This is a genomic window from Bacillus sp. 105MF, assembly GCF_000374885.1.
GTDB classification, from domain to species: Bacteria; Bacillota; Bacilli; order Bacillales; family Bacillaceae_G; genus Bacillus_A; species Bacillus_A pseudomycoides.
Genome location: NZ_KB895590.1, coordinates 1 through 57,671 on the forward strand (window position 1 = coordinate 1; position 57,671 = coordinate 57,671).

General features: G+C 35.4%; 58 protein-coding genes, 11 pseudogenes and 1 other annotated feature (1 of these 70 running past the window's edge). Of the genes and pseudogenes, 44 read left to right on the top strand and 25 right to left on the bottom strand.

Annotated elements, in window-relative coordinates:
* The 4 genes and pseudogenes from C564_RS0125005 to C564_RS0125020 form a co-directional block, all read left to right on the top strand.
* Positions 1-476: ABC transporter permease (locus C564_RS0125005; protein ID WP_018767255.1), on the top strand; the 476-nt coding region annotated here is incomplete at its 5' end.
* A 492-nt stretch (positions 477-968) separates the two neighbouring features.
* Positions 969-1,259: a hypothetical protein gene (locus C564_RS0125010; RefSeq protein WP_018767256.1), complete on the top strand. Its 291-nt coding sequence runs from the start codon at positions 969-971 to the stop codon at positions 1,257-1,259.
* Entirely contained in the window at positions 1,256-2,068 is an 813-nt protein-coding gene (locus C564_RS0125015) for a DUF3952 domain-containing protein (protein ID WP_018767257.1), read from the top strand. Before C564_RS0125010 ends, C564_RS0125015 begins: the two co-directional genes overlap by 4 nt.
* Before the next feature lie 28 nt (positions 2,069-2,096).
* Positions 2,097-2,312, top strand: a pseudogene (locus C564_RS0125020) (lipase); the annotation flags it as partial.
* A gap of 279 nt (positions 2,313-2,591) precedes the next feature.
* On the opposite strand, the gene C564_RS0125025 reads toward C564_RS0125020, so the two are convergent.
* Complete coding sequence (locus tag C564_RS0125025) at positions 2,592-3,230, bottom strand: hypothetical protein (RefSeq protein WP_018767258.1); 639 nt, start codon at positions 3,228-3,230, stop codon at positions 2,592-2,594.
* 278 nt (positions 3,231-3,508) lie between these two features.
* Between C564_RS0125025 and C564_RS35400 the strand changes: the two are divergent.
* The 3 genes and pseudogenes from C564_RS35400 to C564_RS0125030 form a co-directional block, all read left to right on the top strand.
* Positions 3,509-3,685 (top strand): annotated as a pseudogene (locus tag C564_RS35400) (DNA repair protein); the annotation flags it as partial.
* A pseudogene (locus C564_RS35405) lies at positions 3,685-3,858 on the top strand (DNA repair protein); the annotation flags it as partial. The pseudogenes C564_RS35400 and C564_RS35405, both read left to right, overlap by 1 nt.
* Positions 3,855-4,196, top strand: coding sequence for a YolD-like family protein (locus tag C564_RS0125030; protein WP_018767259.1), 342 nt, complete (start codon positions 3,855-3,857; stop codon positions 4,194-4,196). The pseudogene C564_RS35405 and the gene C564_RS0125030, both read left to right, overlap by 4 nt.
* A gap of 106 nt (positions 4,197-4,302) precedes the next feature.
* Here the strand turns inward: C564_RS0125030 and C564_RS0125035 are convergent, their stop codons facing one another.
* Positions 4,303-5,088: a GNAT family N-acetyltransferase gene (locus C564_RS0125035; protein ID WP_018767260.1), complete on the bottom strand. Its 786-nt coding sequence runs from the start codon at positions 5,086-5,088 to the stop codon at positions 4,303-4,305.
* A gap of 132 nt (positions 5,089-5,220) precedes the next feature.
* Between C564_RS0125035 and ytfJ the strand changes: the two genes are divergently transcribed.
* The 4 genes from ytfJ to C564_RS0125055 all read left to right on the top strand — a co-directional run bounded on the left by ytfJ (position 5,221) and on the right by C564_RS0125055 (position 7,237).
* Positions 5,221-5,646, top strand: a complete 426-nt coding sequence (ytfJ, locus tag C564_RS0125040; protein ID WP_000349994.1) for a GerW family sporulation protein — start codon at positions 5,221-5,223, stop codon at positions 5,644-5,646.
* Between the two features lie 160 nt (positions 5,647-5,806).
* Entirely contained in the window at positions 5,807-6,583 is a 777-nt protein-coding gene (locus C564_RS0125045) for a hypothetical protein (protein WP_016114639.1), read from the top strand.
* A 51-nt stretch (positions 6,584-6,634) separates the two neighbouring features.
* Entirely contained in the window at positions 6,635-6,955 is a 321-nt protein-coding gene (locus C564_RS0125050) for a hypothetical protein (protein WP_018767261.1), read from the top strand.
* A gap of 69 nt (positions 6,956-7,024) precedes the next feature.
* Complete coding sequence (locus C564_RS0125055) at positions 7,025-7,237, top strand: hypothetical protein (protein ID WP_018767262.1); 213 nt, start codon at positions 7,025-7,027, stop codon at positions 7,235-7,237.
* 27 nt (positions 7,238-7,264) lie between these two features.
* On the opposite strand, the gene C564_RS0125060 is transcribed toward C564_RS0125055, so the two are convergent.
* On the bottom strand, positions 7,265-7,603 hold the full coding sequence (locus C564_RS0125060) for a hypothetical protein (RefSeq protein WP_018767263.1): 339 nt from the start codon (positions 7,601-7,603) through the stop codon (positions 7,265-7,267).
* Positions 7,604-7,808: 205 nt separating this feature from the next.
* Between C564_RS0125060 and C564_RS0125065 the strand changes: the two genes are divergently transcribed.
* The 4 genes from C564_RS0125065 (at position 7,809) to C564_RS0125080 (ending at position 12,082) form a co-directional block, all read left to right on the top strand.
* Positions 7,809-8,486 carry a class I SAM-dependent methyltransferase gene (locus tag C564_RS0125065; RefSeq protein WP_018767264.1) on the top strand — a complete coding sequence of 226 codons (678 nt, stop codon included), beginning with the start codon at positions 7,809-7,811 and terminating at the stop codon, positions 8,484-8,486.
* Positions 8,487-8,586: 100 nt separating this feature from the next.
* Positions 8,587-10,275 (top strand): formate--tetrahydrofolate ligase, encoded by a 1,689-nt coding sequence (locus tag C564_RS0125070; RefSeq protein ID WP_026008705.1) that lies wholly within the window; start codon positions 8,587-8,589, stop codon positions 10,273-10,275.
* Between the two features lie 90 nt (positions 10,276-10,365).
* Positions 10,366-10,893, top strand: coding sequence for a hypothetical protein (locus C564_RS0125075; RefSeq protein ID WP_003204852.1), 528 nt, complete (start codon positions 10,366-10,368; stop codon positions 10,891-10,893).
* 19 nt (positions 10,894-10,912) lie between these two features.
* Positions 10,913-12,082 (top strand): DEAD/DEAH box helicase, encoded by a 1,170-nt coding sequence (locus C564_RS0125080; RefSeq protein ID WP_003204854.1) that lies wholly within the window; start codon positions 10,913-10,915, stop codon positions 12,080-12,082.
* Positions 12,083-12,282: 200 nt separating this feature from the next.
* Here the strand turns inward: C564_RS0125080 and C564_RS0125085 are convergent, their stop codons facing one another.
* The gene (locus tag C564_RS0125085; protein ID WP_018767266.1) at positions 12,283-12,924 is read right to left on the bottom strand and encodes a zinc dependent phospholipase C family protein; all 642 of its coding nucleotides are present in this window, start codon (positions 12,922-12,924) and stop codon (positions 12,283-12,285) included.
* Between the two features lie 11 nt (positions 12,925-12,935).
* Positions 12,936-13,913, bottom strand: a complete 978-nt coding sequence (locus tag C564_RS0125090) for a quinone oxidoreductase family protein (RefSeq protein WP_018767267.1) — start codon at positions 13,911-13,913, stop codon at positions 12,936-12,938.
* A gap of 214 nt (positions 13,914-14,127) precedes the next feature.
* Between C564_RS0125090 and C564_RS32615 the strand changes: the two are divergent.
* Positions 14,128-14,487, top strand: a pseudogene (locus C564_RS32615) (sigma-70 family RNA polymerase sigma factor); the annotation flags it as partial.
* 2 nt (positions 14,488-14,489) lie between these two features.
* Here C564_RS32615 and C564_RS0125100 read toward each other — a convergent pair.
* The 3 genes from C564_RS0125100 to C564_RS0125110 all read right to left on the bottom strand — a co-directional run bounded on the left by C564_RS0125100 (position 14,490) and on the right by C564_RS0125110 (position 16,296).
* Positions 14,490-14,927 carry a hypothetical protein gene (locus C564_RS0125100; RefSeq protein ID WP_018767269.1) on the bottom strand — a complete coding sequence of 146 codons (438 nt, stop codon included), beginning with the start codon at positions 14,925-14,927 and terminating at the stop codon, positions 14,490-14,492.
* Positions 14,928-15,026: 99 nt separating this feature from the next.
* Positions 15,027-15,998: an MBL fold metallo-hydrolase gene (locus C564_RS0125105; RefSeq protein WP_018767270.1), complete on the bottom strand. Its 972-nt coding sequence runs from the start codon at positions 15,996-15,998 to the stop codon at positions 15,027-15,029.
* 88 nt (positions 15,999-16,086) lie between these two features.
* The gene (locus C564_RS0125110; protein WP_018767271.1) at positions 16,087-16,296 is read right to left on the bottom strand and encodes a DUF3925 family protein; all 210 of its coding nucleotides are present in this window, start codon (positions 16,294-16,296) and stop codon (positions 16,087-16,089) included.
* 224 nt (positions 16,297-16,520) lie between these two features.
* Here C564_RS0125110 and C564_RS0125115 point away from each other — a divergent pair, with 224 nt between their 5' ends.
* Entirely contained in the window at positions 16,521-16,997 is a 477-nt protein-coding gene (locus tag C564_RS0125115; RefSeq protein WP_018767272.1) for a glutathione peroxidase, read from the top strand.
* Between the two features lie 37 nt (positions 16,998-17,034).
* Here the strand turns inward: C564_RS0125115 and C564_RS0125120 are convergent, their stop codons facing one another.
* Complete coding sequence (locus C564_RS0125120) at positions 17,035-17,754, bottom strand: excalibur calcium-binding domain-containing protein (protein WP_018767273.1); 720 nt, start codon at positions 17,752-17,754, stop codon at positions 17,035-17,037.
* A 144-nt stretch (positions 17,755-17,898) separates the two neighbouring features.
* Here C564_RS0125120 and C564_RS0125125 point away from each other — a divergent pair.
* Positions 17,899-18,222 (top strand): annotated as a pseudogene (locus tag C564_RS0125125) (N-acetylmuramoyl-L-alanine amidase); the annotation flags it as partial.
* Positions 18,223-18,374: 152 nt separating this feature from the next.
* Here C564_RS0125125 and C564_RS0125130 read toward each other — a convergent pair.
* Both C564_RS0125130 and C564_RS0125135 read right to left on the bottom strand, forming a co-directional pair.
* Entirely contained in the window at positions 18,375-18,701 is a 327-nt protein-coding gene (locus C564_RS0125130; RefSeq protein WP_006094674.1) for a hypothetical protein, read from the bottom strand.
* A gap of 17 nt (positions 18,702-18,718) precedes the next feature.
* The gene (locus C564_RS0125135; protein WP_081621521.1) at positions 18,719-19,117 is read right to left on the bottom strand and encodes a deaminase domain-containing protein; all 399 of its coding nucleotides are present in this window, start codon (positions 19,115-19,117) and stop codon (positions 18,719-18,721) included.
* Between the two features lie 647 nt (positions 19,118-19,764).
* On the opposite strand from C564_RS0125135, the gene C564_RS0125140 reads away from it, so the two are divergent.
* Positions 19,765-20,133 (top strand): tyrosine-type recombinase/integrase, encoded by a 369-nt coding sequence (locus C564_RS0125140; RefSeq protein ID WP_018767276.1) that lies wholly within the window; start codon positions 19,765-19,767, stop codon positions 20,131-20,133.
* A gap of 205 nt (positions 20,134-20,338) precedes the next feature.
* Here the strand turns inward: C564_RS0125140 and C564_RS32620 are convergent, their stop codons facing one another.
* From C564_RS32620 to C564_RS32625, 4 genes and pseudogenes are all read right to left on the bottom strand, one after another.
* Positions 20,339-20,635: a hypothetical protein gene (locus C564_RS32620; protein ID WP_018767277.1), complete on the bottom strand. Its 297-nt coding sequence runs from the start codon at positions 20,633-20,635 to the stop codon at positions 20,339-20,341.
* 16 nt (positions 20,636-20,651) lie between these two features.
* Positions 20,652-20,777, bottom strand: a pseudogene (locus C564_RS35415) (polymorphic toxin type 50 domain-containing protein); the annotation flags it as partial.
* A 173-nt stretch (positions 20,778-20,950) separates the two neighbouring features.
* Positions 20,951-21,460 (bottom strand): hypothetical protein, encoded by a 510-nt coding sequence (locus C564_RS0125150; RefSeq protein ID WP_018767278.1) that lies wholly within the window; start codon positions 21,458-21,460, stop codon positions 20,951-20,953.
* A 20-nt stretch (positions 21,461-21,480) separates the two neighbouring features.
* Positions 21,481-22,809, bottom strand: a complete 1,329-nt coding sequence (locus C564_RS32625) for a hypothetical protein (protein WP_018767279.1) — start codon at positions 22,807-22,809, stop codon at positions 21,481-21,483.
* 1 nt (position 22,810) lies between these two features.
* Between C564_RS32625 and C564_RS38090 the strand changes: the two are divergent.
* A pseudogene (locus C564_RS38090) lies at positions 22,811-23,467 on the top strand (N-acetylmuramoyl-L-alanine amidase); the annotation flags it as partial.
* A 353-nt stretch (positions 23,468-23,820) separates the two neighbouring features.
* On the opposite strand, the gene C564_RS0125165 reads toward C564_RS38090, so the two are convergent.
* The 5 genes and pseudogenes from C564_RS0125165 to C564_RS0125190 all read right to left on the bottom strand — a co-directional run bounded on the left by C564_RS0125165 (position 23,821) and on the right by C564_RS0125190 (position 28,057).
* Positions 23,821-24,159 (bottom strand): hypothetical protein, encoded by a 339-nt coding sequence (locus C564_RS0125165; RefSeq protein WP_026008706.1) that lies wholly within the window; start codon positions 24,157-24,159, stop codon positions 23,821-23,823.
* Between the two features lie 25 nt (positions 24,160-24,184).
* Entirely contained in the window at positions 24,185-25,867 is a 1,683-nt protein-coding gene (locus C564_RS0125170) for an EndoU domain-containing protein (protein WP_018767282.1), read from the bottom strand.
* Positions 25,864-26,226: pseudogene (locus C564_RS33790) on the bottom strand (DUF3958 family protein). Before C564_RS33790 ends, C564_RS0125170 begins: the two are co-directional and overlap by 4 nt.
* A gap of 54 nt (positions 26,227-26,280) precedes the next feature.
* Complete coding sequence (locus C564_RS0125180; protein ID WP_003203524.1) at positions 26,281-26,556, bottom strand: TIGR04197 family type VII secretion effector; 276 nt, start codon at positions 26,554-26,556, stop codon at positions 26,281-26,283.
* A gap of 856 nt (positions 26,557-27,412) precedes the next feature.
* Positions 27,413-28,057: a hypothetical protein gene (locus tag C564_RS0125190; RefSeq protein ID WP_018767284.1), complete on the bottom strand. Its 645-nt coding sequence runs from the start codon at positions 28,055-28,057 to the stop codon at positions 27,413-27,415.
* 109 nt (positions 28,058-28,166) lie between these two features.
* On the opposite strand from C564_RS0125190, the gene C564_RS0125195 reads away from it, so the two are divergent.
* The 4 genes from C564_RS0125195 to C564_RS0125210 all read left to right on the top strand — a co-directional run bounded on the left by C564_RS0125195 (position 28,167) and on the right by C564_RS0125210 (position 32,008).
* The gene (locus C564_RS0125195; protein WP_018767285.1) at positions 28,167-28,814 is read left to right on the top strand and encodes an HD domain-containing protein; all 648 of its coding nucleotides are present in this window, start codon (positions 28,167-28,169) and stop codon (positions 28,812-28,814) included.
* Positions 28,811-30,703, top strand: coding sequence for an ABC-F family ATP-binding cassette domain-containing protein (locus C564_RS0125200; protein WP_018767286.1), 1,893 nt, complete (start codon positions 28,811-28,813; stop codon positions 30,701-30,703). Before C564_RS0125195 ends, C564_RS0125200 begins: the two co-directional genes overlap by 4 nt.
* Before the next feature lie 75 nt (positions 30,704-30,778).
* Positions 30,779-31,510, top strand: a complete 732-nt coding sequence (locus C564_RS0125205; protein WP_003197270.1) for a Bax inhibitor-1/YccA family protein — start codon at positions 30,779-30,781, stop codon at positions 31,508-31,510.
* A gap of 159 nt (positions 31,511-31,669) precedes the next feature.
* Positions 31,670-32,008 carry a single-stranded DNA-binding protein gene (locus C564_RS0125210; protein ID WP_018767287.1) on the top strand — a complete coding sequence of 113 codons (339 nt, stop codon included), beginning with the start codon at positions 31,670-31,672 and terminating at the stop codon, positions 32,006-32,008.
* A 115-nt stretch (positions 32,009-32,123) separates the two neighbouring features.
* On the opposite strand, the pseudogene C564_RS37770 reads toward C564_RS0125210, so the two are convergent.
* Positions 32,124-32,360 (bottom strand): annotated as a pseudogene (locus tag C564_RS37770) (TetR/AcrR family transcriptional regulator); the annotation flags it as partial.
* 40 nt (positions 32,361-32,400) lie between these two features.
* On the opposite strand from C564_RS37770, the pseudogene C564_RS36395 reads away from it, so the two are divergent.
* A pseudogene (locus tag C564_RS36395) lies at positions 32,401-32,555 on the top strand (single-stranded DNA-binding protein); the annotation flags it as partial.
* Positions 32,556-33,083: 528 nt separating this feature from the next.
* Here C564_RS36395 and C564_RS0125215 read toward each other — a convergent pair.
* The gene (locus C564_RS0125215) at positions 33,084-34,058 is read right to left on the bottom strand and encodes a DMT family transporter (protein ID WP_026008707.1); all 975 of its coding nucleotides are present in this window, start codon (positions 34,056-34,058) and stop codon (positions 33,084-33,086) included.
* A gap of 311 nt (positions 34,059-34,369) precedes the next feature.
* Entirely contained in the window at positions 34,370-35,041 is a 672-nt protein-coding gene (locus tag C564_RS0125220; protein ID WP_018767289.1) for a GntR family transcriptional regulator, read from the bottom strand.
* Between the two features lie 944 nt (positions 35,042-35,985).
* Here C564_RS0125220 and C564_RS0125225 point away from each other — a divergent pair.
* The 10 genes from C564_RS0125225 (at position 35,986) to argS (ending at position 46,584) form a co-directional block, all read left to right on the top strand.
* Entirely contained in the window at positions 35,986-36,747 is a 762-nt protein-coding gene (locus tag C564_RS0125225) for a ParB N-terminal domain-containing protein (protein WP_018767290.1), read from the top strand.
* 133 nt (positions 36,748-36,880) lie between these two features.
* Positions 36,881-37,864: a 2,3-diaminopropionate biosynthesis protein SbnA gene (gene sbnA / locus C564_RS0125230; protein ID WP_018767291.1), complete on the top strand. Its 984-nt coding sequence runs from the start codon at positions 36,881-36,883 to the stop codon at positions 37,862-37,864.
* Between the two features lie 36 nt (positions 37,865-37,900).
* A complete protein-coding gene (gene sbnB / locus C564_RS0125235; RefSeq protein ID WP_018767292.1) occupies positions 37,901-38,920 on the top strand; it encodes a 2,3-diaminopropionate biosynthesis protein SbnB in 1,020 nt (339 codons plus the stop codon).
* Between the two features lie 249 nt (positions 38,921-39,169).
* Complete coding sequence (locus tag C564_RS0125240) at positions 39,170-39,889, top strand: hypothetical protein (RefSeq protein WP_018767293.1); 720 nt, start codon at positions 39,170-39,172, stop codon at positions 39,887-39,889.
* Positions 39,890-40,093: 204 nt separating this feature from the next.
* The gene (gene alr / locus C564_RS0125245; RefSeq protein WP_018767294.1) at positions 40,094-41,236 is read left to right on the top strand and encodes an alanine racemase; all 1,143 of its coding nucleotides are present in this window, start codon (positions 40,094-40,096) and stop codon (positions 41,234-41,236) included.
* A gap of 500 nt (positions 41,237-41,736) precedes the next feature.
* Positions 41,737-42,864, top strand: a complete 1,128-nt coding sequence (locus C564_RS0125250; RefSeq protein WP_018767295.1) for a conserved virulence factor C family protein — start codon at positions 41,737-41,739, stop codon at positions 42,862-42,864.
* A 4-nt stretch (positions 42,865-42,868) separates the two neighbouring features.
* A complete protein-coding gene (locus C564_RS0125255; RefSeq protein WP_018767296.1) occupies positions 42,869-43,252 on the top strand; it encodes a thiol-disulfide oxidoreductase DCC family protein in 384 nt (127 codons plus the stop codon).
* An 83-nt stretch (positions 43,253-43,335) separates the two neighbouring features.
* Positions 43,336-43,770 carry a BrxA/BrxB family bacilliredoxin gene (locus C564_RS0125260; RefSeq protein ID WP_003197283.1) on the top strand — a complete coding sequence of 145 codons (435 nt, stop codon included), beginning with the start codon at positions 43,336-43,338 and terminating at the stop codon, positions 43,768-43,770.
* Positions 43,771-43,818: 48 nt separating this feature from the next.
* Positions 43,819-44,595, top strand: coding sequence for a class I SAM-dependent methyltransferase (locus C564_RS0125265; protein ID WP_003197286.1), 777 nt, complete (start codon positions 43,819-43,821; stop codon positions 44,593-44,595).
* Between the two features lie 40 nt (positions 44,596-44,635).
* Positions 44,636-44,850 (top strand) — a binding site (T-box leader).
* Between the two features lie 45 nt (positions 44,851-44,895).
* On the top strand, positions 44,896-46,584 hold the full coding sequence (argS, locus tag C564_RS0125270; RefSeq protein WP_018767297.1) for an arginine--tRNA ligase: 1,689 nt from the start codon (positions 44,896-44,898) through the stop codon (positions 46,582-46,584).
* A 339-nt stretch (positions 46,585-46,923) separates the two neighbouring features.
* Here the strand turns inward: argS and C564_RS0125280 are convergent.
* Positions 46,924-47,222: pseudogene (locus C564_RS0125280) on the bottom strand (transposase); the annotation flags it as partial.
* A 209-nt stretch (positions 47,223-47,431) separates the two neighbouring features.
* Here C564_RS0125280 and C564_RS0125285 point away from each other — a divergent pair.
* Entirely contained in the window at positions 47,432-49,150 is a 1,719-nt protein-coding gene (locus tag C564_RS0125285) for an alpha-keto acid decarboxylase family protein (RefSeq protein ID WP_018767300.1), read from the top strand.
* An 897-nt stretch (positions 49,151-50,047) separates the two neighbouring features.
* Entirely contained in the window at positions 50,048-51,478 is a 1,431-nt protein-coding gene (locus C564_RS0125295; protein ID WP_018767302.1) for a PQQ-dependent sugar dehydrogenase, read from the top strand.
* 42 nt (positions 51,479-51,520) lie between these two features.
* Here C564_RS0125295 and C564_RS38095 read toward each other — a convergent pair whose 3' ends face one another.
* Complete coding sequence (locus tag C564_RS38095; protein ID WP_018767303.1) at positions 51,521-51,646, bottom strand: hypothetical protein; 126 nt, start codon at positions 51,644-51,646, stop codon at positions 51,521-51,523.
* 198 nt (positions 51,647-51,844) lie between these two features.
* Here C564_RS38095 and C564_RS0125305 point away from each other — a divergent pair, with 198 nt between their 5' ends.
* The 7 genes from C564_RS0125305 to C564_RS0125335 form a co-directional block, all read left to right on the top strand.
* On the top strand, positions 51,845-52,417 hold the full coding sequence (locus C564_RS0125305) for a hypothetical protein (RefSeq protein ID WP_026008709.1): 573 nt from the start codon (positions 51,845-51,847) through the stop codon (positions 52,415-52,417).
* Between the two features lie 73 nt (positions 52,418-52,490).
* The gene (locus C564_RS0125310; protein ID WP_018767305.1) at positions 52,491-53,342 is read left to right on the top strand and encodes a sugar phosphate isomerase/epimerase family protein; all 852 of its coding nucleotides are present in this window, start codon (positions 52,491-52,493) and stop codon (positions 53,340-53,342) included.
* Positions 53,343-53,354: 12 nt separating this feature from the next.
* Positions 53,355-54,152: a TatD family hydrolase gene (locus C564_RS0125315; protein ID WP_018767306.1), complete on the top strand. Its 798-nt coding sequence runs from the start codon at positions 53,355-53,357 to the stop codon at positions 54,150-54,152.
* A gap of 13 nt (positions 54,153-54,165) precedes the next feature.
* Positions 54,166-54,996, top strand: coding sequence for a sugar phosphate isomerase/epimerase family protein (locus C564_RS0125320; protein ID WP_018767307.1), 831 nt, complete (start codon positions 54,166-54,168; stop codon positions 54,994-54,996).
* Complete coding sequence (gene eboC / locus C564_RS0125325; RefSeq protein ID WP_026008710.1) at positions 54,993-55,871, top strand: UbiA-like protein EboC; 879 nt, start codon at positions 54,993-54,995, stop codon at positions 55,869-55,871. Before C564_RS0125320 ends, eboC begins: the two co-directional genes overlap by 4 nt.
* Before the next feature lie 32 nt (positions 55,872-55,903).
* On the top strand, positions 55,904-57,226 hold the full coding sequence (locus C564_RS0125330; protein WP_018767309.1) for an alkaline phosphatase family protein: 1,323 nt from the start codon (positions 55,904-55,906) through the stop codon (positions 57,224-57,226).
* 4 nt (positions 57,227-57,230) lie between these two features.
* Positions 57,231-57,671, top strand: partial view of an inositol-3-phosphate synthase gene (locus tag C564_RS0125335; RefSeq protein WP_018767310.1) — the 5' portion only. The gene runs 744 nt beyond the window's last position; only the first 441 of its 1,185 coding nucleotides appear in the window; its start codon is at positions 57,231-57,233; its stop codon lies beyond the right edge, outside the window.

Genomic DNA, 57,671 nt, shown 5'->3' on the forward strand with positions numbered 1-57,671 from the left:
CCATCAAGCGCTCGTCGGTATTGTGGGCTCACGTGTTGACCTCACTTGTTTCCAATGCGCTTACTATTGTGGTGGTTATCCTCGTCGCCCTCTTGATGGGCTTCCGTTCCAGCGCTGATATCCTGGATTGGCTCGCGGTAGCTGGGATACTCGGGCTGTTTACGCTGGCGCTGACATGGCTGGCGGTCATTCCCGGATTGACAGCGAAGTCTATGGAAGGGGCGACAGCCTACTCGTACCCGCTGATTTTCCTGCCGTTTATCAGTTCGGCCTTTGTTCCCACTGAAACCATGCCTAAAATTGTCCGTGCGTTCGCTGAGAACCAGCCCGTGACTTCAATAGTGAATACGATTCGTGCCCTCTTGTATGAAGGGTCTGTTGGCAACGGTATCTGGATCGCGCTTGCCTGGTGTGTCGGCATCATGGTCATTGCTTACTTCTTCGCCAGTAAAGTATTTAAACGTCAGTTAGGGTAAGTACACCATTATGGGATTAGTCATATCAATAGTCAGCCACTGCGATGAATACATTTGCTATCACACTGATCATTTATAAACAACTTCTGATTTCGAAAATTATATAAAAGCTAGCATGGGTCTAGCTTTTTCTTTTTTGCCCATGATGCTCTAACCTCTTTATTTGTTATGTTTTAAATGTATACTTTTGTTAGTGGTTTTGGAGGGGATGGGGAAATTGAAATAGAGTCAATAAAATCAAGGTAATGAATGTAAACTAATATTCAAAAGTTTATATTCATTTTGTATCAGTACATGAATGCGAAATGCTTAAAATAATAATGAGAATTCAACAAAACCTTCTCTTTTCGTTAGAATGAGAAGGTTTTTAAATTTCAATTTAATGGTTTGGGAAAATTTAATTCATGATGTTAAAACATGGGGGCAAGTATAGGTAGAACAATTTGGTTCTTGGTGATGGTAATCTACTAAATTATATAAAAGGTGGAAAGATTGAATGGGGAAAACAAAAAAGAAGATTTAGGGTTATTTAAAATAACTGATAGAAATCGATTAAGTCCTGATAGTGCGGTAGGTCCAGTTCTTTTTAAATGTACACAACTTGAAGATGAGAATAAACTAACAGCGGGCATCATCGCGATGCCATTAAACGACCAAAGTGTCTTCAATATTAAATACATAAGCAACGAACCAGCTTTAGGAAAGGATGAAGTATACTATTGTGTAAAAGGAAATACAACTAAACTTAAAATGCTAAGAGTAACGAACGAGGTGACGGTATGAAATTGAAAAAGAAAGCTAAGGTGATGATTGTGATGACGATAGTTGCGAGTTTATTTAGTGGATGTAGTTTTTGGGAAACGAAAATAGAGTATGAACCATTTGTAAAGGCTTTGGATGAAGGGGATATGAAGACGGTTATGTCTGCGAGTGATGATGGGTATGTGCATGTGACACAAAGAGGTATATACAGTAGGTACGAAGAAAAAGAAGATGGGGAGCACAAGAAAACAATTTATCAAACTACGGAAGGTGTATATAATACGAAAGATAAAAGTTTATATGGAGAGACAACACAAGAAATCACCACTGACATAAAAAATGAGAAAAACATTGGTGATAATACAAATTATAAAGAGGAAGTTGTTTATAATACAAATATTAAGTATGAAAATGGACAGGTACAAAGGCCAGATTCTACTCTTGATGTTTCATACGTGAATTTAATTGTAGATCGTCTAAAAGGAATAGGGAAACTAAAGATGAAGCCAGGTGATGATATAAAAAAATTTGATCAGCCGAGTACAGTTGGGTATAGCTTAACTGAATCAGAATTTCAAACTATTATAAATGATAAGCTGAAAATACAATATGATGAATATGGTGGGACGTCCATTGCGATTGATCTTGGCTCTGTAAATGGTTCCATGCAGATATTGGAAGTAAGCGTTGTTATGAATTATAAGAAGAATGAAGGAGGAAAGTTAGTACAATATATATTGCAGATGCACACATACTTTAATAGTAAAAAAGATAATAATCAAGAGGCGAAAAAAGAATATGTAGATTATAAAGCACAGTACCAAAAATAATAGATGATTAAGAAAGGGGGAGCCTAGTATGCCGAATACTGAGGTGCAGGACAAGAATAAAAATTTAAAGATAGCTTCTGATTGGGGAAAATTGGAGCTAGCTGGTGAGGATATCTATAAATTTAAGGCGGGTAAATATCCGTATAATGCTCTATCAAGTAAAGTGAATGAAAAAATATTACAAGAAAATTTTAATGCAGAGCTTATAGATCATGAAGTAGATGAAAATACAGGATTTGCATCATAAAAAAAGAACGCCTTGTCCCAGCCTCTTACGCTTGTCACCAGAGCAGATAACAAGTCTAGGAACTGGGTGCATGGCAAGGTGTTCTACTCTCGATATAAGAAAAAAGTAGCTGTACCTGTTTTGTTTTCCTCGGAAGATCGAATAGGTCGTCTTAGGGATACTACGGAACTTCTATATCGTTGTATCCTCCTTGTTGAACGTGAGGAACTGTTTTTGCCCTAGCAAAAACAGGAGAATCCCCTACCTCAAGCTCGTGTAGAGGTAGGTGGGGGTAGTTCAATGAAATAGTTGGGGAAATTGCTTTATTATTCCTTCAGTAAGTGCATCCGCCATTTCTAAAGCTTCCTTCTCAATTTTGTCATACAATTGAACACCTGCTTGATAATCTTTACTTAGAATGGCTACTGCTTCAGATTTAGTCAATGCTAGGTGTTCATAAAACATTTTCCTAAATTCTTCTTTGGGTATATACGGATTTATACTACTTAAAAATTCAACAATGTCGTCTGCATTAGCGTACCATTTTTTCTCTGCAATTGATGCGGCGTTTTGATTACCAGCTTTTGCTGCTTTGACAAGATCGGCAGCAATCACTAAGTGATCTTTTATCAAATTACTGTATTTTTTTGCTGCATTGTCACCGTAGAAAGGTTTAAGAGAATTCCCCATATCTGGAGCGTTTTGAAGGAGACGTGTAATGGCGAAGTTAACATCAGGTAAATTAAAAATAATGCTAATGATAGCCATTCTTGTCCAAGCAACATGTTGTTCCCATAGTGAACGCATATAACTTTTTAAATCAACTTCATTTTTACTGACACGGTAATTCCGTATGGGTGAAAATGTAGCTGTTGAATTCCAATCTAAATAAGGGATATCGTGTGTGAAATAATAGGATTGCCAATAAGGGTACATAATGAATACACTCCTTTTTTGAACACATATATATCACGGTATGAGAACATCTATTACTATGTGCTCATGTCCAAAGTATTTTTTTCATACGTTTAGGGGAATTGTTAAGTTTTATATTCAAATTTTGAATATAAAATGAGGTTTGATTCAGATGAAAATCATCAATTGAGAGTCAGCACTTTTTTTGTTTTAACCAATATTTTCTTAAAAAAGACTTCTAAAAGAACATAGGTTCGTATATAATAAGAACGAACGTTCTGTTATTAGGGGCGATTATCTTGTATGATTATTCTCTTTTACCTAATCGAATTATTTTGTGTGTAAATCTTCGTAGCTTTTATGCAAGTGTATCATATATCAAAATGGGTCTAGACCCTTTGCGTACGAAGCTAGCGGTAGTAGGAGACGTAAATCGTAATGGTTCAATTGTTCTGATAGCGACGCCACTACTTAAGAAATTTCTCTTTTTGATAATGTAATACAGCGCGAAAAAGAAATGAAACTAACAAAAGTGATGGATGAAATACGCACTCGTTTCGGTAAAAATAGTATTTTGCGTGGCGTATCTTATACAAGTATCGCGACAGCAAGATATAGAAACACTTTATTAGGGGGACATAAATCATGAATAACGCAAACATGTCAAAAGGAAGAGGGATGGTAAAGTGGAAACCCTTTGCATCTATGTCGGAACAATTTGCTGGTATACGAAAGATTATTGAAGAAAAAACGAAAGTACCACGACCAATACTGACTCAAGATGCGAAAGAAAGGAACGAGAATAAGTTATTATTCTCGTTGTTATCCGAAGAGGAAATATTAATTACATATTATGAAGACGGTTATGTCCTTACTAGTTATATGACGGTTATTGATATCGATCCTAAAAGAAAGAATGTAATATGTACGGATGCATCTTATCACGAGAGCACTTTTAATTTTATCGATATAATTGCTGTTGAATAGAATGGAATAACAGGATAAATTTCATTATGTAGTCCAATTGGTGAGAGCTAATAATCAGTGGGGATCCCACTGATTAAAGTTTCACTTTATTAATAAATATCCAAATTTACCGATACATCGTCCACGTTCCAATGTCCTTAAAACCTAAGCGCTTATAAATCCGCCCAGCAGCTGGGTTATTATAAAATAAGCAAAGCGTTCTTCCTTCTTGAGTAAAATCCCAAATCATTTTTTGTAATATGAGTGAAGCGTATCCTCTGCCGCGATGGCTTGGATGAGTACATACTCCAACAACCATTGCAGATAAGGAATTTTCAGCTGATGTGGAAGCGGAAGCGATGATTTCTCCATTTTCTTCAATGTAGTAAGTGCGTCCTGTATTTGTTTCGAGTGATTGCCGCAAAATCTTTTCTGATTGTCCTGTTTGAGGGAATTCTTCAATGTTGCTTCGGAGCTTCATAATTCGCTCAACATCATCTATGGTTGCTAGTTTGATTGCAGTATGAAGCATTGTTTTAGGTAGTGCAGTATCATCTTTACATTCACAAAAGTACATTTTATTTTTTGTGCCAAGTTGTATGTCTTGTATGTCTTCAAATTTTTCTACAATGTCTGATTTACCGGAGATTTTTAATGGCTGATAAGTAGCAAGAATTGCCTCATAGTCAGCAGCAGAAAAATCATCTTTTCCATATGATATAAATGAATCATGAAAGCGTAGTAATACGGATTGTAATGCTCCGTTTTCTGTGAAAATGCCCCATAATTCTTGAAAGTCTGCATCGTATCCAAATGCTTCAATATCGCCAATGATAAATAGGTTAAGCGCTGCTTCTTCTTTTAGAAATGTAAGCACTTGTTCATGATCACTCTTTGTTAGTTTCCGTATCATTATAATCCCCTCTTTAGTTTGTTTTTTCTAAATATTATTACTTATCATTTTTGAAATCAATACAAAATTTTATGTTTAGTTCACAAGGTTTCGGAAAAACTAGGAAAGATATGACAAAGGAGGTTATGAACGGTGGATCATCCAATTCAAGGATTAATGAAAGCAGCAATGGAAAATTTAAAGGAAATGGTCGATGTTAATACGATTGTTGGAGAGCCTGTTCAGACGGCTGACGGCGGTGTAGTGTTAACTGTTTCCAAAGTAGCGTTTGGATTTGGAGCAGGTGGATCGGATTTTCAAACAAATGATGGTCAAAGAGCACAAGGTAATCCGGCATTTGGCGGAGGGAGCGCAGGTGGTGTTTCCATTACTCCAGTAGCCTTTCTTGTAGTGAATAAAGATGGAGTAAATATTCTTCACTTACAAAATGCCACACACCTAGCTGAAAAAATGATTGAGTTAGCGCCACAAACAATTGATAAGATTCAATCCATTTTTCAAAAAAACGAAAAGCATACTGAAAATCATCATCCGCAAAATCCAGACGAAATCGCGTAAAAAAGCCTGTTTTTCAACAGGCTTTTTTTCTTGTAATCAGTATGTAATAAAACTCATGAAATTGTAAATAGTTTTTGAAGTTTTTTCTATGTTTCTAAAATTTTTCATGTTAAAATATGCTATAGAATTGAAACATATAAAACGAAGGTGGCTAGGTGCTTTGTCTGGAGGATCTGACCAAGTAAAGAATATGATATATATTAATGGTAATCGTCGGGGTCATTGTTTTATTACATCTGGAATTACATTTGAAGAGTTTGCAAGTAATATCCCATCACCGCTTCATCAAGTGTTGCTTTTGAAACATAATTTTGAGTGGACTGATTTTCACTATCATACTTTATTTGAATATGTTGAAGAAGAAAACATACATAAATTAATTAAAGCAGAGATTGATGAATTTGATGAGTTCTGTTGGGTGGATTTTGATGACGCAAGCGATTTAGATGAATTGGAGCCAAAGGAAATTGCAGAATTGTTATATTTGGCTCACAAAAAAGAACCACTTGGGAGAGCGTTTTTCCCACTTTTGAAAAATAGATTTGTCTATTTTTCACATGATGACGGTTGGTACAACAAAGTGTATTACCGTAGAATCGCTGATTTTGTAGGAATGCTTAGCAAAGTAATTCCGTACAAACTCGGTTCATTTGGAAAAAAACGATTCTCTTTCTTTCAAAAATCAAAAATATTTCCAGCAATTTCAAAAGAAGTTATTCTTGGGCTTGTTCCATTAATGGAAGACGGGCTGTATATTGATTTAGCGGGGAAAATTGAGTCAAGAAGAGGTTTAGAGATTCCTGTATATGTAGTTGGTTCGTATGAAAGTACGGATGAAGTACTAGATAACATAGAGGAATTAAAAGAAGGTGCAACCGAAACTGGCTGGCTTATTTTTGATAAGAAAGAACAAGAGTGGCAATGGGTTGTGGACTAAGAGAACTTGACGAATTAGGTCAAGTTTTCTTGTTTTTTGAAAGGAGAAAAAATGAAGAAATATTATACAGCAGTAGGTATTGTCAGCATTATCCTTGTTGCAGTACTACTTTTAACTTGTCCGAAAGAATCTGATTTCAGGTCTTACTTAGAGGATAAGTATGCAATGATTTGTAATCAAGATAGCTTTGAATGTACACAAAATGTAGGTAAGAAAGAACAAAAAATGAAGTTTGTAAGTACGAATACACGAAATGGTGTATTTTTTATAACAGTGAAACAAACTTTTGAAATGGAAAATGGTAAACAGAAAGAGTATAGCGGAATAGGCGTATTTGGTACATTTCTTTTTGTTACGGAAAAGACTTTCTAATTATAGAAGGTCTTTTTTTTATGCATATGTTCATATAGATGAAGTAAGACAAGCATAGGAGGGATGAGAATGAAAAAAATATGTGTAGTTTGTGGTGGAGAAGAATTTTTTTCATCTACATTATATGCACGTACGAAACAAGACTGGGCATATGCCCCTAACATGTATCGTTTTGAAAAGGTATTTATTGAACAGCGGGATGAAGAGAATTATCCAGTGTTTCAAGAAATTACAGCAAAACATTGTTGTGGATGCGGGTATATTATGCTGTATCATGAGTGAACACACCAAGTAATACTTGGTGTGTTTTTATAATGCTGATAAAGCAAGTGGATACAATAACGTAAATAAAACAGAAAAGCTCCCAAATCCAATGGCTGTATATCCGAGTGTTTTTGCTCCAAAATTAACAGCCAATAAGCCAATTAAAATGGAAAGGGAACCAAGGGTAACTGGATAAAAGGCAATTGAGAATAAAGAAAGAAATAGTGCTACATAACCGATAAGTGTACCAGCGTTTGTACCTTCTATTTCATGTGCAATTTCTTTACGTTTATGTCTAATCGGAAGATGCCCTGGCGAGATTTCAGCTGCATATTCTTCGTTTTTTTCACCACTCTTAAAATGATGTGTTCGCTTTTTCGGCATGTACATCCCTCTCTTTCAATTGGGTGTATCTTTATTATTTTTCATAAAGAAGAGAATATGAGTATGAGTTATATCCAAGTTAAGCAAAATTTGGAGAATGTATGAGTCTGTTGCTATCTTATCCATCTCTCCATGAGAATAAACAGGAATATAGGAAAATGATGTAGAATGAAATGAATGAAAACAAGTGAAAGTAGGGGGAAACATGGCAAAGTTTAATTGGCATAAATCCGCAGAAAAAAAGTGGGACAACAATGCGGAATCTTGGAATCAAAATAGTCAAGAAATGTGGGATCATGGGAGTCGGAGTACAATCATCCCGTTTTTTGAAAAGTATGTAGAAAATGGTGTGGCAGTTTTAGATGTCGGATGTGGTGATGGATATGGTACATATAAATTAAGTCTCGCAGGATATAAGGCGTGTGGTATAGATTTATCCGAACAAATGATTCAAAAGGGAAAGGAACGCGGAGAAGGGCCTAATTTGTCATTTGTAAAGGGAGATCTTTCTTCATTGCCCTTTGAAAATGAGCAATTTCCAGCCATATTAGCAGTGAACTCGTTAGAATGGACAGAGCAGCCGCTACAGGCGTTACATGAGATAAAGCGTGTTTTGAGGTCTGATGGATATGCGTGTATTGCTATTTTAGGACCAACAGCAAAACCGCGTGAAAATAGTTATCCTCGTTTATATGGAAAAGATGTCGTTTGTAATACGATGATGCCTTGGGAATTTGAAAAGCTTGCAGAGGAGCAAGGGTTTCAAGTAGTGGATGGTATAGGCGTATATAAACGAGGGATAAATGAAAAAATGCTTGGACAATTATCGGTAGAATTGCAACAAGCATTAACATTTTTGTGGGTATTTATGTTGAAAAAATAATGCCTGAAGAAATGCGCGAAATTTAGGAGGGAAATAAGTGCAGAAAATACAAAAAACTGATACAATATCAACAGAACTAATTAAAGGGGGACTAGGGTATATGACAACTACTACAACAGTTAAATCCGATATTGAAATTGCACAAGAAGCAAGTATGAAGAAAATTCAAGAGATTGCAGCGGAGTTAAACATTTTAGAAGAAGAACTAGAGCCTTATGGTCATTATAAAGGGAAGTTATCTCTTGATATTTTTAAGCGCTTACAAACCGAAAAGGACGGAAAAGTTGTTTTAGTAACAGCGATTAACCCGACTCCAGCAGGAGAAGGTAAATCAACAGTAACAGTTGGTTTAGGTCAAGCTTTTAATAAAATTGGTAAAAAAGCAGTAATTGCACTTCGTGAGCCATCACTTGGACCAACAATGGGACTAAAGGGCGGTGCAGCAGGTGGAGGTTATTCACAAGTTGTACCAATGGAAGATATCAATCTTCACTTTACTGGTGATATTCATGCCATTACAACTGCAAATAACGCATTAGCAGCGTTTATCGATAACCATATTCAACAAGGAAATACACTTAAGATTGATACGCGAAAAATCGTATGGAAGCGTTGTGTCGATTTAAATGACCGTGCACTGCGTAATGTGGTAATTGGTCTTGGTGGGCCAGTTCAAGGTGTACCGCGTGAAGACGGTTTTGATATTACAGTAGCATCTGAAATTATGGCTGTATTCTGCCTTGCGACAGATATTCAAGATTTAAAAGCACGTTTATCTCGCATTGTCGTTGCTTATAATATGGACAACGAGCCTGTAACAGTTAAAGATTTAGGCGTAGAAGGAGCGTTAACACTTTTATTAAAAGATGCGTTAAAACCAAACTTAGTACAAACATTAGAAAATACACCGGCAATCATTCATGGTGGACCATTCGCTAATATCGCTCACGGTTGTAACAGTGTTATCGCTACAACAATGGCAGCAAAATTAGGTGATTATGTAATCACGGAAGCTGGTTTCGGTGCGGACTTAGGTGCTGAAAAATTCTTAGATATTAAAGCGCGTGCAGCTGGTATTAAACCAGAAGCAGTCGTTATCGTTGCGACAATTCGTGCGCTTAAAATGCACGGCGGTGTGGCGAGAGATCAGCTGAAAGAAGAAAATGTAGATGCGCTAGCAAAAGGAATGGAAAACTTACAAAAACATGTTGAAACAATTCAAGCGTTCGGTGTTCCATTCGTAATCGCAATTAATAAATTCATTACAGATACAGATGCAGAAGTTGCATACTTACAAGAATGGTGCAACAAGCGTGGCTACGAAGTATCCTTAACAGAAGTTTGGGAAAAAGGTGGCCAAGGTGGTGTAGATCTTGCTGAGAAAGTATTAAAAGTAATTGAAAAAGGTGACAATAAATACGCACCACTTTATGATTTAGAATTACCATTAGAAGAAAAAATTCGTACAATTGCTCAAAAAGTATACGGCGCAAAAGATATTGAATTTGCTCCGAAAGCACGTAAGCAATTGGCTCAATTTACAGGGGAAGGTTGGAGTAACCTACCAGTATGTATGGCGAAAACACAATACTCTCTTTCTGACGATGCAACAAAATTAGGTCGACCATCTGACTTTATTGTTACAATTCGTGAACTGAAACCGTCTATCGGTGCAGGATTTATTGTAGCGTTAACTGGAACAATGTTAACAATGCCAGGTCTTCCAAAACAACCAGCTGCTCTTCAAATGGACGTAAATGAAGATGGAAAAGCAGTAGGTTTATTCTAAAAGGTTGTAATTCATCTCGTTTATCTGTAAACTATATATACATCAAGTGGCGCCTTTCCATCGAAAGGCGCCTGTTTTTTGGAGGAAATTATGTTTGATCCAACTGCTTTTGACAACTTAAAAGTGATCGTTGAAGGAGCTGTCTATGATTTTGATTTACATGGCGATATTCTTGTAACGGATCGAAAAGATATGATGGACCTTGCATCGCTAAGCCGTATATATCATATTTCATTTCAATTAAATGAACAGTTTGAACAGCTAGTAGAAGCGACATTCTCACTGTCTGTAGATGCGAAGAATCTATCAGGTGAGATATTAGAGGTACCACAGTTTATACCAGGCTGTGAAATGAAATTACGCTTCGCGTTCCCGTTACAGCAACCAGAAGCAGAGTGTCAAGAAATCGAAAACTTGTTACAATCTATCTGGGGAAAAGAGCGAATGATTACGCAACAAATTTCATACGAATATAATAAGCAAGCGATTTCATATCATAATAAGGTAGAAGTTCTATTTCAAAAAGCGATTACAGAAGACCATGTTGATGATTTAATAGCTGTTATTTCTCACATGATAGAAACAGTGCGAGCAATACAACATTTTCTTCAAAAATAGAGATAAAGGAGAAAAACAAATGATAAAAGACATGCAACCATTTTTGCAACAAGCTTGGGAGAAGGCTGGTTTTAAAGAATTTACTGAAATTCAAAAACAAGCAATTCCAATGATTTTAGAAGGACAAGACGTTATAGCTGAATCTCCAACTGGAACAGGAAAAACATTAGCGTACTTATTACCACTTTTACATAAAATTAATCCTGAAGTGAAACAACCACAGGTTGTCATTTTAGCTCCAACACGTGAACTTGTTATGCAAATTCATGAAGAAGTTCAAAAGTTTACAGCAGGAACTGATATTTCAGGTGCATCTTTAATTGGTGGTGCGGATATTAAGCGCCAAGTGGAAAGATTGAAGAAACATCCGAAGGTAATTGTTGGTTCACCAGGACGTATTTTAGAATTAATTCGCATGAAAAAATTAAAAATGCACGAAGTGAAAACAATTGTATTTGATGAATTTGATCAAATTGTAAAACAAAAGATGATGGAAGCTGTGTTTGATGTAATTAAATCCACAATGCGTGATCGTCAACTAGTATTCTTCTCTGCAACAATGACAAAAGACGCAGAAGAAGTAGCACGCGATTTTGCGGTTGAACCAGAATTAGTTCGCATTAAACGTGCGGAAATAAAAAGTTTAGTTGAGCATACGTATATCGTTTGTGAGCGCCGTGAAAAAAATGATTATATTAGAAGAGTTATGCATACTGGTAATGTAAAAGCAGTAGCCTTTTTAAATGATCCATATCGTTTAGACGAGATTGCTGAAAAATTAAAGTATCGCAAAATGAAAGCAGCCGCACTTCATGCAGAAGCAAGCAAACAAGAACGTGAAGCAACGATGCGCGCATTCCGTCAAGGAAAAATAGAGATTCTACTTGCGACTGATATTGCAGCGCGTGGGTTAGATATTGATGATTTAACGCACGTGATTCACTTAGAATTACCTGATACATTAGACCAATATATTCACCGTTCAGGCCGTACAGGACGTATGGGGAAAGAGGGGACAGTTGTTTCCCTTGTTACTCCGCAAGAAGAGCGTAAACTACTTCAATTTGCGAAAAAGTTAGGCATCCAGTTCAAGAAACAAGAAATGTTTAAAGGTACTTTTGTAGAATCAAAACCGAAAGCACCAAAGAAAAAGAAATCTGCATTTACTGGGAAGAAGAAGCCTAGATAAATAATGAAAAGACAGACGTAACTATGGATAGAACATAGTTACGTCTTTTTATTTTTTCAGAAGGAACAGCATAGAGAATGTTACTGTTAAATGGACTATATTGAAATAGCGATGCAATATAGTGGAATTACTAAGTAAATAAAATAGTAGAAGAAATGATAAAAAGCCCTCATATTAAAGAAATGAAGGCTTTAAAATTATTAAAAAATATTTGTAGTAGATCTATTGTTAGAGAGCTGTTCTAGATAGAATACTCCTTTCTCAATAGCAGTCTCTACATAACCGACGATTTGATCAAATGTGAATACTTGTAAGTTTGTATGTAAATCTTGCTTGGGATACAGCATATCATCAAAAATAAGCTTTTTAAAAGCTAGCACATTTTCTTCTGAAACTTCTTCAATATTTGCTATGGTTGCTTTTTGATTAAGGAAAGGAAATAATTGCTGATCTTTATCGTAGAGATGTAACAATTTTCCGTTTAATAATTTGAAATCATTATGGTACATAGATAAAATTGTTTGATCGTGCTCGATTCTATTTTTGAGCCAAGGAAGAAAAAAACCGTTGAGCCAATTATCATCAGCAATAAGGTGTGTATAATACCCTAAAATGAAAGAGGCATCCATGTGCTTTTTATATTTTTGAAGAAATGTACCGTAATCAATTCTTCTGGTATAGTTTTTTGTTGTACCAGCATAAAAATGTGATACGTTTTTTTCCTCTTTTGAATGAACTGCATCAGGAACTACTCCCCCAAGCAAGAAAGATGTTTTATCAGGGATGGATAATTTCTCTGCAATACCATTTGCGATAATCAAATGCATAATTCGTGACCCCATGAATGACACCTCTATTTAACAGTCAGAATGATCTTTCCTGTACTCTGTCTACTTTCGACCCATTCATGTGCTTTCCCTGCATCTCGAAGTGTAAAGCATTTACCAATTGCAATTCGTAGGCTTCCATCACGTAAATACTGAAAAACTTGGTTAGCGGTATGACAAAGTAAGTGAGGACGTTTCTTACGAGTTGTTCCAAAGCTAAAGCCAAGAATAGAACGACAGCTTGCATGTAAATCCTTTGTCCGAAATGTGCCAATTTCCTCGCTAGCATTACCAAAATGGACAAGGCGACCATAGTAAGCCAAACACTCCAAGCTTTTTTCTGATACTGCCCCGGAAATGGAATCCAAAATAACATCGGCACCTTTACCACCCGTAAGTTCATTTGCCTTTTTACTAAAATCCTCATCTTGATAACAAATAACATGATCAGCCCCAGCTTCTAAAGCAACTTTCTTTTTCGTTTTATTTCCGACTGTTCCAATAATTTTTCCAGCCCCTAGTATTTTTGCTAATTGAATCGATGTTGTTCCGATACCACCAGCCGCAGCATGAATAAGAACGGTTTCACCTTGCTGTAATCTTGCTATATTCGCAAGCAGGTTGTAGCTCGTAAAAGATACAACAGGACAAGCAGCTGCGGTTGTGAAGTCAACTTCATCAGGTAATACAAACGTAAGGTTTTCATTTGCGACAACATATTCAGCATACGATCCATTAAGAGGAAAGGCTATTACACGCTGTCCTACGCGGATGTTTTTTACACTAGAACCTACCTGTTCTACAATACCTGCGGCGTCTATGCCAGGAATAAATGGGAGTTTTCGATTTCCCTTTTTACCGTAGCGAGATTTAATATCGGCAAAATTGACGCTTGTAGCAATAACGCGAATTAACACCTGCTTTTCATTAAAAGTCGGCATATCTACTTCTGTATACTTCATTGTTTCAGGTCCACCGAATGCAGTTACAACAATAGCTTTCATTTGTATATCCTCCTAAAAATACCTTCTACATATTATTTTAAATACCAATCATAAAATGGGAAATTATATAATTGTTATAAGAGGCCATAAGCTACCGTTATAAAGTAATAAGTTTTAAATCATTATATTAATTTATATCGAAAATAATTTTAAAAAACGAACGAAATGTTTTTTACTTGCCAATATATAGTGTAAGACAAAGGAGGGAAGAGGCATGGATCAGGAAACAGACTATCACAATCTCATCGAGCGGACTTTATCAGGAAGTCAAGAGGCATACAGTGAACTGTATGATAAAACAATCCAAGATATCTATAGGACAGCACATTTCTTGATAGAGGAGAAAGTGGATGTAGACGATGTCGTTCAGGAAATATATATACAGCTTTATCAATCCCTTAGCAAGTATGATAGAGAACGACCTTTTCGGCCATGGTTAATGGGACTTGCGGTAAGGTAAATTCACTCATATAGGAGAAATAGGTGGATGCGTCTACGTATTGTAAAGAAAGCAGAAGAACAGAAGAAACCAATTGAATTTGACTTTTCTAGTGATGTTGTGAATAAAGTTTCACTTTATGTGGGACTATGTTGATTTTCTTGTCGTATGAAACTATCTAATAATGAGTAACCAGCTATTATATTTATTATTACGGGAAATGTTGTATTTAAAAGAGTTAGGGTAGCTAAGTAAGCTAAGTAAGGGAAAAATTGTCCGATAGGTGAGAATAATAGAATAGGTGAAAAGCCAATCAATGTTGAAGGTAACGCAATGCCTATAAATTTATCTAGTTGAAATTTCCATATATGTTGGTTCTTTTTGTTACTGATAAGTTGAAAGAAACGTAATACACCATCGATGAAAAAGGGGAAAAACATAAAGAAAAATATTCGATGGTACATATGAAAGGATAGCTCAGCTTGTTTATCTAAATGAAATTGAATTTTCCCTCCATAAAATAGCAATATAACAATGAATAAAGTGAAGCATAAGTATTGAGTAACTTTTTTCATTGTGTCACTCCTTTTGTATGCATAGTATTAAAAAAGCATATTCAAAAAAAGAGGATATATGCTTGAAACAGAGCGTCATATCCTCGGATGTTTTTTCATTTAGTTAGTAGTTGTTTTGGCCTTTTCTTGCTTTGTAAGATAATCAATAATTCCCATCGCACTGATTTCTATATCTAGTTTTATCACATCGTAAACAGAATGAGTTGCTGGTACACCTTGCTGTGAAAGATGAGAAGAGACTTTTTCAAGTAATAAAGTATACAATTCATGGCTTGCTGCTTCAAAATCCTGTTTTTTTTCAAATACTTGTTTTCCTGCTTCAACAAAGATAGGGAGCCAGTCTTCAAGCTGTTTATACACTTCAGAAACATGGGAAGATACACCGTAATGCCCGAAATAGATGAGGTCAACTTTCATATTTCGAATGCGGTCTTTTGCTGCCATCATCGCGTCGGGTTGAAACTGTGATGGAGATGTGGTTGGTAAATATAGTTCAACGCCAAGTTCAGTTAGTTCTCGATAATAAATACCAATCGTGTCACCTGTGAAAATGCCATTTGTCAAAGAATCATGGATACTAATATGGTGCTTGGCGTGCCCTGGTGTATCGTAAAATGAAAGCGTCCGATTTTCTGAAATTTGTAGTATGTCACCATCTTGTACAATATGGACACGTTTTTCTGGAATAGGAAGGATTGGATTAAAGAGTTCATCAAAAGCATCGCCATAGACAGCTTTGGCACCTTGGATTAATTTTGTAGGATCAATCATATGGCGTGCGCCACGTGAATGGACAAATAAAGTAGCATTTGGGCACTTTTCCATCATTAAACCAGCTCCGCCAGCATGATCAAGATGAACATGGGTAACGATAATGTTTTTAACATCAGCTAAGTCAATGCGTAATTGTTGTAAGCCATTTAGAATGTGCGGAAGAGAAGGGGCTGCGCACGTTTCGATTAAAGTAATATCATCACCGAGTAATACGTATGTACCTGTACGCTCGTTATGTTGTAAATCGTAATCATCAATGAGATATAACTGAGAGGATAACTGTTCAACTTTTTTCATATGAGTCACTCCTTATAGTCTTATGTTCTTTTATTATAAAATAAAAGGCAGAAAACGAAAAATCGTTTTCTGCCTTTATGTAATGTCATTATTTTGTTTGGTCTTTACTAATTGACATAATAAAGAATCCGACAAGACCACCAACTAGTGGAAGAGAAATCATTCCTGCAAGTGAAAAGTACTTGCTTAAAAATAGTCCATTTACATCCATAACCCAACCGGCAACAAATAGTAACATCATGTATAATACGAAGTAAAACTCGCGATTTGAAATCATTTCACGTTGTGCAGTTTTCATTATCAACACCATCCTTTATTCATTATAATGGAATTGAAAATGTCACAATTTAGAAGGTAAACTGTCACATTTTGTTCACAATTTAATTGTAAAACTTTCCAAGCTATTTGTCTAGTAGTTTGTGTCGAATTTTTGAACAAAAATAAAGCGCTCTCATTAGACGGAGAAGTTAAATACATATATGATGAGAATAAGTATGAAATAATAGAGAGGGGCAGATATATATGACAGTTTATGATTTTTCTGCAAAAACAATTACAGGGGAAGAAAAATCGTTACGAGAGTATGAAGGTAAAGTTCTTCTCATTGTAAATGTTGCAAGTAAATGTGGATTTACACCGCAATATAAAGGGTTACAAGCCATTTATGAAAAGTATAAAGAGCAAGGATTCGAAATCTTAGGTTTCCCATGTAACCAATTTGGAGGACAAGAACCAGGTACAGAAGAGGAGATTACAAGTTTTTGTGAATTAAATTACGGTGTATCCTTTCCGATGTTCACTAAAGTTGATGTAAAAGGTGATAACGTGCATCCACTATATACATATATGACGGATCAGGCACCGGGCATACTTGGTATGAAGGCAGTAAAGTGGAACTTTACGAAGTTTTTAATAGGGCGTGATGGGAAAGTGATTGATCGATTTGCGCCTCAGACGAAGCCAGAAGAATTAGAGAAGGAAATTGAAAATGTATTGTAAAAAAGAAGCTCGAATATGAGCTTCTTTTTTATGTACATTAACGTTCACATGCAACACCATCGCCGTCTCTATCTAGTTTACTGCTATAGCCAGGTTGTCCACTATATAGAGGAGCTTTACCTGCATTTTTTACTTCTGTGCAGTTTTTATATTGTACATTACTATTACTTTCAGTAGCAGGTTGTGCTGGCGAAGTTGCTTGTTGTTCTTGCTGTTTCCGGGCTTGTTCCTCAGCTTGACGCTTTTGCTCTTCTTGTTGTTTTTGAGCTTGTTTCTCGGCTTGACGTTTTTGCTCTTCTTGTTGTTTTTGAGCCTTTTCGTCGGCCTCTTTCTTTTTAGCATCTTTTTTATCTTCTAGTTCTTTTTTTTCAGTTGCAACTTTTTTATCTTTTGCTGTTATTTTTTCAGCAGAAGGAGTTGCGACACTGGTTAATAGCCCGAAAGCTATAAATAAAACAGCTGTAATTAAAAACTGTTTCTTCGCCATACCAGTTTTCTTAATGATAGATAAGATTGCTAAGACAAGGAAGAAAATAAATAGGATTAAACATACATTAGCGAAAAAGTTAACAATAGGGTGCTTCGTTTCCGCGGTGCTTGTTGCTGATATTAAAAATGAAATAATAAAACAAATAACCGTAGGTCTACCATATCTCATTGCTTTACCATTTTTCTTAAAGAATGAAATGATGCATAAGATGAGTAAAATAAGAGCTATTAAAAATAAAAATGTACCAATATTACTCCGAAGTGCCATGTTGATACCTCCGTTTGTAAGATTTTCTCTATTGATTATATAGGAATATACTAGAAATTACATGGTTTCTAACCGAAATAAGAAAATTATATTTCTTTTTATTACATTTTTACAATGAATAATTCATAGATTATGAATGACTCGTCTGAAAAAGATGGTTGGTTAAATCTTGGGGGGAATCAGTGGATTAAATACAATCCTTCTTACATCAAGTTTAAGAAGAAAGAGCCAGTTAATCCGATTGCAGGAAAACGTGTTGTGTCTAAAGTGGACAACCTACGTTTCTATGATTCTCCTTCTTGGCAGGATAAAGGTGTTGCCGGAACTGTGGATGCAGGATTAGGATTTACAATCGATGCAAAAGTAACTGTCAATGGATCACCACAATACAAAATTCACAATAGCAAAGGCAAAGCATACTATGTTACTGCAAATGAAGCCTTTGTATATGTGAAGTATGGATTGTAAAAGAGCATTTTCTAATTAGAAAATGCTCTTTTTTATCTCCCATCATTTATTGTATATGCTAATGGGAGTTTATTATAAGTGGTCTCTCTTTTCATAAAACTACGTTATCGAACTGTAATCATTCAGATGAAACGAAAGTAATTACAATACTCCTATAAAAATCCCTTCAATTTATTAACATCACTAGTAAACTCTGCAATCTCATCTTTTAACTCTATTCTATGAACTTCCATCTTTTTGTTGTCAAGTAATTCATTTAAACGAGTTTTTATAAAATCAATATTTTTATTTTTTTCAATAAGTAACAATGCAAAGCTAACGTAGATACAGCATTCTTCCGTTTCGGTATATTCTTCTGAATGTTCATAATCATTTAGTAACGCATAAAAAGTATCCTTTATTTCATATTCTGCTCTAATATGAAGGCTACTATATGTATCAATAACATCTTCTTTAATCTCATCATACCTTAAATTCATTCTGTCTCCTCCAAATTTCAATTTTTTGTGTGTATATTAAGGTGAATATTAGGATATCTCTTCCTAAATTCTAAAATAATATTACTACAACTTTGACAAGCAGGTAGTTCTGTATATAAATCAATTTTTCCAGAAATATTTGGATTCTTAATTTGAGAAGCTATATCTTCTAGAATTTTTGCTTCTGTATCATGAAATCTATCAAATTTAGTCGCATCTGGTTTAGAAGCAGATGGCTCATAGCTTTTGAAAATACGTTCTGATTCCGGTTTCAACATTGAAAACTCTTCAACATCTGCACCTTTATCAAATTTTGAATTAATTTTACTATGGGCATTAAACTTATCTTTTAATCCAGGTATTTTTACATCTGCTGTAGCCATATTACCACGCTTTTTAAGAGTATTATTTGGCATATTATTACGTATGTTATCAATTCTATTTTGAAAACTTTTAACTTTATTAGTTTCACTAACACGCCCACCAGAAGACGGAGAAGACTCGAATTTTTGAAGAGTATCCTTAGCATTTTGAATGGATTTATGTCAAACATATCCACCACGTGTAATTTTGTCCTTTTCAAGCGATTTTTGTAATTGGAGATTTGTGAGTGCTATCTTCAATAATTACTTGAGATGGAGAGGGGAAAGGCACTTTTGTATTAGAAGAACATGTGAAAGAAGAAGAGAAGGGGGAGGTATAATATTTCTCATGGCATCTAACGTAAAAACAGAGGTAGGATAGACTCTCTTGCTTATATAATATAACACTTTAAAAATCAGTTCACTTATAAAAAAGGTGATGTAGGAGAAGGAGATGAGAAACAATGTTGATTATTCTTCATCTGTAACTTTTTCTTCTAAAGTCCTACGTTTCTAAGATTCTCCATCTTGGCAGGATAAAGATGTTGCTGGTATTTTGTATGCAGGATTAGGGTTTACAATCGATGTAAAGGTAAAGGTAAAGGTTAATGAATCACCACAGTACAAAGTACACAATTCGAAATGGATTACGTACTATATTACCGCTAGTGAGTCTTATGTAAATTGGTTTAGATAACGGTATGCGAAAAGTACCGATTACAAACGGTACGAAAAATGCTATTAAACGATGGGTTTCCGTTAGGGGAGAAGTGAGTACGAAGCAATTATTCTGTAATATATCTGGTGAGTTGTTTAAACAGCGAGGACTACACCAAATGATTGCTCGTTATGGAAGGATGGTGATGATAGAGAATGTTAGAGTAAGCCCGCATACGTTTCGTCATACATGCGCTAAGTTTTACTTAAAGAATGGTGGAGACTTATTTTCTTTACAAAAAATACTGGGTCATACAGATATTGCAATGACGCGACGTTACGTACAATTTATGTACGAGGATGTTGTAGCGCTTCATAAACAATATTCGCTAATAAAATCGTTGGAATTATAAATAGCTTTAAGGTATAACGTCACTTTTAACAGTGGCGTTATATTTATGGTATGTATTTCTTATTATTCGAATATCGGTTAACATATAGTCATAAAAAGTTTTATGACTATAAAAACCTTGAAAAGCTAAAAGCCAATCAAGGTCAAAGTTTAAGTAGTGATTATTATTTATGATCTTCCATTTCCCATACTTTCTTTCCATCCGCTTAGAATATTGCACTTGGCGGATCATCATAGAGAGAAATTTCAGCCAATGAACTTCTCTCTTGTCTTAACCAATCATATACACTGCCTTCGTTAGTAGCAGGATGGGATAAAATATGATTTACTTGAAATGAAACTGCATAATATTCTGTATAATTCACATCATCGTCATCCAACCCATTGTCTGTTTCAAAGAGTGTGTCTGGTTTACCGATAATCTTTAATCCACTTTGCCATTCTATTATCAGTTCACTACCTCCATACTCATCTAATGTTTTTATTAAAGAATTATATTCCATTTGTATCATCCTTTTCTTATGGTTCTAATGGTTTTGAAGGAACTATGTGCGCACCGTCTTTTCCATAGTGTATCATGCCTCTAGTAGTCTCTATATATTTCCCAGTTTGCATATCATAGTATTTTCCTATTACTTGACCAAAGGTATGTGAGTGTAAAGTAATAGGAAAAGCTGACTCAAATTGATATGAGTCAGCTTTGTTAATTGCAACTTTATTCTTTACTTTTTATAGATTCTTTTTAGTGTTTCAAGTGTCTGCTTTAACCATTCTATAGGTGTTAAATTTAAACAGTATATTTAATAATATGTTCTCATTTAAATGTTCAATTTATTTAATAATTTTTCTATTCTCTTCAATTCATTATTACTCTGTTCTACAAGATATTCATCAGGACATTCTTTCAATATATCAAAAAAGTTTTCTGCTCCTTTTAATAAAGCTAATAATAATTCATCTTTATTAAAACATGTTTTTTCTCCTGCAATAGATAATAAAATTTGCTCTTGCGAAATAACCTGCATTTTCACCTCTAAAGGTTGGTCTGGAAAATAAAAACTTACATCGTTTTGATTTTCAAGCAATTCTTCAATTGCATTTATGAAATATGACCATAACTGATCAATCATATCCCACTCTTTAAATCCTAAAATAGTATTTCCGTAATAGTTTATTATTATTGCACCTTCCATATAATCAAAATCAATAACTAGTTCTAAACATTTCGCATCGTCAAAATGTATGAAATATTCAAGAAAGTTACTTTCAATATTATCTAATGAAGTTATTATTTTATCATTTTTTATATACGATTTTACACTAATCATATTAACATCTCCTCGGATTTCTATTTAGGATATAATTGTCCTATTCTGCCATTTTTAAATCCAACAATATATGTTATTCCATCTACTTTTCCCTCAATTTGATACATACCTTTTGTTCCTTTGGAAATAATTATATCTCTATTCTTACTGATAATTTCTCCTGCTATATTTTGTATATCAGATATTGACAAATCTTTGTTTGAAAATGATTGTTCTTTTTTTACTGAACCATCCCAATAATCTGGATGATGTCTTTCTAAAACATGTTTCATGCCTTTTTTATCAAACATTATTTTGTTTCCATCAACATTCCATTTTTTTGATGTGTAATCATGTAAATCATTAATAACTTTTTCTGGTTTTGCAGCTTTACTTACCCCTTTACCACCACCAGAAGACGAAGAAGACTCGAATTTTTGAAGAGTATCCTGAGCATTTTGAATTGATTTATTCAAAACAAACCCACCATGTCCAACAGCACCAAGACCAGCTGCTGTAGCAACTGCATCTAATGGAAGAACAATTGGTGATGCTAACCCACCACTTCCTACTTCTACGATGAAGGTTAAGAAATTAGCCCCGCCTATGACTGAAATACCTTCAAAAATTTCTACAATAGATCCTACCGTTGATAAAACATGTCCAGTAAACCTTCCAGCTTGATAAGTTGTATTGCTTTCTAATTTATTATTATCAGGTGGTGTTAGTCCAATATAGTCTTCTGCAACTGCACTGCCAGCGCCTTGTATAAAGTCCCAAGCACTTTCATAAATATCTTCGACATCATGTTTAAACTTATCCAGTAAAGATTCATCTTTTTTCTCACTATTTAATGGACCACACATTGCTCCTTCTTCAATTGAACTACCATTTAAAAGGTTGTCAGCCTGACGCTTCCTATCTTCTTCAATCGCCTGAATGGAAGCCGTCCACTCCATATTCAATCCTTGTGTACTAAACGTACCACTTGCGAGACTAAAGCCTTTTCCACTTTGTACTTCTGCAAGACCTGTTGCAATACTAGCTGCTAATTGAATTGCTGCACTATAGTTATTGCTAGAGGTCTGATTGAATTGATACAGATGATCTAACTTTTCTTGCAGTTTTTTCCTCATGACAGTAAAAAGATTCGCCATAGCGTCCATACCCGGGATTGGCATAGTTTGACTGATGGCTTCCATACTGGTTTTCATTCGGTCAATTTCTTTAATTTGTTCGAGTAACTCTTGTTCAATGACATCAGTTGAAGCTACCTGTGATTGAAATTGACTTGGAAAGGCATCATTCTGACGGATTAGTTCCTCACATAAGTAAATGATTCCTTGTGCTAAAGGACGAAAGGTTTGCACAATTTTGCGCGACCGTGGTATTAGCGTAGAAAAAGGATTATGGACGCATAGCGACGTAACGCATCATCTTGGCGGTACAGATCACGAAGACCCACTAGACTATTTACGGAGTCACGGAGTATCAGAAGCTCAATTCCGTGCAGATGTGAAGCGTGCATACAATAATGCTAATATAGAAGTTTCTATTCCTGAGTAACCATCTAAACCAGAAGAAAAGCCTACTGCTGTAACTGATGGTGTAGCGTACATTCAAGGCTACAATGTGAATTTACGTAAAGGTCCTGATGCAAGCTATTCTGTTATTCGTCAGTTAAATAAACCAGAATCATATATTGTGTGGGCTGAAAAAGATGGATGGTTAAATCTTGGTGGAGAGCAATGGATTAAATACGATTCTTCTTATGTGAAATTCGATAAGAAAAGCGCAGTGGATTCATCTATCGTAGGAAAACGTGTTGTGTCCAAAGTGGACAACCTACGTTTCTATGATTCTCCATCTTGGCAGGATAAAGATGTAGTTGGTACCTTAGATGTAGGACTAGGATTCACTATTGATGCGAAAGTAAGTGTGAGTGGTTCACTTCAATATCAAGTGCACAATTCGAAAGGCAACACGTTCTACATCACCGCAAGCAACTCCTATGTAAATGTACGTTAACGCAAAAGAAACCGGCTCTGTAATTGGAGTCGGTTTTATATATTACATAGCATACTTCGTCCGTGTTAAATAGGATTAGGTGGAAGTATAGAATCACCAATTGGATCTAATTTACGAGATAATACTTTACATTTTACGAGGTGTAAGCCGTTTTGAATGTATTTGTATTAACATACTTGATTTCACTGATAACTCTCTAGGGAAACCGGCTTTAAAAAGTAAGATATAATCGCTGATTAGTAAATTAGAAAAGATATACGTACTACATTAAGGTAAGTAACGCATATGTTTACATGAAATAATAAAGAAAAGCCGACTCCTTGTCAGGAATTGGCTTTAATAAATACCTTACTCTAGTTAGAGTCACGGTTTCGTAAGTAATTTTCATACTCTGCTAACCATACTAACATCAAGTTTTTTAATTCAATAGTTTCAATTTCACAAGTATTTTCTCCATCTTCATAAAAACGGTGTAAAATTTTTGTGCAATCTGCTTTTATTGCTAAGTTACAACTATTTCCGCTTATCTCAAGAAAATCTAATTCCCCATTTAGTACTTTATCTAAATACTGTATACCATGATTGCTATGAATATCATCTTCTAATAAATCTGCAATTAAAGAAATTTTTTCTGGTAATTCAATCATTAGGGTATTTAAGGGACCCTCATAAATTCTATATGTATATTTCATAAGCAAATATTGTCTCCTTTATAAATTAATAGAGTGGAAATGCTGAAATGATTCTTCCGTTTGAAGCAATAAATAATCTAATCTTCATACCATTTGGAGCGGTACCAATATATCTATTTCCTGTTCCAGAGTAAACTTTATTATTATACGCTACTTCAATGGCTTTGAGGACCTCTATTCTACCCCAATGATCTGGGAAAAATGTTGAAGGTAACCGTTTTGGTATACCATTTACTGAAACTTCAGCTTCGTATACACCATAACGGTTTGGTGGTCTTGTAACTCTTAGAACTTCCCCTTCACCCATCATACTTTTATGATGATATCCTCCAGCATCTCCTGCGCGATCAATATTCCCGTGAAATATATGTTCAACGGTACGATTGTTTTTATAAATAGAATTAGGATGAGATTTAAACGGATTAAAGAATAAGAAAGTATCTTTAGCTTGTCTAAGATCAGGCGTATCAAATCTAGATCGTATGTTATTTCCACCTGCATAAGCAACTTGATTTTTTTGCATTAGAATATTATTCAACATGTCAACGCTTTGCTTAAACTTATCGAAATTTATTACGTTTTTAATACCTTGTATAAAGTTTACACTTTCACTAAGTTTTGAGGTTTCACCTAACCTTGAAAATTTACCGAATTTTGAAATTTTATCTACACCTTTTGTTCCTACCAATAATTGGGCAGCTGCTAATTTAACTTGCATTTCTACATTTCCAAACCATTTAGCTCTGCTATTCCAATCTCCATTTACAACATCTTGATTCCATGAATCAGAAATAGCTTGTTCTACAGCAGCAAATGTTTCGTCGATATGAGAAAGGGCATACACAGCGCTCTCAAAACTATCTATTGGGTGTAAGACTGTATTTAATATTCCTTTAAGTTCATCTAATACAGCTTCATTTTGTCCTTTTTTGTAGTTATAATATTGCCCGAGCAAAGGAGTATTTTCTATCTGATGAAAAAGTTTTTCGGACAACTGATCCATCGCTTCTATTTTGTTTTCGACAGCATCTTTAAATTTATCAAGTAACGATTTGTCTATTGTACTCTCTTCCTCAGACTGACGCTTCCTATCTTCTGTAATCGCTTGGATAGAATTCGTCCACTCCATATTTAACCCTTGTGTACTAAACGTACCACTTGCGAGACTAAAGCCTTTTCCACTTTGCACTTCTGCAAGACCCGTCGCAATGCTAGCGGCTAATTGAATTGCTGTACTATAGTTATTGCTAGAAGTCTGATTGAATTGATGCAGATGATCTAACTTTTCTTGAAGTTTGTGCCTCATGGCAGTAAAAAGATTCGCCATAGCGTCCATACCTGGTATTGGCATAGCTTGACTGACGGCTTCCATACTTGTTTTCATTCGATCAATTTCTTGAATTTGTTCTAATATTTCTTGTTCGATTACATCCGTTGAAGCTACCTGTGATTGAAATTGACTTGGAAAGGCATCATTCTGACGGATTAATTCTTCACATAAGTAAATAATCCCTTGTGCTAAAGGACGAAAGGTTTGTACAAAAAATGATTTTGCACTGCTATATGTTTGTCCTTGTAGAACCGTATCAATTGCAAAAGCGTCAATCGACTGAATAGCTTGTTCCATACCTTGAATGGTAGCGGTACATACAGCATTCATGCTTTGAGTTTGGTTTTGTACTTCTCCTAAATACATATTTAAACTCATGCATTGGCCTCCCTTGCTAATTGTTGTTGCTGATAGGAAAGGTCGTTTTTTAAATCGCTAAGGTCTCGTTTCTCTTTAAGCAACGTTTCTTTTTGATTTTCCAATTCGAATGTAAGTTTTCGCTCAATGTGTTGTGCTTCTTGACGCATATTCATAAAGAAATGAGATAATTCTTTATCCCCATACCAAGTTTCTAGAATTCGGTTAAACAAACGATTACTTCGGCTTTTCCACTCGTGAAAATCTACTTCTGTGCGTTCTTGAGTTTGAATCGCAGATTAATTCCGGTCCTGCTCTTCGAATACACTTCTTAATTTTTGATTGAGTTGATTGATTTGTTTTTCGATATCTGGATTCATTTTGTACCTCCTACCGTTTCATGTTTATGTAGGTTGTTATATCGCCTAATAGAATCATGAAAAATTCTTTTGAAGTTCGTTATCCATTCTCTCAAACTCGTTAGCTACCGAATGAATATTATCGACTGCTTGTTGGAAGGCGGCACAAAATTGTTTCGTTAGATCTAAAGCTTGTTGGTTCGCCTCTTGTGCTTTGGAATTAACAGATAGCGTAGTACGCGTCGCCTTTGTTATAGAACGATTTGTTGCACTTTGGATTGTATCCGAAGCTGCCCTCATTTGCGTTGCGATTTGTGCAGCGCTTTGAAAATTACTTTGAAATTGTCCCATCGCATAAACCCCTTCTATACTTAATAGAGCATGAAAATTATACCATATTAGTATATGATTTCATATTGACAGAAATAGAGAATCTTTGTTGGTAGGATGTTTTTTAGAGTCCGAAAGGTAATTCAATTATAAAAATAGCCTATCATCATCTTTTAATATTAATGGGAAATTTATACTGAATTTACACTAAGTTAACATTTAACTGTTAAAATTTTACACATGGTAAAACGATAAATTGATGGAAAAGGGGACGAGGTAATGGCACAGACACAGTCGAACTTATACGAAATATCAGTAAATGGTTCGCAGGAGTTAATGTGATATAACGTAGAAATAAAACGAGGGAAGCATACATATGAATTCGAAATCTACCGAGCGAGTGATACGATTTCGGTGTTTTACGTAGATCAATCCGGAAGGCAACTGACGATAGCCAGTACGAAGGAAATGATATCGATGTTAGTTTACGAGGAAGATAAGAAATATTATCGAAATATTGTTGGGGATTCGGAGTGGGCGTTGTTGGACGGGATGGCTTCATAAAGGGGGATGACGAAGGACGAAGAATTAGCGTTTTTTTATTTGAAGGCGAATGTGCTGGATGAGAAGGTAGAGGAATTAGAAGTATAATAAATATAGTTTAGTGAAAAGCCAGCTCTTATGAGTCGATTCTTTTTTTGTATGCAACATTAACTATAAAAAGGCTACATTTTGCTCACAAATAATATAAAAACACGTGAAAAAATATGAAATTCACTTTTAAAATATAATATAACAAATAAAAAGTGCCATAAATGCTTGTTATACAAGCGTTTATGGCATTTTTATAGTTTTATATTACACAAAATGAACAAGCTTAAAACTGCGAATTCTTCTCCCAAGATTCCACAATGTAATGAGCAATTGTCGGATTAAATCCTTTTCCAACTAAGAACATAATTGCAGCAACCTCTGTCATTGCGTGTTGTTGAGAGGTATGTTTTACTTCATTCATACCGTACTCTACCCATGGTTTTACGAAATCTAATACAGGTTTCTTTAACGACAAATAGTGTGTACCAACAACTTGTTGGATTTGTTGTTGTGTTGGCTCAGTAGGAATAGCTGTAGTAGGAGCTGGTGGCAAGATTTGTGGTTGGGTTGGATCTAATGTTGGTGTTGGTGGTGAAACGCGTGTATCCTGGTATGGTTGATACATTTGTGGTTGCTGATATGGAGCTTGTTGAGCTACGTAAGGATTCTGTTGGTACTGAGTTTCCTGACCTGGTTGTGTTACGTAAGGATTTTGATGGTGTTGGGTTTCATGAGGTTGCTGAGCTGTATATGGATTTTGAGGGTATTGAGCTTCTTGAGTTTGTTGTGCTAAGTATGAATTCTGTTGATATTGAAATTCTTGTTGTTGTGGTTCTTGTTCTTCAAACTGTTGCTCTTGATATCGTTGTTCTTGATTTTGAGGATAGTATGGTTGCTCTGGATAAGGGTATTTATTATTGTAGAACATTTTTATTTCCTCCTTCATGATCGTACGTACAAAACAGTCTATGGGCGGACAAGAAAATATGTGATGAAAAAATGAGAGCGTGTTACAATAAGAAATTGGGTGAAGATAAATGAAAAAACAAGAAAAAATACAAAAAACAGTTGCTTTTGTAAGGAATATTTTAGAAACAGATGCTAGTGGACATGATTGGTATCATATTGAACGTGTACATAAATTGGCGATTTCTTTGTCTAAAAAAGAAGGTGGGGATCGTTTTGTAATTGAGATGGCAGCTTTACTTCATGATGTAGCGGATGAGAAGTTAAATGAAAGTGAAGAAGCTGGTATGAAAAAAGTTTCTGATTGGCTAGAAGGATTGAATGTTACTGAAGAAGAAAATGAACATATCCTTCATATTATAATGAATATGTCATATAAAGGTGGGCATGGTGGCAAGGTAAGCACATTAGAAGGGAAAATCGTTCAAGATGCAGATCGTTTAGATGCACTTGGTGCAATTGGTATTGCCCGAACGTTTGCTTACGGCGGTGCAAAAGGACGTTTACTGTATGATCCGAACATTCCACCTCGAGAAGAGATGACAAAAGAAGAATATCGAAAAAATGATGATCCATCGTTAAATCATTTCTACGAAAAGCTTTTGAAGTTGAAAGATTTAATGAATACGGATGCTGCAAAACGAGAGGCTGAAATTCGCCATCGTTATATGGAAGAGTTTATAGAACAATTTATGAAAGAGTGGAATGCACAAATATGAAAATGCTAACAGTGGAAAACGTATCGAAATCATATGGAGATAAACCATTATTTGATGGATTATCATTTAGTATTGCAGAGGGTCAACGTGCAGGGGTTATTGGAGTAAACGGTACAGGGAAATCTACATTATTAAAAATTATTGCAGGGATAGAGATTCCAGATACAGGTGATATGACACATACGCGTGGTTATACAATTAGCTATTTATCACAGCAACCGGATTTTAATGAAAATTTAACAGCGCTTGAGCAAGTATTCCACGGTGATACGCCGCTAATTCGCCTTCTTCGTGAATACGAACAAGCGTTATTAAACATAGAAAAAGACCCGAGTAATGAAAAAGTGCAAGAACAATTATTTACAGTGCAGCAACGTATGGATGCGATGAATGCATGGGAAGCAAATGCGAATGCGAAGTCGCTTTTAACGAAACTCGGAATTACAGATTTCACTGCAACTGTGGGGAACTTATCTGGTGGACAAAAAAAACGTATTGCAATGGCACAGTGCTTTATTGAAACACCTGATTTATTAATTTTAGATGAGCCAACAAACCATCTTGATCATGAAACAGTGGAATGGTTAGAAGAATATTTAGCACGGTATACTGGAGCAGTTTTACTTGTAACACATGATCGTTATTTTTTAAACCGTGTTACAAATCGTATTTTTGAGCTAGATAATGGTAATTTGTATAGCTATGAAGGAAACTATAGTACATTTTTAGAAGCAAAGGCACTTCGTGAGGAACAAGAGTTAGCACAAGAATCAAAGCGCCAAAATCTATATCGCCGTGAACTTGCTTGGATTCGCCGCGGTGCGAAAGCTCGTTCTACAAAACAAAAAGCACGTATTCAGCGGTTCGAAGAGTTGAAAGAACAAGAAGGTCCAGCAGCGAAGCAATCTGTTGATATTTCACTCAGCGGGAGTCGCTTAGGAAAGAAAGTGCTTGAGTTAAAAGATGTAACGAAGAAATTTGGTGAAAAAACGGTATTACATAATTTTAATCATATTGTGAAACCAGGCGATCGAATCGGTATTATTGGGGCTAATGGTAGCGGGAAATCATCTTTATTAAATATGCTTGCAGGCAAATTATCACCTGACAGTGGTGAAATTGAAGTTGGACAAACTGTGAAAGTTGCTTATTATACGCAAGAAAATGAAGAGATGAATTTAAATCAACGTATGATTGAATATATTAAAGAAATTGCAGAAGTCATTCATACAACAGACGGTAAAGTCATTGGAGTATCCCAAATGCTTGAGCGTTTCTTATTCCAACCGCATTCACATGGAACACCACTTGGTAAACTATCTGGTGGTGAAAGAAGACGTCTGTATTTATTACGTCTTTTAATGGGAGAGCCGAATGTACTTCTATTAGATGAGCCGACAAACGATTTAGATACACAAACGTTAACAGTACTAGAAGACTATTTAGAAGATTTCCCGGGTGTCGTTCTTACGGTATCGCATGATCGCTACTTCTTAGATAAAGTAGTAGATGAATTATTTATCTTTACTGGTGGCGGAGAAGTTCGTGAATTCCTAGGAAGCTATAGTGATTACCTAGATATACAAAAGGCCCAAGAACTATTAGAAAAAGTAGAAGTACAGAAAGAAAAGAAAGTGGAAGAAGCTCCAAAGCAACAACGTAAACGTAAACTTTCCTATCACGAACAACGTGAATGGGAAACCATTGAAGATACGATTGCAGGGCTTGAAGAGAAGCTTGAAACGATTGGAGAAGAACTTGCGAATGTAGGTTCTGATTTTACAAAAGCACAGGAGCTTTCTGAAGGGCAGCAGCAAACAGAAGAAGAACTGGAAAAAGCAATGGAACGCTGGAGCGAACTGTCTGACATCGTTGAAGGTTTAAAATAAAAATAAGCTGCATATATTGAAATGTAAAGAGAAAAACTTTACACTATTGGTAGAACATATTTTAGGAGGGAAAAAATGAGAACATCTAATCCAATGTTGAAAAAAGAAACCTTTCGTAAACAGGGAGCAAGTACGTCTGCGATGACAATTGGCGGAGCTGTAGGCAAAACATTTATTATGCTTGTCTTGCTTCTTGCAACGTCTGTCTATTCATACATACAGATGTATACGGGGAAAATGCAAATGCCAGTTTTAATTGGAGCATTAATTGTAGCTGCAATTATCGCATTTGCGGCTATATTCTTCCCGAAAATGGCGCCTATTACAGCACCTATTTATGCAGCTGTTGAAGGGATTGTCTTAGGAAGCATTTCAGCGGTATATGCGATTCGTTTTGACAACTCTATTATTTTAAATGCTGTATTACTAACAATTTCAATTTTATTTGCAATGTTAGTTTTATACGCAACTCGTGTTGTAAAGGTAACGGATAAGTTCCGTACAGGTATAATGGCTGCAACGCTTGGGATTTTGGTTATGTACTTGATCGTTTTTCTATTAAACATGTTTGGTGTTACTGTTCCGTATATTCATCAAGGTGGAACAATTGGCATCATCATTAGTGCAGTTGTGATTATCGTTGCTGCATTAAATCTATTACTAGACTTCGATTTAATCGAAAATGGCGCACGTAGTGGAGCTCCAAAATATATGGAGTGGTACAGTGCGATGGGATTAATGATGACATTAGTATGGTTGTACTTAGAAATTCTTCGTTTCGTTTCTTACTTTGCGAAAAATGACTAATTGAAAGAAATCCTGCATGATTGAAACATGCAGGATTTCTTTTTGTGTTTTTTTTAGATTCAAAGTGATGATTTCTTTTTAGAAATATATTATTTTGCATTTTTTACCTATCTTCTATTTTTTTCTACAATAAAGAAAAAGATATGAGGTGGTATAAATATGATGAATCGAGTTGTATTAATCGGAAGATTGACAAAAGATCCAGAACTATACTACACAAAGCAAGGGATTGCTTATGCACGTATATGCGTTGCGGTAAATAGAGGGTTTCGAAATAGCCTAGGAGAGCAGCAAGCAGATTACATTTACTGCGTCGTCTGGAGAAAATCGGCTGAGAATGTATCAGATTATTGTCAAAAGGGATCGCTTGTTGGGATTACAGGTCGTATTCATACGAGTAATTATGATAATGAACAGGGGAAAAGAGTGTATAAAACAGAAGTTGTGATTGAAAGAATTACGTTTTTGGAAAGGAAAAGAGAGGGAGCATCGCAGTAAAACAAGAAAATATAAGTAAAAAGAACTGCATATACAATACAGTTCTTTTTACTTATGCTAATCATTTAGAACGTAAATGTAAATTTTATATCAGGGTAAAATCACCAGATATATATTATTTATTATTAATTCCTTCCCATACGACATCCAATTGCTTGTTAAGCATATCTTTAATATCAGTTTCCTTAGGATGTAATAACGAATGAGACATGAGTGTATAAAAATAGACACTCATAATTGTGGAAGTAATGGTACTTGTATTCCAGTTGCTTTTTAGTTTCTCCGTCTGCTTTGCTTGCTCGATAATGGAATGCAAACTTTCTTGTAGTTTTTGAATACTTTTCAGTTCATTTACTGTAGGTCAAAAGATATTGGTTCAAAAAATCTACTGAAACGTGTTCCAGTATTGTTCGAGTGTTCAGTTGTTGGAATTACAGGTCGTATTCATACGAGTAATTATGAGAATGAACAGGGAAAGAGGGTGTATAAAACAGAAGTTGTGATTGAAAGAATTAAATTTTTGAAGAGGAAGAGCGCCCTACAGTAAATCTATTTTTGTGTACCAAAAAGAAAAAATATTTTATCCTGTTATTTGTGGAGATTTCAGTTTGTGGGAATAAAAAATGTTACTAATAAGAGTTTTTATTTTATTAAAAATAGGCAAGAGCACTCCATCTTCAAGGAATCTTAGTAGAATAGAGTGTTCTCACCTTCAGATAAGGAAAGTCTTAGTTGCCGTTTTGAATGTCTGACTGTTTCAGATACTATACAGTCACAGAAAGTAAATTAACATGGGGCTGAACGATAAGAGCAATATATCACTAAATGTTTTTTCGTTTCTTATAACTAAAGTTTTGCTGTTTAAAGCCAGTTTTTTTGCTTATTAATAAAATAGAACTTGTAATTAGAGATTTGAATTGAAGAAGCATAGCCACAGGGGTGACTTATACAGAATTAAGTATTACAGGCATAATCAATAATTCTTATATATATCAATTTGAAAAATAATAGATTTTATATAGTTTGGAAACTGTTTTTATTAATTTTAAGATGAGGAAATAGTTATTCTTCTTATTTATCTAGAATTAATAGTATAATTTTCATCATTAGATATTGCAAGATCACTTTCTGTTTCTGCAGGTTTTTTACTGAGTACAATGACGACTACAATAATACATATTGCTCCAATTATTTGGAAAAATAAGAAAGGGATATGCAAAATTATTACAGATGAAAGAATAGAGGCAAGAGGTTCTGTACATCCCAGTAAAGTAGTTTCCTTAGGAGAAATGTATCTTATACTATCTAAAAATAGATAGAACGAGATTAATGTTCCGAATATTACTACAAATGCGATTGACAACAATGTATAAACATCTAAATTTGGGATGTTTGCTAAAAAAACTACCTCTCTTTTTGTAGCAAACTGTAATATAGTTACTCCCAATCCCCCAATAATCATCCCCCAACCGACTAATACTGCAGAGGACCAATTTTCCAATAGCCTCTTTGAATAAAGGGTATAGAATGCTAAAGATAGCCCAGATAATACACCCCATATAATAGCTGGGATAGATACAGTTAAGTTATTAATTGATCCATTGGTTAGTAATAAAAAAGTACCAAGGATAGCTAAAGTTATGGCTAAGACCTCGCCTTTAGTAGGCAACGATTTATACTTCATAATGAGATAGATAGTAATAAAAAGAGGTGCTAAATACTGCAAAATGGTTGCTACAGCAGCATTCCCTTCATTTATAGATGCAAAGTATGTGTATTGTACACCTAACATGCCTATCGTTCCAAAAATCACCAGTTTTATTGCTTCAGTTTTGTTTTTCCAAATACCTAGAATTTCTCTTTTGTTTTGACCAAATATTGAAATGGTTATAAGGGTTATTCCTGATAGCAGAAGACGAATTGTAACCAACCATTCAGTTGAAATTCCTTCTTTTTGAAAAAGTTGTTGTGCAACAGTTCCTGATAGCCCCCATAGACTAGCACCAATCACAACCATAATCATCCCTTTAATTCGATTCTTTTTATTAATGTTCAAACGAAACACCTCACATTATTTTTAGAATATTACAGTCATCGGAATATATTATGCAATATATCACGAATGACAAAAAAGTTGAATTAAAATATTTTGAATTTTTTATATAAAGGGTACTAAGATTAACTACTAAAATAACCTCACATTATTTATGGTGATGTTATTTTAGTAGTTTTAATTAATATGTATAATGCTAGTATTTTTAGATATAAAAAATTTTTTGTAGCATCATAGTTGAAAAGGATTTTACAAATGTGTATTTCTGAAAAATCACACTTAGATTAAAATGTTAAATAAACTTTAAATCACATAACAGAAAGAATTCTTTGGATATCCCTCATTGGTCTTAACCAATTTATTGACATAGCGTGTTCTAGTAACATAGGATCACCACTTTCTAATGCCGTAATAATGTCTATATGCTCATTAATGGAATGTTCAGCAGGAACAAAGTTTTGGAAGAAAAGGTATTCAAGGCGTAATGCATGGAGGTGTAAATTGTCTAATAAAGGCTCTATATATTTATTATTAGCTAGCGAAACTATCATATTGTGAAATTCAAAATCTAAGCTCATTGCTTTTTCTGAATCTTTCATAGTAATTGCGTGTTTAAAGTTTTCATTTATTCGTTTAAGTCGTTTTATGTCTTTTTGTTTAATATTGTTAATTGCTTGTTTACCTACAATGACGTGCATACCGGCTATTGTTTCATAAATTACAGGTACATCTTCCAATTTTACAGGAGAAATTTTTGTTTTCTGTCCCCTAACCATTTCTACAAGACCAGAAAGTTCAAGAACTTGAAGTGCTTCTCTTACTGGAGTTCTACTAACACCTAAAGCATCGGCAAGATCATTATCATTAATTTTTTCATCAGGCTTCAAAACACCTTTAATAATCCAATCTTGCAACTGATTAAGAACAATTGTTTTTGCAGAAAATCGTTCTTGTTTAGTATAGTTTTCAGGAATTGGCATGATTTAATACTCCCTTTCATTCACTTTTCTATAGGTAATATATTATATACAGAATAACAAAGCTATAACGATAAAGTAAAGAAGATTTTTAAAATTTAAATTTATCACAAAAAACGACCGTTTGTTCTGTGATTGGCGCGTAGTTTTTCGAAAATTTAAAAAACTATTTCTAAAGTGATATTAATTTTAAAGTATTGTAAAAAATTGAAGTATCCGTTAGCATCTAGGCATGGAGGTGAATGGAGAAAAAAGATTTTTTTGGTAATTCATATTTTTGGGGAGTTGAAAAATAAAAGTATTAAATTTTATTACTTATTTCTTTTTTATTTTAGAATAATATCTGCTCTATAAATGTTGCTGGAGGTATCAAAAAAAGGATGAACATTAATTATTCATTTGTATAATAAATTATAATAGTTATATTAAAATTTATTTATATATTAGTATATTTTTGTTAAAGAAGCTTACTCTTATTAATTCGAATTTGAGAAATCCCCAAAAGTGTTTAGTGTTATTACTAAAAATGCTTTCCTGTATTCAAGATGAAAGTGATGGCTGATTTTTGTGCCTTATTTAGATCGACAGGGGGGAGAAAACATTAGGTGGCTTATGAAACATAGAGGGGATTTTTTATTGCTAATTATTTTTTCTGTGTAATCCGATGAAAAAAAGATAAAAAATAAGGGTATTTATCGTATATATTTTGGAAGTATTTCATTTCTTAATTTCAGTTATCTTTATGTGCTCGAATAAAAAATAAATATTTTTTAAAGTATGGAAGATGTATTTAGAACGATCGTTTAAAGTTCCAAATATAATTATCATTCTCTTGAATGTGTATTTTATTTTTAAAAATATATAGGTATTAATATGTGTTGAATTCAGAATATAATGTTATGCAAAATATAAAACTTATGTTATTCAAATTTTAGGGAGGAAGACGCATGTTATCTGAATTAAGAGTGGTGCCAACAGATCAAGTATTTTTACACGAAGAATATGAAATAGAAAGGTTATACAAGCTAAGTCATAAAATTAAGAGTGAACAAAAATTAAAAAACCCTCCTATTGCTTTGCAACTTGATAACAATAAATATTTAATTCTGGATGGTGCTCATCGTACTTTATCTTTACAAAAATTGAACTGTAAAAGAATGGTGGTTCAGGTGGTTACGGCAGAGTATTTATCAATTAATGCTTGGGCACATCACATTCTAAATGGAAAAAAACTAATAGAAGAATTGAAAGTTAACCAGAAGATATGCTTGAGTGATGAGCGACAAAATGATATACCAATGGCAACATTATATTATGAGGGAAAGGAGCAATATTTATATATTGTACCGGAGTATCAACTAACTTTAGAAAACAAAATTAATGTTTGGAAGGAAGTTGTTAATTCCTATACAAACAAATATGAATTTAATAGAATTATGAGCAATCAAACAATACAAGATGCTGGATTAGTGTTTAACTATACAACTCTAGATTTATATCAAATAAAACAAATAGTAGATTCGAATTTATTACTTCCAGCGGGTGTGACGAAATTCACCCTGAATTGTGGCCGCATATTAAATTTAAATATTCCATTGAGTTTTCTAATTAGAGAGGATTTTGTGCAAGAAGATTGGGAAGAATTATTAGAATTATGGGAATCTTCAATCAGATTATATACTGATCCAGTCCTATTATGCGAAATATAGTATTTGAGGAGACAATAGCTACTTATTAAAAAATGAACTTACTAATGAGTAATGTGCACCTTTCTTATATTACGGTTTCACAATTAAATTGCTAGTACTAGTATATTAACTCTAATTGAAAAGGAGAAAGACTATGATACATGATAGTGTTCTTTCACTAATAGGTAATACCCCAGTAGTTAAAATTAATAATTTAGTACAAAATGATGATGCTGAACTATATGTGAAATTAGAAGGTTTCAATCCTGGTGGAAGTTCAAAAGATAGAGTAGCAAAACGAGTGATAGAATATGCTGAAAAACATGGGAAATTAAAACCAGGGGGAACAATTGTAGAATCATCTTCTGGAAATCTTGCTATAGGTCTTTCAATTGTAGCGCAAATGAAGGGATACAAGATGATCTGTGTAGTAGATCCTAAAATAAGTAAGGTAAATTTAAACATTATTAAAGCATTTGGTGCACAGATTCATATGGTAGATGAGGCTGATGAATATGGAAATTATTTAAAAACAAGGTTAGCTACAGCACAAAACTTAGCAAAATCTATTAAAGGTGCCTACTGGCCGAATCAGTATAATAATCCTGAAAATCCTGAGGCTTACATCCGGTCTTTAGTTCGTGAAATTTATGAGGATTTTGGTGATGCCTTAGATTGGATTGTATGCCCAGTCGGAACAGCAGGTCTGATAACGGGAGTCGCAAAAGAAATGAAAATATTAAATCCAGCTGTGAAAATTATGGCTGTTGATGCTGTAGGTTCCGTTATATTTGGAGGAGCACCAGGGACTCGCAGACTACTTGGAATCGGAAATGCAATTGTTCCAGGAAATTTAAATACTAGTTTATATGATGATTTGAGCTATGTAAATGATGCAGATGGATTTTTTATAACGAGACAGCTTGCTTTAAAAGAAGGGCTCTTAGTAGGAGGCTCCTCTGGGGCAACAGTTTGTGCAGCTTTAAGATTATTAGAAAAATTACCAAAAGACAAAAAAGTATTAGCTGTATTACCAGATAGAGGCGATCGATATTATAGTACAATTTTTTCAGACGATTGGCTGAATCAGAATGAAATTCAGTTGCCTGAGGGTAATAATGAATCTGTTTTAATTTAATTAAAAATTAACTTTCAATTAAAAGGAGTGCTATTTATGTTATTAGAAACTAAACCAGAATTAATTTACCTTAGCAAACAGGATATTATTAACCTAGGTGGTTATGAATCAGAAATCTATGTGAAAGCTATAAAACAAGCTTTGACTATACATTCTAAAAAGAATTTTAGTCAACCTTTAAAACCATATTTAAAGACAAATAAAGAAGGAGAGCATATTGCTGATAGAATTATTGCTATGCCAGCATACTTGGGTGAACCTAATATTTCTGGGATTAAATGGATAGGTAGTAAGTTTGATAATCCTATAAAAAAGAATATGGAAAGAGCAAGTGCATTAATTATTTTAAACGATCCTGAAACTAATTTTCCAATTGCTATTTTAGAAGGTAGTGTTATTAGTTCAATGAGAACTGCGGCGGTGACAGTAGTAGCAACTGAATATCTAGCTAAGAATGGATTTGAAAGAGTTTCTATCATGGGCTGTGGATTGATTTCTAGAATGCATATAAATTCTTTATTAGAACAGTTTAATAGCATCAAACAAATTAATTTGTTTGATTTAGATAATGAAAAAGCACAAGTATTGGCTCAGGATATGAAGAAACGTTTTAATAATGTAGAGTTTCAAATTCATAGTTCAGCTCAAAGAGCAGTGGAAGTAGCTGAAGTACTTGTAACATGCACGGTAGCAGATAAACCTTATATTAAGTCAGAATGGATTCAAAAGGGAACTTTTGTAAGTAACATCTCAATTATGGATATAGAAAAAGATGCATTTTTAAAAGCAGGTAAAGTGATTGTTGATGATTGGGATCAAGCAAACAGAGAAAAGAAAATAATAAATCAACTCGTATTAGAAGGGAAATTTTCAAAAGATATGCTACATGCAGAACTGGGAGATATTATTACTGGTAAGTGTGCAGGAAGAACAACAGATGAAGAAATTATAATATTAAATCCTATGGGAATGGCAATAGAGGATATCTCATGTGCACATGAAATATATGAAAAAGCCCGAGAGAATGGAGCTGGAACGGTATTAAGTTTATATTAATGAATAATTGATTTAAACAAAGAAACTGTATAATTTACAGTTTCTTTGTTTAAAAAAGGACATTCTTATTAAAATATTTAAAAATATCCTTTTTTATTTAATGAAATAGTAGAAAAGATTTTAATAATTGATTTGCATACTGTAATGTATTTGACTGGTATTTACACTTATCATTAACTATACTTCTTGAAGGAAAATGGATAAATTATAAAAAGTTATTTGTGAAGTTAAAAGAGGAGGAATACAGATATGATAGAGAATGTCCAATTGATTCCCTTTAATCAAGTGATTTTTTATGAACAATATGATAAAGAAAGAGTAACTATGATTGAAAATAGTATTGCAGATGAGAAAATTCTTATAGATTTACCAACTGCACTGAAAACCAGTTCAAATCAATATCTTATATTGGATGGTACACATCGTACTTTAGCTTTAAGGAATTTGCAATGTATGAATATTCCAGCTCAAATAGTGGATGAAAATAGCCTGCAGGTTAGTTCTTGGATCCATCAAATTTCTAAAAGTGAGGATTTACTAAAGAGAATTTTCGATAATTCTCATATTTACTGTTCAGAAAAAATCTTAGACGGAAACAGGTATGTAACTAAGATGTGTATGGATGATAAAATGTATTATTTATATAGCAGTAATACGTGTAATAACCCAATAGAATATGTTACTAATATGTTAAATTCGGTCATAACAATGTATACAAATAATTCTAGCTTTAAAAGGTTAAAAAAAGAAGAATATAACCCAACTTTTTCTGGTATTACATTTGAGTTTCCGATATTTTCAATACAAGAAATATTAAAGATTATTAGTAATAAAGATTTATTTCCACAAAATGTAGTAAGATTTGTTATTGCATGTGGAAAGTTAAGGGATTTGAAGATTCCAATCAATATTATACGAAGCCCTGAAGTATTTGAATTTGATTGGACAGAGCTTCTAAAAATAAACTAAAAATCTTATTCTAGCAAGAGTATAGGATAAGATTGGGGGATACGGATTTTTAAAGTAATCTAACGTATATGTGATCATTTCAAATGATTAATGGTTAAAATTCACTTAAGTTAAGACAGCTTATTCTGTTAAAAAAGCTAGTTTTTTATGGTATGCGAGGATTATATCTCGGTAATAACTTGATTTATTTAAGGAGGAGCTAAATTGAGTGATACTACATATGCAACATGGGCAGAAATACATTTAGATTCACTGGCGCATAATTATCAATGGTTTCGTAAAAATATTTCGCCTAACACAAAAATTTTTGCGGTGGTAAAAGCAAATGCATATGGACATGGTCTAGTTCCTATTGCAAATTGCTTAATGAAAGAGGGAGTTGATGGTTTTACTGTTGTTTTCCCATATGAAGGAATTGAATTAAGAAGAAAGGGAATTGATTTACCTATTATTATTTTGTCACCTTTTTTTTCGGAGCAAGCTAAAGAAATTGTAAGGTGGAATTTAACACCTAGTATAACACATAAAAAACAATTGCTTGATTTAGCTAAGTGGACAAAACTATTTAACGTAAATATTAAAGTCCATATAAAAGTAGATACAGGTCTTGCACGTAGTGGATCTCGTAATCGAAATGAACTTTTAGAATTGTTAAAAATGGCGAATGAATTACCGGGTATAGAGATAGAGGGAGTATTCACTCATTTTGCATCAGCAGATCATCCCAATGCTTTATATTTAAAAGAAGAAAATGAGCGGTTTCTAAAAATGATACACAATATTACAGATCATTACGATATCCCATTAGTTCATGCTGCAGCTACAGCAGCGACAATCAGATCTATAGATACGCATTTTGATATGGTTAGGATAGGACTAGGGTTGTATGGATATGACCCATTGCCGGATTATTTAGAACGAAATTGCCCCCTTAGGCCAGTAATGACCCTGAATACCAGGATTGCATATCTAAAATGGATTGAGGAGGGTGAAAGTATTGGATACAATCGGCAATATACAGCAGATAAACCTATGCATATTGCAACTGTTCCAATTGGATATGCAGATGGAATGAATCGAAGAATAGCTAATCGTTATTCTTTTCATGTAGATGACCAGTGTTGTAAAATACGTGGGAATTTATGTATGGATCAAATTATGATTGATGTTACCAAAGTCGAAAATGTTGGTATAGGACAAAAAGTTACCGTTATGGGAAGGGATCAACTTACAGCTAGATCATTGGCAGAATGTTTAGGTACAGCAATTGATGAGGTTTTATGTTCAATATCTACAAGAGTTCCTCGTTTATACCTAAAACAAGAGGAATTCTTATTAACACTATAAAAAAGGAAAAACGTCGTTTTTATGCTTGTCTAATTTTAAGATGTCATTTTGAAAGAGTAAAATAAATAAGGTTTCTTATGTGATAGTGAGAGAATAGGAACTGTAAAAGGAAAGTGTTTTAATAGAGTTAATATGGTGAGATGAATTTGAAATATTGGAGAAATAATAAAGTGAAAATTCCATCAATGAGTCTTCATCCCCACTGATGGAAAGCCCTCACCAACCAGGTTTTTACTGCATGCGAATAGCTGGATAAAAAACATAATAGTGTAAGGTTTAAAAAGGAGTTTTTGAAAAGCAGAAAAAAGATTGAGAAGTTAAAGAATATAATTTAAGTAAATTCTATATTAAGCATATCAACAATGAATAGTAATTTACATCTTTTAAGGGGGACATAGAATACAATTGAGATTTATAAAAGCAAGCGTCTCAGTAGGAGTATAGCGATAGAACATGTTACAATACAGCTAAGAACAAGCAATAAAGGAGAGTTTATTTACGTGAAGATTAAAGCAATTGAACCGACGCCAAGTCCAAATACGATGAAAGTTATCTTAAATGAAGTGTTACCATCAGGAGCACGTAATAATTATACAAACGAAAATGCAGAACAAGCACCAGAGCAAGTGCAACACATTTTAAAAATTGAAGGTATTAAAGGTGTATATCATGTTGCGGACTTTCTAGCAGTAGAGAGAAATGCGAAGTATGATTGGAAAGTACTTTTGCAACAAGTTCGTGCTGTGTTTGGAGAAGAAGTCACTGAAGAAGATGAGAGAGAGCAACTTTCACATTTTGGTGAAGTGAAAGTATTCATTCAAATGTTCTTTACGATTCCGATGCAGGTGAAATTAACAGATGGAACAACGGAAGAACGAGTGGGCTTACCAGACCGTTTTAAAGAAGCAATTATGAAAGTGCAAATGTCTGCACCTAACGTTGTGAAAGAGCGTAAATGGGTAGAACAAAGTACACGTTATGGGAATTTTGAAGAAATCGGAAAAGAAGTTGTGGAAGAAATTGTCGCTGCTTATCCAGAAGACCGTGTTGAAAAAACTGTAAAAGAATTATTAGATCAAGCGGGTGCTAAAGAAGTAACGATTACAAAGCGTGAACCATATAAAGTAACAGAAGAAATGATGGGGGATCCTGATTGGAAAAACCGTTATGCAGCGCTTGAGCAAATGGATCCAACAGAAGAAGATATTCCTGTATTGAAGAAAGCGCTAGAAGATGAGAAAGTATCTATCCGTCGTTTAGCAACAGCGTACTTAGGTATGGTAAAAGGTGATGAAGTATTACCGTTACTGTATAAAGCTTTACTAGATCGTTCTGTAAGTGTACGCCGCACTGCGGGTGATTGCTTATCAGATGTAGGAGATCCAGCAGCGATGTTTGTTATGATTAAAGCACTTAAAGATCCAAGTAAATTGGTGCGTTGGCGTGCGGCGATGTTCTTATTTGAACTTGGTGATGAAAGTGCAATTCCAGCACTACGCGTAGCGCAAGATGATCCGGAGTTCGAAGTAGCAATGCAAGCTCGTCTAGCATTAGAACGTATTGAAGGCGGAGAAGAAGCGAAAGGATCTGTTTGGAAACAAATGACGGAGTCTCGCAAAGGAGAATAATCATATGATCGTTTTCTATGATAGTAGGTGTCCGATGTGCACGGCAGTCGCAGAGCGTACAAAGAAGCTTGATAAAAAAGATACGATGAAGTTTACCTCTTTTCGTGATAAAGATGTTGTAGAGGAGTATCAACTTTCTACAGAGTTACAAGAGAAGATGGAGCAAAGACTTTACATTTTAAAAAATAACAAATGGTATGACGGGATTGGTAGCGTATATGTTTTAGCAAAAGCTGTGCCGTCATACTGGTTTGTGGTTCCTTTTATCAAGTTATCTATTTTACTTGGATTTGGAAATAAAGTGTATGATTATATTGCAAATAGAAGAAAACTTGTACCAGTTGGTCACTGTCGTGAAGGAGTTTGTGAAATTCCATCAAAAAAATGATGGTAACGCTATCTTTCTTTTGCACCTATTATAAGAGCGTGATATGATGAATTTGGAATGAAAGTTGAAGGAGAGATTACAAGATGTCAAATGCATACGAAGAATATATGCGTCAAATGGTAATTCCAATGCGTCAAGAGTTAGTGCGTGCTGGATTTGAAGAATTAACTACAGAAGAAACTGTAAAAGAATATATGGAAAATGCGACAGGTACAACATTAGTTGTCGTAAACTCTGTTTGCGGATGTGCAGCTGGTTTAGCGCGTCCATCAGCTGGTCAAGCGGTTGTACGTTCCGAAAAACAACCAGACCATCTTGTAACTGTATTTGCAGGACAAGATAAAGACGCAACAGCTACAATGCGTGAGTACTTCGGAGATATTCCTCCATCTTCACCATCTATGGCGTTACTAAAAGGAAACGAAGTTGTTCACTTCATTCATCGTCATGAAATTGAAGGAGCAACAATGGAAGAGATTATTAATAACTTAGAACAAGCTTTTGAAAAGCATTGCTAAAAAGGGGGAGTGATTCTCCCTTTTTTCTTTATATATTGAGGTGAAAAGATGATTGTAACAACAGCAGGACGAACGAATAAGGAAATGATAACATATGCAAAAGAGGTAGCGGAAGAATTACAATGCTCTTTTGTAGTACGGAATGATATATCGGTATACAAGCTACATGAGCAGTTTGAACAAGATGTACTCGTTGTAGGAAAGAATCGATTAGCAATTTATCCAAAAGGTACAGAAGAATCGTTCTTTTTCCATCCTAATTCTGCAATGTTTCGTGTGAAAAGATTAATGAGGGGAGAACATGATCCATTTGTACAAGCTGCAAAATTAGAAAAAGGAATGACGGTGTTAGATTGTACGCTCGGTATGGCATCAGATAGTATTGTTGCAAGCTATGTTGTTGGAGAAGAAGGCGCTATAACGGGGCTTGAGGGGAATCGTTACATGGCTTATATAATGAATAAAGGTTTAAAGCAGTGGTGTGCGGGTATTTCAGAAATCGATGAAGCGATGCGTAGAATTAGAGTGAAGAAAACTGAGCATTTTGATTTCTTAAAGCGCTGCGAAGACAACTGTTATGATGTTGTTTATCTGGATCCAATGTTTGAAGAAACGGTAATTGAATCAGATGGGATTCGTGGCTTAAAACACTTTGCTTTGTATAATGATGTCACAGATGAAACAATTGCAGAAGCAAAGCGTGTTGCTAGAAAACGTGTTGTCTTAAAAGATCATTTCCGTAGTACACGATTTGAGCGACATAACTTCTTAGTATATAAGCGAAAAAGTGCGAAATTTCATTTTGGTGTAATTGAACCTTGCTAATTATTTGAAAAGATGTATAATAAGCAATAATCAATTATATATGATGTCGTAGATGAAGAGAGTAGTCCTTCTTCAGAAGGAAAGCGAGCTAGGGATGGTGAGAGCCTAGTACGGAGAAGAGGATGAAGCGCACTTCAGAGACGCTGCTTGAAATGAATAGTAGAGTAAGCCGGGGCCCCCTGTCCTCGTTATAAACGGGAAAGTGGTTCTTCGGAACAACAAGGGTGGTACCACGGGTGATAACTCGTCTCTTTTTTAGAGACGGGTTTTTTGTGTTTAAAAAAATAAGGAGGAAGTAACATGGAATATAAAATTCAATTAGCAAAAAGTTTATTTGAAATATTAAAATCAGAATTATCATTGGAACAAATTACAGGTTTAATTGAAACTCCGAAGCAAGATGAATTTGGAGACGCGGCATTCCCTTGTTTTATGCTTGCAAAGCAATATAAAAAAGCACCCGCAATTATCGCGAAAGAAATTGCTGAGAAGTTAAACAATTCATTTTTTACAAAAGTGGAGGCAGTTGGACCATATGTGAACGTATTTTTCAATCGTCACATAGTAAGTGATGATGTATTAAAAACGATTTTAGTTGAAAAAGAAGAATATGGACAGGGGTACTTTGGGCGAGAAAAAACAGTAGTAATCGATTACTCTTCACCAAATATCGCGAAACCGTTCTCCATGGGACATTTACGTTCAACGATGATCGGGAATTCTTTAAAACATATCGCTGAAAAGTGTGGATATGAGGTTGTAGGAATCAATTATATTGGTGATTGGGGAACGCAGTTTGGGAAATTAATTACCGCATATAAAAAATGGGGAAATGAAGAGCTTGTAAAAGAAGATCCGATTCGCGAATTATTCAAATTATATGTTCATTTCCACGAAGAAGTGAAAGAGCATCCAGAGCTAGAAGAAGAAGGTCGTGCATGGTTTAAGAAATTAGAAGACGGTGATGAAGAAGCAGTTTTTTTATGGAATTGGTTCCGTCATGAATCTTTAAAAGAATTCTCTCGTATTTATGAACTTCTTGGTGTTGAATTTACAAACTTCCAAGGAGAGGCTTTCTATAATGATAAAATGGGCGATTTTGTTGATATTTTAGAAGAAAAAGGGTTATTAGAAGAATCGGATGGAGCACAAGTTGTTAATTTAGAAAAAGAAGATATGCAGCCATGTTTAATTAAAAAATCAGATGGAGCTACACTTTATGCAACGCGCGATTTAACAGCGGCACTATACCGTCAAAACACATATGAATTTGATAAAGCGTTGTATGTAGTAGGCGCAGAACAAAGCTTACACTTCACACAATTTTTCACTGTATTAAAGAAACTTGGTTATAACTGGGTAGATGGTATGGCTCATGTACCATTTGGACTCATTTTAAAAGATGGTAAAAAAATGTCCACACGTAAGGGGAAAGTCGTATTACTTGAGGAAGTATTAGAAGAAGCGATTACGCTTGCAGAGCAAAATATTGAAGAGAAAAATCCGGACTTAAAGCAAAAAGAGGAAGTTGCTAAGCAAGTTGGTGTCGGGGCAGTCATTTTCCATGATTTGAAAAATGAACGTATGCATAATATTGAATTCTCTTTAGAAAAAATGCTGAAGTTCGAAGGGGAAACAGGACCATATGTTCAATATACACATGCGCGTGCTTGCTCCATTTTACGAAAAGAAAATGCTGAATTTGAAACAGAAGCGTTTCAATTAAACGATGATCATAGTTGGAGTACGATAAAATTATTAAATAGATTTCCACAAGTCGTTGAAACAGCCTTCTTCAAAAATGAACCGTCACATATTGCGAAGTATTTGTTAGATGTAGCACAAGCATTTAATAAATATTATGGAAATGTTCGTATTTTAGAAGAGGATAAAGAAAAGGAAAGTAGACTTGCACTTGTTTATGCAGTAACGATTGTGTTAAAAGAAGGATTGCGTTTACTTGGAATGGGTGTTCCGGAAGAGATGTAAATGAGTACAATTTTATCGTGCTATTGTGCAGTGACAATTATTAACGTTACTGTAGTAGTAAATTACAAATAATGTGTTACTGAAGATGATAAATACAAAATAAAGCTTACTATATTGACAGAATGACAAATCGGGCGTACCATTGACCTAATTTGTTATTTTTTTATTTTTCTTACTATTTTTAATAATTATTCATTTTGTTTTTTCTTTACTAAAATTATTCTTTGAAAGAAGGAGATGGAGATGGTATCTTTTTTTCCTACAATGTATGAAGATGAACTTATATATAGTGCTATTGCAAGATATCATGTTAGAAGTGGTAATGCTATCCCTAAACAGACAATCGATAAATTGATGTAAGTCTGTATCTTTTATTTTTTCTCGAATATGGCCATAGCCTTTTTTAAAATCTCATTTTCCTCCTTCAGACGAAGCATTTCTTTTTGCATTCGCTTCAGGTCTTCTAGCGTCATTTCTTCCTCATCAATCGTTGTGATAGGAGAATACTTTTTTATCCATTTATAAATCGGTACTTCTGATACACCATATTCGCTGCTTAGTTCTTTCACAGATCGGCCTGAATGATATAGTTCAACAACCATCTTTTTAAATTCTTCATTAAATTTCTTGTTTGCCATACGGACACTTCCTCCTTGAAATCCATTGTAAGGACTTAACTAAGTTGTGTTCATATGACTATACTAACTCCAGCCTTACTATAGTATCATTTTTTGAACATCTTACTTTAGCTCAGCACAACGGATAACCGCTTTAATTACAGGGAATTATCAAAAAGGGTACTATTAAACAGAACAAGCCCAAGAAATGGATAAGGAGTGAGCATGCGATGGACAACATGATAAATGCGGGCAGCTTTGGTATGCAAAGCGGAACTGCTCAAAAAACGGTTGGCCAGTATTTGTTCGATTGCCTGAAACTGGAGGGCATTACCGAAATTTTCGGCGTCGCAGGGGACTATAATTTTACACTTCTTGATACTTTGGAGTGTTATAACGGCATCCGTTTTATAGAAGGGCGGAACGAACTAAACTCGGGCTATGCCGCAGATGGCTATGCAAGAATCAAAGGAATTTCCGCTCTTATTACGACCTTCGGGGTCGGGGAGCTCAGCGCCTGTAATGCGATAGCGGGAGCCAACAGCGAGCATGTGCCAATAATTCACATTGTGGGTGCGCCTCCTGAGAAGGATCAAAAAGAGCACAAGCTGATGCACCACACCCTAATGGATGGGAATTTTGATGTCTTTCGCAAGGTGTATGAGCAGATTACGGCTTATAGCGCGGTGCTTACGCCGGAAAACGCTAAGATTGAAATTCAGGCTGCGATTCGCATTGCTAAGGAAAAGAAAAAGCCGGTATACCTGGTTGTGGCCGATGATTTAGTGACCAAGCCGATTAAGATCCGGGAAGAGCCGGTACCGCCACGTCCAACGTCCAACCTAAAAACCCTTCAGGCTGCGGTGAATCATGTCTATCGACTGCTGGAGCGTGCCCACCGACCGGTTATCCTTGTGGATGTGAAAACCATGCGTTTCGGCCTTCAGACAGCAGCTCGGCAGCTGGCCGACGCCATGAACGTGCCTGTTGTAACGATGATGTTCGGGAAGGGGGCATTCGACGAAACCCATCCAAATTATATCGGAATGTACCTAGGCTCTTTCGGAGGTTCTGAAGTCCAAAGTACGGTGGAAAATGCAGATTGTATCATTGCAATCGGCATGGTATGGGCGGACACCAACACCGCGAATTTTACCGCAAAGCTGAACCCGCTGGTGACTGTCAATATTCAACCAGACATGGTTAAGATCGCTGAGGCGGAATATTCGAATGTTCTTGCAGCCGACATGCTACTTGCCGTGCAGAAGGTGGGGCATATGGGCCAAGGTTTGGCAGAAAAATTGTCATTCCCTTACGATCAATTCACAACTAATGCCGCCGGCCCTCTAATGGCGGCCGGCTATTATCCCCGTTTTCAGCGCATGCTGAAAGAGGGCGATATTGTAATCGCCGAGACTGGGACGTTCTATAATGGAATGGCGGAGGTTAGACTGCCGGGCAATGTAACATATATTGGGCAAGGCGGATGGCAGTCCATCGGTTACGCAACCCCCTCGGCGTTCGGTGCTATTATGGCCGCGCCGGAACGCCGAGTGTTGCTATTTACAGGTGACGGCGCCCTGCAGCTAACAGCCCAGGAAATCAGTTCCATGCTCTATTACGGCTGCAAGCCTATAATCTTCGTCTTGAACAACGATGGCTATACAATTGAGAAATATTTGAATGTCAAAACAGAGGGTCAAAAGTACAACCAAATCCCTCAATGGTCTTACACCAGGCTGCCTGAAGCTTTTGGAGGTAACGCGTTTACCGTTACGGTCCGGACCTATGGAGAGCTTGATCAGGCTATAATCCAAGCTGAAACGGAAAGTACCGAAAGACTCTGTATTATTGAAATGATCGCAGGGAATCCGATGGACGCACCTAAATATATGCGACGGCAGCGTAGTTATATGGAGAAGCAGGAAATGCAGCGCAGCCAGAAATAGTCCCGAATAACAAGAATGTTCCTAAAAGATGAATCTAATCTTTAATGGGGACCCTTAAAAAATAGTCATGTAGAAACTTAGCATTTTTAAGTCACCTCCTTCTATTAGCTTCCTAAAATTTGCTAAGCAATCCGTTCTTGTACTCTCAGATAGACAAAAAAACATCAAAATGATGTTTTTTAACTTAAGGGTCACTAAGCATCTCCATCAAGTTAAAAAATTGGTTTTAACCTAAAGCGAAAAAAGTGAACTTAATTTTTATAAATAAATGTAGAAAAAATTTCGTTTTAGTGCATTTTAAAATCTTAAGTTGATGGATGTGGGGGCCGTCAGGAAAATGCGGATTTACAACGGTAAGCTTATTTTCAAGGCGATTCCCCCGCTTTTAACAACTGTAGCCTTGGAATAAAGTTTGATTAAATTAACTTAATAAACCTTGATAAAAGAGCACATAGAAAAAGCGTGTTTTGAAAAAAATTGATCAAAACACGCTTTTTTTATATTCAATTGAGTCATTCTTTTATAAAAAATTTTGATGATTTTTGTGATCCTTGCTCAATTAAAGCCCCCGATTATGGAAGAACTTATTGAAAATAAACCCCGTTACTTTAAATGATTCATTCACAATATTATTAAGTAAATTCCCTTTTACTTTCAGTAATGTACTAAAATCCATGCAGTAAAAACTCCTTACAAAAGAAACAAACAGAAAATAGAAGCTTTTTTAATCGAACTAATGTAAATAGTTTTACCTTTTTAATATCCACATAGAACCTACCAAAACGGACTAATATTAAAAGGAAATTCACCCAATTCCCTGGCCCTAATTTGATACTAATAGAACCGTTCTAATCATATTCTTATAATAGAAAACAATAAAAAGGGGTGGAAAGTTAGTTGATAAAAGTAAAGGTTAGTTTACGACCCATTGTAAGTAAGATAAATTTACCCACTGTTTTGAAAACAACTATACTTCCGGGTGACTCAATTGAAAGATTATTTATTGCAACCCAGGTAGGAGAAATCTTTTACATAGGAAACGGAGTTATAAGGACTTTTTTAGATATTCGCCCGCGAATCATAAAATTAGGTAATTCTGAACAAGGGGTTTCTGGTAGTGGATATGATGAACGGGGATTGCTAGGGCTAGCGTTTCATCCAGAATTTTATTATAACGGTTTGTTTTATCTTTATTATTCAGTAGCTGGAACACAAGGTCCAGGGGCTCTTCCTGAATTTTTTAAGCCTAACCCGTGTGATCTCAGAACTTTAAACCTAAGATGGATAAATAGAGAAACTCAATATGATCATATTGATACAGTTGAAGAATGGATTTTACAATCGAATGGTCAACCTCAAAAACGACGGACATTACTTAACATAAGAAGACCATTTTTTAATCATAATGGTGTCAATAGCTTAAACTTTTCGCCTGAAACCGGAAAACTTGTTTTAACAACTGGAGATGGTGGATCAGGCTATGATCCATTTAATTTAAGTCAGGATGATATGGAGATAGCTGGTAAAATAATTGAAATTGATGTAGTTAAGAATACATTTATCAATAATCCCCCCGTAGTCACACGTTTTAATGAACTTCCCTTACCTATTCAGGAAACGCTTACGGTAATTGCCAAAGGGGTTCGCAATATAACAGGCATCTCATTTCAAAGGTTTAATAATCAGTATATCAAATATGTGGGGAATGTCGGACAGGATTTGGTAGAGTCGATTTTTTCATTCGTTCATTATAAACCAATACCGGTTACTCAGCTTATTCAAGCTTCTTTAATGAGATCTAAACCTGACCAAGAAGGATTTATTAACTTTGGTTGGCGAGGGTGGGAAGGTGCTTTTCCTACTTCGTTTATAAGGGGCTGTTTTGCAAATCCGACTTTGGATGAGAAAACAATTGCTTATTACAATGAAACAGTAAAAACTTCAGTGAGGCGTCTTCAGCCTTTAACTAGTTATTTTCATAAAGATCCCCGACCCGATAAGTTTGGAGGAACTGCACTTACAGGAGTCCAGCCATATAGGGGGAATGGAATCCCAAATTTAACGGGAAGCGTTGTGTTTACCGATCTTGCCCAGAATGAAGAATCTCGGCCTCCGGTTAGAGGGGTTTTAGCTTATACCAAGGCAAGTACGGATTGTAAACTAAATGATTTTAGTGTTATTGAAACCGATTATAATTTTGGATCTCAATCAGCTTATTATGTTAATTTGGGAACGAATCTGGATCAAACCAGATTATATTTAGGGGTTTATGGCTCTATGAAAGTGACTGATTTTAATCAAGGTACTATTTTTGAAATTGTTCCATGATTTATAACTATAAAATTCGACGGTTGGAGTAAGCATTAACACCTAACCATTTTCTGAAGCAATTCCAGCATCTGCAATTAGCATTTCCCATCGATCTGTAAACGTTAAGTTAATGGGAGTTGTAAACTTTTCAGCAAATACTTCAATTCTATATCCTAATGGAACCAAGATACCTTCTGGCTTTAAAATTCTTTTATTGTATCTGTATGATACATCGTACCCCCCTTAGAAAAAGCTTATATTTTTAAATATTCATGGAGGGGCAGTTCTCATTCCAATTGATTACTAACAGGCAATACCGCATAAAGCGCAAGGGAATGAATAGTATAGAAAGTGACGAATTGGATATTTTCAGGGGGTGTTTTCATCAATCGGTTTATTCGTTATTGGTATCAATCGATGATAGAGACAGATACAAACTATGTTCATATAAGAAAAATGAACATTGCAACCAAGTTAGTTATTACAGCCTTATTGAGTACATTTGCCACTATGTTTCAATCAGCGGGGGGCTTTATGCCTGGTATAGGCTTTCTGATTAGTTTTCTAGCAACATTACCAATTTTTTTAGCTACTTGTTTTTCTATCCGCCAGGGAATCCTCTCTTATACCCTCACGATTTTCCTATTATTTATTATTCAGCCGAGTGAACTAATTATCTTTCCCTTTACAACAGGTTTATTAGGTATAGCGATGGGTGTGGCCTTTTTACAATTGCAAAGGAGAATTATGATTGTTTCCTTTTCATCAATATGTCTACTTACGGGTATTATGGTGATTCTGTATGTATTTCGTTTTCCAGTGCTAGGCCCTACTGTTGATACAACTATGGATCCAAAGGTTATTGCAATAATATGTATATTGAGTTTTCTTTACTGCTGGATTTTCGCGGAACTTTGTAGAGTACTCATGAATAGATTTTGTCGGGCATTGCCTTAACAGTTGAGTAAAATCTTTTTGAACGAATAAGCGTTGTAATGCCACATATATTTCAAAAGAAGGAGGAGACAAGATGAAGCTGGCGTTTAGTACAAATGCATTTACAAGATACACATTGCCCGAATCTATTTCAGAGATTGGACGTTTGGGATATAAGGGCGTGGAAATTCTAGCGGACGTTCCTCATGCTTTTCCACCTTTGCATACTGCCCCTTGGGTAAGTGATGTGCAAAAAAAAATAGAACAATATGATCTCGAGGTATCAAACATAAACGGTAATACGGCATCTGGATTTTTTTTGCATTCTACTGGAGAACCTACATTTGAGCCGTCCCTATGTAATGCGAGAGGAGAGGTGAGAAATCAGAGAATTGGATATACGAAGCAGTTAATAGATTTAGCCGCAATGCTAAATGCAAAAAATATCAGTATTACAAGTGGTAGGTGTCTTTCTGAAAACCCACCAGATCAGGCAATTTATCATCTGATAAACTCATTAATGGAAATTATGGACTATGCCGAACGGCGTGAAATCAACGTGGGGATTGAATACGAACCCGGTCTTCTAATAGAAAACGGCAAAGAATTGAGTGACCTGATTCAAATAGTAGGGTCAAATAGGCTAGGAGCAAATCTCGATCTCGGGCATGCAGACGTAATAGGAGAAGATATTCCTGCTCTTTTATCAAGTTTAAAGTCACGAATATGGAATATCCATTTAGAAGATATCGCAAATCACAAGCACTATCATCTTATACCTGGTAAGGGAAACATTGACTTTAATCAATTGTTCAATCATGTAAAGCAAATCGAATATACAGGATTCATTACAGTAGAATTATATACCTACAGTGACAATCCGTTTATGGCAGCAAAGGAATCTATCGAATTCCTTACACCATACTTTAAGAATAGCCATTTATGAGGGGGAAAACCTATGAAATATTTTGATCCGCATATCCATTGTTACTCCCGCACAACAGATGATTATGAGAATATGAGTCTGGCTGGCGTACGCGCCGTTGTGGAACCCGCATTTTGGCTTGGAAGCGAACGCCGATATCCTGAGACATACTTTGATTACTTCCAACATTTGCTTACCTTTGAACCGCAGCGTGCTAAGCAACATGGAATCGATCACTATTGTTGTTTAGCTATGAATCCAAAAGAAGCAAATAACCTTGATATTGCCTATCAAGTAATCGATGGACTGTCCGAGTACTTGCAACATGAGCGGTGTCTTGCGATTGGGGAGATTGGTTTTGATAGAATCACTGTTGAGGAAGAAGGCGTGATGCGCAGACAACTGAAATTGGCTAAGAATCTCCATATGTTGGTTATGGTACATACTCCTCACCAAAATAAGCGGGAGGGAACAAGAAGAACGATAGAAATCCTAAAGGAAGAAGGGCTTGAACCTGACAGGGTATTAATAGATCATAATAATTCAGATACTATTGATCTTTCCGTTGAATATGGCGGCTGGAGCGGAATGACAATTTATCCGACAAAAGTTTCAACTGGCGAGGCAATTGAAATCATCGAACATTACAGCACAAATAAGATCATGATCAATACGGCAGCAGACTGGGGCCCATCTAATCCTCTTAATGTAGTAAAAACTGCGCTTGAGATGAGAAAGAAAGGGCATGCGGAAAATATCATTCAAGAGCTAGTTTGGAATAATCCGGTCCGCTTTTATGAACAATCCGGAAAATTGAAACTAGATTCATAAGGGGAGAGAAATCATGAAACTTGCATATAGCAGTAATGGATTTAAAAGATATGACCTGTTAAAAACAATCGACTTATTAGCTGAAATCGGATATGAAGGAATAGAAATCTTACTAGATATCCCGCATGCTTTTCCACCTGAGGTGACCAATGAGAAGATAGACATGATTAAAGACAGGTTGAAGCAACGAAACATGACTATATCAAATTTGAATGCGTTCATGTTGTATGGAATAAAAGATAATTGGCACCCGTCTTTTGTTGAGGCGGATGAAGTAGAACGAAGACAGCGTATAGAACATACGCATAACTGCATTGACTTGGCTCGAAAACTCGGTGCAAAGACATTGTCTACCGAACCAGGGGGACCACTCATCAATGTAGGAAGAGAATGGGCAAATAAAGTTTTTATTTCGGCAATGGAGGAATTGGCTGACCATGCCGAAAAATCTGGTGTAACAATTCTTGTTGAACCGGAGCCGGACTTGCTGATTGAAACTTCTGATCAATTTATTGAATTCAAGAAGGCTGTTCCCTCCCAGGCAATTGGATTAAATTTTGACATAGGACATTTCTTTTGTGTCGGAGAGGATCCGGCTACATTAGTTCATAAGTTGCTACCCTATACAAAGCATTATCATCTAGAGGATATTGCCAAGGACCGTGTTCACGAACATCTTATTCCAGGGCATGGTGCTATTCCTATTCTAGAGGTTTTACAATCTATAAAGAAAACGGGCTATGATGGTTTTGTTACCATTGAATTATACCCCTATGAAAGCCAGGCGATACAGGCTGCCAAGGAATCTCATGACTATGTACAAAGCATCCTTAACAGCCTATGAGAAAGATTCGCACCTATTTTGAGCTCATACGATTTCCGAATACCTTTACATCTATGGCGGATATATTGGCAGGTACTTGGATTGCAGGGCTAGTTTGGAATCAGAATTACTTTATTCAGATTATCCTTCTTATATTTGCAAGTGCATGTATATATGCGGCAGGAATTATTTTAAATGACTTTTTTGATTTTGAAATAGACAAGAAAGAGCGGCCTGAGAGGCCCTTGACATCTGGTCGCATCTCACTTCGTTCAGCGCTGCGTTTTAGTTTTGTACTTCTTACGGCTAGTGTTGTATCTGTATGCTTTGTGTCCAAAATAAGTTTTTTGATTGCGTGCATTCTCATTGTTTTAGTATTCGTTTACAATCGCTATTCAAAGCATCATGACGTTTTTGGACCGTTGACAATGGGAATTTGTAGAGGAGTCAATTTGTTATTAGGATTGAGTGTGGCACCAGATAAATTAGCGCAATTTTGGTGGATAGCGGGATTAGGATTTTTATATATTTTCACTGTTACTGTGATGTCCAAAGGCGAGGTTGGAAACGGCATTCATCCGAATCGAGTAAGAATTATGGCAGGGGCGGTTTTAACGTGTGCTATTGTTATTCTGTTCTTGCAATTCGACGGTACATGGGGAGCAACAGTTATTGCAGTAATCTTTTTTTTGTTATGGACTTTTTCAGGAATTTTACCGGCACTAGCAAAGCCGACATCACCTAACATTAGGAAGGCTGTGGGAACATGTATACTAGGTCTTCCGTTATTGGATGGGGCGGTTGCCGCTCCATTTGGAGGATGGCCAGCTTTTTTTTCCGTATCCTCTTTCCTAATTCTGAGTTATATCATGTCTCGTATCTTTCCGGTCACATAGATGAAAGGATGGTATCTTTGGAGAAAAAAAACGTGGTTGTATTAGATATTATCAGTTTGACAACAGAACATCTGAACGATGATGAATTGACTCCGAATATTCGAAAATTATTAGAAAGTGGTCAACATGCAAGAATTAAGCCAGTATTTCCCGCTGTAACTGGATCAATACAGGCTACTTATATCACTGGAACTCCGCCAGCTGAACATGGAATTATTTGTAACGGCCTCCCAAACTTGGATACTAAAGAAATTACAATGTGGAATCAGACGATGGTTCCAATTCAAGGCGAAAAAATCTGGGAGAAGTTGAAGAAAGAAGACCCGACAGCTGAAACAGCAGTGCTATTTTGGCAGTTCAGCAAGCTGAGCACAGCGGATTATGTAGTGACACCTGCCCCTATCCATCTCGATAAAAAAATGATTTTGTGGTGTGATTCGAAGCCGAGGGACTTATACGGAAAACTGAGGGAGAAATATGGGGAATTTGATCTAAAAAATTTCTGGGGCCCACTCTCTTCTGTCAAGTCCAGTGAATGGATCTTAGATGCAGCGATAGATATTTTAGAAGAATACAAACCAAGATTATCACTTGTATATTTACCCAATATAGATTATAACGCGCAAAGGTTCGGACCTGAAAGTGAAGCAGCAAGGAGATCGATTAAGGAAATTGATGATTTGATTGGAAATTTTATCGGGCAACTAGAAGAGCGCGGATTGAGGGATCACACACGTCTTGTTATTTTATCAGAATATAATTTTAAGCCAGTTAATAGACCTATCCTTATCAATCAAACGTTGAACAAAGAGGGATATGTGGCTATCAAACATGTTGAAAATATGGATTTTCTCGATTTAGAGATGTCGAGGGCCTTTGCCTTGGCAGACCATCAATTGGCCCACGTGTATATTCCAGACCCACATGATATAGGGGCAGTTAAAGCAATTCTTGAAAATATCCCAGGTATAGCCGAGGTATGGGGAGAGGAGGAGAAACGAGCCCATAATATTGATCATGAGCTTTCAGGTCAGTTAGTTGTAATTGCAGAACCCGACAGCTGGTTTGTGTACTACTGGTGGCTGAATAGCGAACAGGCACCAGAATTCGCATACAATGTGGATATTCATAGGAAGCCCGGTTATGATCCAGTTGAGCTGTTTGTAAATCCCAAGACATTCCAAATCCCACTAGAACCGGATCGAATCAAAGGATCTCACGGTTTACCGCCAAAAGACGAAGGGGATTATGTATCACTTGTAGTAACAGGGAAAGATTTTGAACTTCCAGAAACATTAGAAGCGACCGAAGTCCATGACTTGTTGTTACAACTTTCAAGAAAAAAGAAGAGGTGAAAAAGTGACATATCGAACGGGTGTGTTATTCGTGGGGATGCTGGGTGCAGTGGCAACAACAACGATTTCCGGACTTTTTGCAGTCAATCAAAATCTTGCTCCGTTAAGGGGAGTTATTTCTTCAGAAAAGGAATTTGAGGCGCTGCAGCTAACTCCGCTTGATCAGATTGCTTTTGGTGGATGGGATATACAAAAAGATTCATTAATAGAAGTAGTAAAAAGGCATGGTATCATTCAGGAGCCTATTTTGCAGAAGATTGAAATGAATCTCAATGATGTTCCTGTTTGGCAAGCGCCATTGGCTAATGTGAATGATTTTGTCAAAGGAGTATATAGACTGAAAGGAGAGCCTGAGACTTTAGAGAGTGCAGTGGATAAAATCCAAGAAGACATCGAGGCATTTAGGAAAAAGTATGATCTTGAGAGAATTGTTGTGATAAACACA

Coding starts and splice junctions, on each gene's coding strand:
- C564_RS0125015 (WP_018767257.1), top strand. CDS start 1,256: ATGAAATTGAAAAAGAAAGCTAAGGTGATGATTGTGATGACGATAGTT.
- C564_RS0125025 (WP_018767258.1), bottom strand. CDS start 3,230: ATGTACCCTTATTGGCAATCCTATTATTTCACACACGATATCCCTTAT.
- C564_RS0125030 (WP_018767259.1), top strand. CDS start 3,855: ATGAATAACGCAAACATGTCAAAAGGAAGAGGGATGGTAAAGTGGAAA.
- C564_RS0125035 (WP_018767260.1), bottom strand. CDS start 5,088: ATGATACGGAAACTAACAAAGAGTGATCATGAACAAGTGCTTACATTT.
- C564_RS0125050 (WP_018767261.1), top strand. CDS start 6,635: ATGAAGAAATATTATACAGCAGTAGGTATTGTCAGCATTATCCTTGTT.
- C564_RS0125055 (WP_018767262.1), top strand. CDS start 7,025: ATGAAAAAAATATGTGTAGTTTGTGGTGGAGAAGAATTTTTTTCATCT.
- C564_RS0125060 (WP_018767263.1), bottom strand. CDS start 7,603: ATGCCGAAAAAGCGAACACATCATTTTAAGAGTGGTGAAAAAAACGAA.
- C564_RS0125065 (WP_018767264.1), top strand. CDS start 7,809: ATGGCAAAGTTTAATTGGCATAAATCCGCAGAAAAAAAGTGGGACAAC.
- C564_RS0125070 (WP_026008705.1), top strand. CDS start 8,587: ATGACAACTACTACAACAGTTAAATCCGATATTGAAATTGCACAAGAA.
- C564_RS0125075 (WP_003204852.1), top strand. CDS start 10,366: ATGTTTGATCCAACTGCTTTTGACAACTTAAAAGTGATCGTTGAAGGA.
- C564_RS0125080 (WP_003204854.1), top strand. CDS start 10,913: ATGATAAAAGACATGCAACCATTTTTGCAACAAGCTTGGGAGAAGGCT.
- C564_RS0125085 (WP_018767266.1), bottom strand. CDS start 12,924: ATGGGGTCACGAATTATGCATTTGATTATCGCAAATGGTATTGCAGAG.
- C564_RS0125090 (WP_018767267.1), bottom strand. CDS start 13,913: ATGAAAGCTATTGTTGTAACTGCATTCGGTGGACCTGAAACAATGAAG.
- C564_RS0125100 (WP_018767269.1), bottom strand. CDS start 14,927: ATGAAAAAAGTTACTCAATACTTATGCTTCACTTTATTCATTGTTATA.
- C564_RS0125105 (WP_018767270.1), bottom strand. CDS start 15,998: ATGAAAAAAGTTGAACAGTTATCCTCTCAGTTATATCTCATTGATGAT.
- C564_RS0125110 (WP_018767271.1), bottom strand. CDS start 16,296: ATGAAAACTGCACAACGTGAAATGATTTCAAATCGCGAGTTTTACTTC.
- C564_RS0125115 (WP_018767272.1), top strand. CDS start 16,521: ATGACAGTTTATGATTTTTCTGCAAAAACAATTACAGGGGAAGAAAAA.
- C564_RS0125120 (WP_018767273.1), bottom strand. CDS start 17,754: ATGGCACTTCGGAGTAATATTGGTACATTTTTATTTTTAATAGCTCTT.
- C564_RS0125130 (WP_006094674.1), bottom strand. CDS start 18,701: ATGAATTTAAGGTATGATGAGATTAAAGAAGATGTTATTGATACATAT.
- C564_RS0125135 (WP_081621521.1), bottom strand. CDS start 19,117: ATGCCAAATAATACTCTTAAAAAGCGTGGTAATATGGCTACAGCAGAT.
- C564_RS0125140 (WP_018767276.1), top strand. CDS start 19,765: ATGCGAAAAGTACCGATTACAAACGGTACGAAAAATGCTATTAAACGA.
- C564_RS32620 (WP_018767277.1), bottom strand. CDS start 20,635: ATGGAATATAATTCTTTAATAAAAACATTAGATGAGTATGGAGGTAGT.
- C564_RS0125150 (WP_018767278.1), bottom strand. CDS start 21,460: ATGATTAGTGTAAAATCGTATATAAAAAATGATAAAATAATAACTTCA.
- C564_RS0125165 (WP_026008706.1), bottom strand. CDS start 24,159: ATGAAATATACATATAGAATTTATGAGGGTCCCTTAAATACCCTAATG.
- C564_RS0125170 (WP_018767282.1), bottom strand. CDS start 25,867: ATGAGTTTAAATATGTATTTAGGAGAAGTACAAAACCAAACTCAAAGC.
- C564_RS0125180 (WP_003203524.1), bottom strand. CDS start 26,556: ATGGGACAATTTCAAAGTAATTTTCAAAGCGCTGCACAAATCGCAACG.
- C564_RS0125190 (WP_018767284.1), bottom strand. CDS start 28,057: ATGTTCTACAATAATAAATACCCTTATCCAGAGCAACCATACTATCCT.
- C564_RS0125195 (WP_018767285.1), top strand. CDS start 28,167: ATGAAAAAACAAGAAAAAATACAAAAAACAGTTGCTTTTGTAAGGAAT.
- C564_RS0125200 (WP_018767286.1), top strand. CDS start 28,811: ATGAAAATGCTAACAGTGGAAAACGTATCGAAATCATATGGAGATAAA.
- C564_RS0125205 (WP_003197270.1), top strand. CDS start 30,779: ATGAGAACATCTAATCCAATGTTGAAAAAAGAAACCTTTCGTAAACAG.
- C564_RS0125210 (WP_018767287.1), top strand. CDS start 31,670: ATGATGAATCGAGTTGTATTAATCGGAAGATTGACAAAAGATCCAGAA.
- C564_RS0125220 (WP_018767289.1), bottom strand. CDS start 35,041: ATGCCAATTCCTGAAAACTATACTAAACAAGAACGATTTTCTGCAAAA.
- C564_RS0125225 (WP_018767290.1), top strand. CDS start 35,986: ATGTTATCTGAATTAAGAGTGGTGCCAACAGATCAAGTATTTTTACAC.
- sbnA (WP_018767291.1), top strand. CDS start 36,881: ATGATACATGATAGTGTTCTTTCACTAATAGGTAATACCCCAGTAGTT.
- sbnB (WP_018767292.1), top strand. CDS start 37,901: ATGTTATTAGAAACTAAACCAGAATTAATTTACCTTAGCAAACAGGAT.
- C564_RS0125240 (WP_018767293.1), top strand. CDS start 39,170: ATGATAGAGAATGTCCAATTGATTCCCTTTAATCAAGTGATTTTTTAT.
- C564_RS0125255 (WP_018767296.1), top strand. CDS start 42,869: ATGATCGTTTTCTATGATAGTAGGTGTCCGATGTGCACGGCAGTCGCA.
- C564_RS0125260 (WP_003197283.1), top strand. CDS start 43,336: ATGTCAAATGCATACGAAGAATATATGCGTCAAATGGTAATTCCAATG.
- C564_RS0125265 (WP_003197286.1), top strand. CDS start 43,819: ATGATTGTAACAACAGCAGGACGAACGAATAAGGAAATGATAACATAT.
- argS (WP_018767297.1), top strand. CDS start 44,896: ATGGAATATAAAATTCAATTAGCAAAAAGTTTATTTGAAATATTAAAA.
- C564_RS0125285 (WP_018767300.1), top strand. CDS start 47,432: ATGGACAACATGATAAATGCGGGCAGCTTTGGTATGCAAAGCGGAACT.
- C564_RS0125310 (WP_018767305.1), top strand. CDS start 52,491: ATGAAGCTGGCGTTTAGTACAAATGCATTTACAAGATACACATTGCCC.
- C564_RS0125315 (WP_018767306.1), top strand. CDS start 53,355: ATGAAATATTTTGATCCGCATATCCATTGTTACTCCCGCACAACAGAT.
- C564_RS0125320 (WP_018767307.1), top strand. CDS start 54,166: ATGAAACTTGCATATAGCAGTAATGGATTTAAAAGATATGACCTGTTA.
- eboC (WP_026008710.1), top strand. CDS start 54,993: ATGAGAAAGATTCGCACCTATTTTGAGCTCATACGATTTCCGAATACC.